Genomic DNA, 57,671 nt, shown 5'->3' with positions numbered 1-57,671 from the left:
AATTCTCTTTTTTAATTCCTAAATTTAAATACCAGTTTAGTCGCTCTTTTTTCCAATAATCAAAAAGTCTTGAAGTTTCTTTAGGATGACAAAACCACTGCATTTCCATTTGCTCAAATTCCCGAGTTCTGTAAATAAAATCTTTTGGAGTAATCTCGTTTCTAAATGCTTTACCAATCTGGGCTATTCCAAAAGGGATTTTCAAGCGCATTGTTTGCAAAACATTTTTAAAATTAACGTAAATCCCTTGACAGGTCTCAGCTCTCAAATAAGTTGCCGCTGCCTTATCTTCAACAGGTCCCACAAAGGTTTTCATCATTAAATTAAACTTTTTTGGCTTTGTTAAGATACCTCCGCAATCTGGGCATTTGTTCCCCTTTAAAAAATCTTTTCTAAAACGATGGTGACAACTCTTACACTCTACTAATTCATCAGCAAAGCCAGCAGTTAAGTGACCAGATGCTTTCCAAACTTTTGGACTCATTAAAATTGCCGCATCCAAGCCAACAATATCGTCGTGCTTCTTGAGCATTTCATCCCACCAAGCCCTCTTAATATTATTTTTCATCTCCACTCCCAAAGGCCCAAAATCATAACAAGAGCCAAACCCCCCATAAATCTCAGACGAAGGAAAAATAAAACCTCTTCTTTTGCTAAAAGATACAATTTTCTGCATTAAGTCAGCCATTATTATATTTTACCCCGTTAGAGATTACAGGGCAAGAGAAAAAAACCCTGCATTCTACAACCTTCCGGTGGGGGGAGCCAGAAAGCGAAAATGCAGGGCATGGTTTATAAAAAGAGTGAAAGGGCGTTAAGGTTTTTTTGCGAATTACCGTAGTTGTAATCTCAACACCTTTATGAATAAGCGTAGCTTACCGGCGCCACAATCACCCTTTTTTGCGAAAAGAACCATACTATATTATAAAAGATAGCTTTTTATAATGTTTTTGTCAATATTAACTTTACTGGACAATTCCCTGGCCAGAAGAAACAGTTGAATCATCTGGCAGAGTAGTATCTATTCCGGAATCAGTTCCTTCAATAAACGATTCTGTCCATTGGTCTTCACCTGTAATCATCGCCTCTTTAATAATTGGCGAAACTTTACCTTTTTGGCCGGAAGTTGGAGTTAAAGCAACCTGAAAGGCAATATTCGGGGCTGGATTTAAAACTCCTGTCCCCGTCTCCATCACCTGATTATCTCTGACCATCCAGATAATCTCTCGACTCTGAATATCAAAGGCAAATTTTGAGGATTCTTGTTCGGGGAAAATTTTACCAGTTAATCTAACATTTGAAGGCAAAACTGCTTTCACTTTTACATTTTTAACATCATTAAAATAATTCTTTGCCTGCCAGATTATCGTATAAGTAGTGGCTTCGCCAACTTCTGGAGGGATGGGTCCTGAATTGCCAAAGACCTCTTCTTGATAATAACCTCTTTGGGAAATGGCTAATTTTGAATTTATTTTTGTTTCAAATTCTTCCTTTATTTGAGAAATTAAAACCGTATTTTTTAAAATAGCATTTTTCTCTTGGGGGCTGCTAATTTCCCACTCATCTTTTAGGTTTATCCAGAATTCAACCTTTCCTTCTTCTCCCTGTCCTAAAAATCGGAGCTTAGGAACATCTCTCCAATCCCAAATTATGGAGTTATCACCTTTTTTAAATTGACTCGAATCAGCTTTTACTGTTTCGAGATCAAAACCTCTGCCCCCAAGGGTTGCTACCAAAAATAAATCTGTAAAAGGCTCTTCTCCAATATTTCTGAAGAAAATTTCGTAATGAAGTAAACCTCCGTGATTAGCAATATATTGGCTTTGGCCATTTATTCGCTGAAAAACGAAAAGGCGGGGTCTGGTAATTTCTACGCCCCTTGTTATTTCTTTCAATAAAACAAACTCGTCTTCTTGCCAAATTCCAAGAGTAGCTTTAAAAATTTTCTGTTCTTTAACTTCCCCTGACAACCTTCCTGTAATCTCAACCCTTCCTCCTTCGGCTTGATTTAAAAGAGAAAGTTCCCATTCGGTTTTTGCCAATCCTTGAGGATCGCTTTCTAAAAATTCAAAGCCTGAAGGATATTCAATCTTTATCCCTAAATTAGAGAGCGGGTAGTCTAAACTGGAATAGTAATTCAAAGAAAATTTGAAATCTCTGCCTGCCTCTATTTTTGAAGAAAGGTCAAAATCAAAAGTCAAAGGCACAAATTTAATCTCAGTGGTAAAAGTGGTGGTTGATTCATAACGAGCTTGAAGATTTTTAGGACGGTAACTCAACCAGGCCTTAGCTGTTTTTATATCGCCCTCTTTTCCAAAAAGCCGGCCTTTAAACTGGAGGGTTTTTTCTTCACCAGGATAGATATCTCCCAATTCTTCGGGTCCTATTTCTTGCCTTCTTGAAAGACCCTCCTCCAGTAAAGTATATTCTGGGAACTCAAAAATAAGACGGGGCTCTTCCAATCTAACATTGCCATTATTTTTATACTTCACTGTGTATTCAACTTCCTGAAAAATTGCTGCCTCTCCAGGACCTAAAATTTCTAATTTCAAAATTTCTTTTGAGTAAGGATTTCTCTGCCAATACCAAAACCCAGCTGCCCCCAGCGCTATACATAAAATAATAATAATAAAAATAAATTTCTTCATAACCCAAGGGTTTAACAGAGACCTTTAACAGGGACCCGTTCTCTGTTTTTTTATTTCTCAGCTAATTTATGCCTTTCCAGCCCCTCTACATAGAGTTTTTTAATCTGGGCTGAAGATAGGGCTTCTTCGTAAATTCCGACTTCGTCGATTGTGCCGTTGAATGCCTCGGCTGCTGCATCACCACGGTAACTACCAACCCCCAGAGGGTTGCTTGCTGGAACAGGCGTGTATGAAGTTGAAGACGAGCCGATATCCTTCCCATTCACATAGAATATAATATTGCCACTGGAGTTTACTGTTACTCCAACATGATACCAAGTATCTTGGGAAAAAGTATAGCTTGCTGTATATACTCTCCAACTACCATTTCCAAAATAGTAAGACAAAACAGTGTTATTATTTATTCTCAATGCATAGTTAGTGGCAGCGCTATTATCTCTTTTTCCAACGATTGTGTTATAAGCACCGAATCCTTTTGGATAAACCCAAGCACTGATTGTAATTGGGTGTGTAATATCAATAGAAGGGTCATTCCCGCAATTAACATAATCAGTGCTTCCATTAAACTCCAAAGCATAACCTTTTCCGCTTGGGGTATCTCCGGTCCAGCTGGCACCAACAATTGTTCCATCATTTCCATTGCCGCTGGTGTCTTTTGCGGTTCCGTCGCTGCCTTCATTAAAATCCCAAATACCTACTGCATAAGCACCGAGAGCGTGATGGACTTGGGCAGCAAAATTAAGACCTACAGCAACTCTGGCCCTTTCTCTTGCTTCTTTTATAGATACTAAAGTAATACTGGCTAAAAAACCTATTATAGCAACAACTACTAAAACTTCAATTAGAGTGAATGATCTCTGCTTCATATTTTTATTATATCATTATTCCCTTAAGAAACTAAGCTCCTTGTTTGTAAAAAGAAATATAATTTTCAGAAATATTTTCTAATTCTTTTTTATGTAAATCTTGAATTTTTAATCTTGATAAAATGTTCCAATCCTTTTTTAGTAAAAGCCGTAATATCTTCACTAACTCTGGAGAAACCTCCTCTCCTTTTTCTATCTTTTTAAAACATTCCAAATCAATTGTCCCTCCTTCTTCCGGGTTAAAGTAAAGTTTTTGAGGAACTAATTTTTTCTGACAAACAGCGCAATTATAAAGGTCAATCTGATACCCCAAAATTGAAAGCAAGTTCCAAATAAAATACAAATAAATCAATCCATAATTCTTAATTCTTAATTCATAGTTCTCCAACTTATCAAATACTTCATTTAATAAATTCCAAATCTTTTCGTCTTTTTCTTGACCACTGATTAAATTATCTGCGGTTTCAGCAATTTGATAGGCAATCTTTAATCTTTCCAAATCACTCCTTATATTTTTAAACTTATCAATTACTATTGCATCAGTTAAGGTTTTATAGGTTTTTCCTTGAATAAATTCAGTTTCTGATAAATAAAAAAGTTCAGCTCCTAACCTTAGCTTTGATTTTATCTTTCTGATTGCTTTTCCTAAAATCTCCAACTTGCCAAAATCTTGAGTATAAATAGAAAAAACTTGGTCTGCTTCCCGCAAATCAGTTTTTTTTAATACAAAACCTTGAGTTCTATAGTGGACCGCCATTTCTAATATAATATAAGATTGGTCACTTCTTTACCCCTCCTAATCTTTTTAAAAAATCAACCTTTCTCTGAATCTCCAATTTTTCAGCCGTACCTTTTGCTCTAATTTTACTTCTCCTCATTTTCTCAAGAACAGTTCCATACTCTTTTTTAGAAATCTGCCGTCCGTATTTGCGGTGAAATAATTCCTTTTCAAAACCTATCCGTTCTCCTCGGGCGTATCTCCTGCCACCGGTTCTTGGTTTTGGCAATGTGGTTTTTCTAAGAGCAGACCTAAATCTGCTCCTTGAAATTGATTGTTTTTTATCAAAAAGTCCCATAGTGGTATTAAAAACTTAATCGCTAATTTTTACGACCTTTCTAAAATAAGAACCTGACTCCGTCAGAACCTTGTTTCGCTAATGTATAAATATATAATCTTAAAATAGACCAAAAAACTGGGCTATAAATAAGACAAAAATTAAAATATACATTAGTCCCTCCCAGATATGAATTCTTCTGGAAATTCCCGAAACTACAAAAAGTAAAGTAGCAACAACTAAATAAGGAAGACCAACCGAGAAGGTAGTCTCGTTAATTGCTAACGGCTTAATAAGAGCCGGCAGACCTATAACTAAAAATATGGTAAAAACATTTGAACCAAAAACATTTCCCAAAGCAAGCTCATATTTTTTCTTGAGAGCAGCCCCAACTGAAACAACCAGCTCTGGCAAAGAAGTACCCACAGCTACCGCGGTGATAGTGATAAAAGAAGCGTTGATTTTCAAAAGCTCTGATAAGCTTGAAACCGATTCCACTATATAGTTAGACCCAATAACCAAGCCAGCTATTCCTAAAGTCAGAAAAAGGAAAATTTTAAAGCTTAATTTTGCCTCTACTATTTTTTTCTTTTCCTCTTTAATTTCCCTTTGAATTCTTGCTTCTCTTCTTTCTGGCCGCAAAGGCAAAACCTCAACCGCTTCTGGGGTTTCTTCTTCTCCATTTCCTCGTTGAAAAATCGTATACAAAAAATAAACTATAAAACCCAGTATAAGTAAAACCCCTTCCCAGAAAACTATTTTTCTATCCAAAGCCATAAAAAGAATTAAAACTGTACTTACTGCAAATAAAGGAGCGTCTAAATCAATCAAGCTTCTTTTGACTATGAGTTTACGACCTACTACTGTTGCCAAACCAACAATCAAAAGAATAGTGGCGATATTAGAACCAAAAGCAGTATCAACAACAAATTCAGTATTTCCTTTAAAAGTAGCAATTAAAGTTGTTGCCAGTTCCGGAAAAGATGTACCAATAGCAACAATAGTTACTCCAACAATAAAAGGTGAAAGTTTTAAAGCCAGACCAATTTTTTCTGAGCTTTCAACAACCCAATCAGCTGATTTTACCAATACAGCTAAACTTGCGATAAAAATAACAATCCAAAGAATAAGCATATTAATTTATTTTACCTTAAACTTTCTTAATTCCAAGCCATAATTTTTCTTTATCGGCTTTTATTTCTTTTTTAATCTCAAATTTTTCTTCCTTCTCTATTTTAAAATCTTCAGCCACTGTCTCTTTGATAATAAAATCCTTCTTCGCAACCAAAATCTTATTCAATTTATCTGAACCATGGCATTGAACTAAAATTCTATCTTTTGTCTTTAATCCAGCTTTCTTTCTCATTTCTTGAATATGCCGAATAACTTCCCTAACTATCCCTTCCTCTCTCAGCTCTTTGCTAATCTTAGTATCTAATTTAACTTCCTTGCCAAAAGTAATTTTCTTAACATTAACTTCATCCTTAATCAATTCTAATAATTCTTCATCTAACTTATTCTTAATCTTCAACCCAGCTAACGGCTGGCGCACTTTAATTCCTAATTCTGCTCTTTGAGCTAAAGCTTGGGTAACACTCTCCCGAACTTGTTTCATTTTTTCTTCTAAATCCTTGTCAATTTTCTCTTTATATACTTTTGGCCAATCAAACAAATGAATTGACTCTGGCATATTTTCTAAACGCAAATTAGAATACATCTCTTCAGCAAAAAAGGGCATAATAGGAGCTATGAGTTTGGTTAAATCTAGAAGCACATAATAAAGGGTTTCAATTGCTTCTTTTCTTCCTTTAGCTCCCTGGTGAAATCTTTTTCTAGACCTTCTAACATACCAAAGGGATAAATCATCAATAAAAAATTTCTCAATTGCCACCGTGGCAGCAGAGGTATTATATCTATCCAAACTTCTAGTAACCCTTCCAATCAAATTATTTAATCTGGAAATAATCCATCTACCTAAAATATTATTAGATTGTAGTTGGTAGTTGGTAGTTGGTAGTTCTTTTTTTGAGACATACGTTTCAAAAAAAGCATAGACATTATATAAAGTTAATAACTTCCTCTTTATCTCTTCTGCTGGTCCATAGCCAAACTTCAAGTTATAAACAGGATTCTGCCTGCTGTACATCCAACGCATTGGATCAGCTCCAATTTTATCAACTGCCTCATCAAACCAAATAACATTTCCTTTTGACTTATGCATCTCTTCTCCTTTTTCGTCCTTAACTGAAGCAAAACCAAAAATTGTCTTTACCGGCTCAGTATTTTCTAAAAAAGTGCTCATCACAATCAAAGCATAAAACCAATTTTTAAATTGGCCAGGGAAAGATTCGCAAATAAATTCAGCTGGAAACCATTCTTTTTCCATTGTAGAAAAAGGAACTATGCCAGCATCAAGCCAGGGATTTCCTACATCAGGAATCCGAGAAACTAATTTCTTGCATTTTGAACATTTAGTTTTCACTTCGTCTACCCAAGGACGATGAGGAGAACGACCTTCAAATTTATCCCAACCAGAAACTGCCTTTTCTTTCAATTCCTCTTTTGAACCAATCACTTCAAAATTACCACATTTACATTCATAAATTGGTAAAGCCAAGCCCCAATAACGTTTCTTGGAAATTAACCAATCCTGCATATTTTTTAACCAATCCAATTCTCTATCTAAACCAAAAGAAGGAATCCATTTTATTTTCTTTGCTACTTTCATCAAGGATTTTCTCAATCTATCCATTGAAATATACCACTCATCAACTAAGCGGAAAATCAATTCTTCTTTACAACGCCAGCAAGTTGGATAACGGTGAATATAATCTTCAATTTTGAAAACTAAACCTTTTTTGGTTAAATTCTCAAAAATCTGCTCGTTCACCTCGCTCACTAATTTCCCAGCTAAAAATCCAAAACCATCTTTGTATCTACTTTCCTCATCTGTTGGATCAACAACTGGAAATTTAAGTTCTTTACTTAATTGGAAATCCTCTTGTCCACAACCAGGAGCAATATGAACAATCCCAGTCCCTTCTTCTTCAGAAACATCCTTCCATAAAATAACTCTGTGCTTTTCTTTTTTCATGCTCTTCTTAACTGCCTCCAACTCGTCAAACATGCCTTGATACTTTAAATTATCCAATTCTTTTCCAGGAAACTCTTTAATTATCCTTCCATCTGGAATTAAATCAGCTTTTTCTTTAAGAACAATAAAAATACCTCCTTTCTTATCCCGGACTTCAGCATAAGTTAATCTTGGCTGAACAGCTAAGGCAATATTAGCTGGTAAAGTCCAGGGCGTGGTTGTCCAAACAAGGAAAAAGGTATTCTTCCGTCCCTCAACTGGCAATTTTACAAAAATTGATTTATGAGTAAGTTCTTTATACTCTTCAGTTAAAATCTCATGCTGGGAAATAGCTGTGCCACAACGAGGACACCAAGGAACAACATCCCTGCCTTTGTACAATAATCCTTTTTTCCAGCAAGTTTTAAGAAAACTCCAAATAGCATAATTATTTTCATCAGACATTGTGTAATAGGAATTCTTCCAATCCATCCACTGGCCCAAGCGAATTGACTGCTCTGTCTGAATCTTAGAATATTTCAAAACTCTTTTCTTGCAGGCCTCAACAAATTTCTCAATACCAAATTTCTCAATGTCCTTTTTTGTTTTAAAGCCCATTTCTTTTTCAACCTCAACCTCAACCCAAAGCCCCTGGCAATCAAAGCCATTTTGAAACCTCTGGTCAAAACCCTGCATTGCTTTATATCTCTGGAATAAATCTTTGTAAGTCCTTCCCCAAGCATGATGCACGCCCATTGGATTGTTAGCTGTTATTGGTCCATCTAAAAATGACCAGCGTTCTTTGCCCTGATTTTTCTTTCTAAGTTTTTCAAAGATCTTCTTCTCCTGCCAAAACTTTAGAATTTTCTCTTCAATTTTCGGAAAATCAAAATTCATGTTATTTAACTTTTAAAAATTCTCCAACATTTGGATAAAAATCTTTATAAGGACTAAACCTTTCAGTCCTTTTTTTAAAAAGCTTATCTTCGTTTAGACCTCTCATTGTTCCGATTAAAAGCCACGAAGGATCTCCATGACTAACAATTAAAATCTTCTTATTTCTATGTCTTTTGTCAATATCTTTTATAAAATCCATCATTCTTTTTTTCACATCTCTCCAGTTTTCGCCTTTAGGAGGACGTTTTGAAAATCTCTGTTTTATTGAAGAAAAAAATTGAAGATAATCTTTTACTGGCCTATCTTGATAAACTCCCCAATTTATATCCCTAAGCCGTTTATCAACCTTAACTTTCAAACCAAGCTCTTTAGCCACAATTTCTGCTGTTCGGCGAGCCCTTAGAAAATCTGAAGAATAGATTAAATCAATCTTTTTACTTTTAAGTTTCTTAGCCGCAGTTTCTGCCTGTTTCTTACCTGTTTTAGTCAAACTAGTAATAAAATCAGGCCAAGGATACAAAAGATCATCTTTTTTGGTTTGATAAATCGTCTCTCCATGCCGCAAAAGAATATATTTATTTCTCATTTTACATTTTTTTTGGGGCGCTAATTCCCATTAAATCTAAAGTATTTTTAAGAACGGTTTGGGTTGCTAAAATTAAAGATAATCTTGCCTGGCTTAACTCTTTATCGTCTGAAATAACCTTACAATCGCGATAAAATTTATGAAACTCAGTAGCTAAATCAGTTGCATATTGAGGAACTCTCTGCACCTGATAATCTTTAGCAGTATCTCCAATAATTTCTGGGAATCTAATCAACCGCTTAATTAAAGATAGTTCGCTTGGATGATCTAATAACCTGAAACTTGAAACTTGAAACTTGAAACCTTTTGCTTTACGTAAAATGCTACAAATCCTGGCATGAGCGTATTGGACATAATAAACCGGATTCTTCTCTGATTGCTCTTTAGCTATAGAGACGTCAAAATTTAAGTGAGTGTCAGCTGACTTTTGTAAGAAAAAGAACTTAGTAACATCAGCTCCAACTTTATCAAGTAGCTCATCCATGGCAACATAAACACCCCGCCTTTTGGACATTTTGATTTTTTTCTTTTTTTCCAAGAGAGTAACAAATTGTAAAAGAATTATATCAAGCTTTCCTTTGTGGCCAAAAGCAGTCATTCCAGCCTGCAAACCAAAAACATCGCCAGCATGGTCAGCCCCCCAAACATCGATTACTTTATCAAACTTCTTCTTCTCAAATTTATATTTATGATAGGCAATATCTCCAGCCAAATAAGTTTTCCAGCTATCTTTTTTGATAATAACCCTGTCTCTATTATCACCAAATTTTGTAGATTTAAACCACAAAGCTCCTTCTTTTTTATAAGCTAAACCTTTTTTCTTTAAAAACTCTGAAACCTTATCAACTTCTCCAGATTTGTGAAGTTTTGTTTCTGAAAACCACTCGTCATACTTTATTCCCATTCTATCAGCTGTCTTCTTAATCATTTCATCAACAATAATTTTAGCTGCCTTCTCCCCTGCTTTATAAGGATCTTTCCCTTTAATTTTTTTGCTTAAATAATCAATATATTTACCTTTGTATTTAGCTTCTTTATTTTTCAAAACAGAATTTCCCAAAGCTAAAATTTGCATCCCGTAATTATTGATATAAAAAGCTTTTTCAACGTTAAAACCAGCTTTTTTCAGGATATTCCCCAAGGCATCACCAAAAGGACCGCCTCGAGCATTACCTACTGTTAAGGGACCTGTTGGATTCGCGGAAATAAATTCTACTTGAACTTTTTTACCCTTCCCGAGTTTCAAATCACCAAATTTCTCTTTTTCTTTTAAAATCTCCCCTACTTGTTCTTGCAAATACTCTTTGGAAATAAAAAAATTAATAAAACCCGGTTTAACAACATCAATCTTCTCGATAATATTGCTTTTAATTTTTGATTTTATCATTTCAGCTATCTTTATTGGATCTTCTTTCCCAATCGTCATTGCAACATTAGTGGCATAATTACCGTATGCCTTCTCCCTCGGCTCCTCAACCAAAACCTCTGGAACCTTAAAACCAAGCTCCTTTACTGCTTTCTCTATTAATTTCCTGATATCATTCCTAATCATTGTTTCCAGTTTAGCTTATTTTCTGATAAAATAAAAGTGATATGAAGGTTCTTGCGGAAAATAGAAAAGCGAGGTTTGACTATGAAATCCTGGAGAAATTTGAAGCAGGCATGGTTTTGATTGGACAGGAAGTAAAGTCAATAAAATCAGGGAGGATGAGCTTAAAAGGTTCTTATGTGGTTCTAAAGGGAGAGGAACCGTATTTAATCGGAGCTAATATCCCTCCTTATCAACCAAAAAACGCTCCTAAAGATTATGAACCAGAAAAGTCAAGAAAACTTCTTTTGAATAAGTTAGAAATTAAACATTTAATCGGGAAAACAAAACAAAAGGGCTTGACTTTAATACCCTTAAGAGTGTATACTAAGAGAGGTAAAATTAAGCTTGAATTTGGAATAGCTAAAGGAAGAAAAAAAGCTGACAAAAGAGAGCTAATTAAAAAACGAGAAGCAGAAAGAGAATTAAAAAGAGAATTAAAATCACGGGGATGAAAAGTTTTGACAGAAGTTTTTGTCAGGATAAAGCAGTTCCAGCTTGGAATCTGGTAAAACTTCCAGAAAAAATAAGTGCTAACTTATTTAAGAAACCTGCGTTAGCATTTGCTTAACGCCGTCGGGATTACTGATTCTCGCTAAGCAATCTTTGGCGTTATAATCGCGAGATAGATAATTTTCTTCCTCAAGGGAATTATTGAAACAAACGAGGATAAGATACTAAGATTTTGTCTGTTTCTTGCTTGGTATCTGAAAATTAAAACAGACTAAATCTGTAGAACTATTTTGGCAAAACTTTTGGACGCGAGTTCACCCTCGCCATCTCCACAGTGCAAAGAAAACCATTAGTCAACAATCGAATAAGGGCCAGAGAAGTAAGGGTGATTGATGAAGCTGGAAAACAACTGGGAGTTTTGGTATTAACAAAAGCGCTCCAAATAGCAAGGGAGCGCGGTTTCGATTTAATCCAGGTTACAGAAAAAGTTGAGCCGCCTGTTTGTAAACTAATGGACTATGGAAAATATCTTTATCAACTGAAAAAGAAAGAAAAATCAGCTAAAGATCACCGGATAAGCTTACTTAAAGGAATAAGATTAACTTTTGGAATTTCTGAACACGATTTAGAAACAAGAGTCAGACAAACAGAAAAATTTTTAAAGTCAGGATATAAGGTTAGAATAGAGATGAAATTGAGAGGAAGAGAAAAAGCACATCAAGATTTTGCTAAAGAAAAAATAAAAAAATTTCTTGAGGCATTAGAAAAGTCAATTCCAATAAAAATTGAAAGAGAATTAAAAAGACAACCAAGAGGATTAACAATGATTATTTCCAAAAAATAGAAAAATTTAACTATGAAAACGAGAAAATCAATCAAAAAACGTTTTAAAATAACTAAAACCGGTAAGGTTCTAAGAAGAGCGACTGGACAGGACCATTATCGGGCGAAAAAAACGGGTAAGAGGAAAAGAAAAGGCCGGAAATGGGTTAAAGTTTCCAAGCCATTTGCCAGGAAGATTAAGAAGTTAATTAAGTAATATGGTTCGTGTAAAAAGAGGAAAAGCTGCACACAAAAGAAGAAAAAAAGTATTAAAACATACTAAAGGTTTTCGTTGGGGAAGAAAATCAAAGTACAAAGCAGCAAAAGAGGCATTAATGCATGCCTGGAAATATGCTTATCGAGATAGAAGGGTCAAAAAAAGGGAATTTAGAAAACTCTGGCAAATTCAAATAAATTCTGCCTGTAGAAAGCAGGGTTTATCCTACAGTCGTTTTATCCACGAACTAAAAGAAAAAAAGATTGAACTTGATAGAAAAATCTTAGCCGACCTCGCAAAAAACAATCCCAACATCTTTGAAAAGATCGTAGAAGAGGTAAAAAAATAACCTATGATAAAAAGAAAGCCACCTTTGAAAGATGGCTTTTTAAATTCTTCTTATTCTCTACGGAAGCAGCAATCTATACATAGTTGCTCTCGGGGCTTGCCAATTATCCCAACCAAATCATCAACACTGTTATACTTCAAACCATCTACTCCTAATGCTCTAATTCTATCTTCTTCATCCGGATGTTGCTCAACTAAAGTTTCCCCCCTTTTGGTTGTCTTTCCGTGAGGACAATAAGAACGGAGTGGAGGGAAAGAGATTCTTAGATGAATTTCAACTTTTATATCAACCCCATCTACTTCCATCTCATATATTATTCTTGTTTTTGGAGCCAGATTCGACTTCATCTGACTTCCCCTAACAATAGAATCATCGCAGACAACTAAGATTATCCTCCTTTTTGACTTTATATCCCCCAATATTACTGTCAAACCTTCTTCTTCTAACCACTGAAGAATGTGCTTAATGGTCTCACTAGTAATCACAATTTTGTAATAAGCTCTTCTTTCTCTCTCTTCCTGAGTCGGGGCTAGATAGCTCCTCACCATGATATGCTTAATTAAATCCTGACGATAAAAAGGAACCCATTTCAGAGTTATATTCCCTGAGCTTATCTGTCGATTTATTTCAGCATCAAATGTCTCCTTATAACCCTCGGCAGAGGAAAGACCAGAGGCAGGCACGCCCATTACTACATGGGGAGTAAAATCATCGGCAATGTCTCGTTTGGCTGAAGCGGCTCCTAACCCCCTCCTGATTAAAGTAGCTGGAATCCCATGAACTATCGCAGCACGAGAAGAAGTATATGCTCCAAAGAAACTACATTCTTGAACTTGTGTTTTTGGAAGCGCACTTTTTTTGAACCAATGTCCGTCTTTCAGCAACACAATCTCTCCCGGCTCAATATCTCTAACTCGTTTAAAACCAAGATTATCAAATCCTACACACTCAGAAGCAACTATTACTGCGTCTTGTTCCTTGCTGCAGCCAATTACTAGGGGCCAGTGACCGTCGGGAGAACGAACAGCATAAATCCCTTCTGGAGTAAGGAGCAAAAGAGTATAAGCCCCGTCAATTTTTTCGCTCATCCGCCTAATACCATCGATGATATCTGCCCCTTGGATAATAAGTTTGCTCATTGCTACGATGTCATCTGTTCTTTCGAAATTGTGCTTGGCGTGTAAAAAATCCCTTATTAATTCATCGCAGTTTCTAATGTTGCCACCGAAACAAGCACTAAAACTACCGACATCTGATTTTCCTACATAGAAAGGTTCCTCAGCTGGGCCGCAATATCCAATAGCTTCTGGCCCGATAAATTCGCTTATCCTTTCTTCAAAATTAGGAGCAAATAGTCCGGATTTACTGTCGCTGATGATCCTCTTACCATCAAACGAAGCAAAACCAGAAAACTTTCCGCTAAAATGCTGAGCATAAGAAGTACCCCAAAAAATTATCTCCTGAAAATCGCCCTGAAAACTCTCCGGATTAATACTTAATGCAAACAGTCCAGCACTCATTTCTTTCTCCTTCTTTAAAACCCTATCTTCTGTTTTCAACGAACAACTTTGATATTCTTTACTACCACACCTTCTTTTAAAAGTAAAGTTCTTTTTCGTTTTACTCCTCGGTTGTATCCTCCAATATTTCCATTGCTTCTTATTACCCGATGGCAAGGAATCTCAGGATTTTTATTTCTATTCAAAACATTTCCTACTGCTCTCCACGCTCGTGGATAGCCTGCTTTCTTAGCTACTATTTTGTATGTCAAAACCTTACCTTTTGGAATCTCTTTAACCACTTTATATACTTTTCTTTGAAATAAGGTATTCATTTGCTTTCTTTAAAACCTCCTTAGCATTCTTATATGTTACTCTTTCAATCGCCTCTTTATATATTAACCATTCATATCCTATATGTTCAAAAGAAATTTTCACTTCTTTAGTCCTGGTCTCAGCTAAATAAAAAGTAACTATTTTGAAAGTCCAGGGAACTTTTTTCTTCTCATTTTCATTTAAACCATAGGTTTTGCGATAAAAATATTTTATCCATTCTTTAAAACCTTCAACTATCTTAATATCCTCAATTCCTGTTTCTTCCGCTACTTCTCTCTTTACCGTCTCTCCTTCTTTCTCCCCTTTTTCAATATTTCCCTTAGGAAAATCCCAATGGCCTGATTTGTAATGCAAAAGGAGATAGTAAATATTACTATCCTCTTTTCTAAAAATTACAGCTCCAGCTGATGTTTCCTTTGGCATATTTTTATCTAAAAAATTTTAAAAGCTCACTTAATGACTGGGTGTTGATGATATCTTTTTTCTCTGCCCAGCCGCGCCGAGCTTGGGCAATTCCAAATCTAATAAATCTCAACTGATCTCTATGATGAGAATCAGTATTAATTACCATTTTTACCCCTACTTCTTTTACTCTCCTAATATACACATCTTTTAAATCTAATCTGTCTGGAGAAGAGTTTATTTCTAAGATTGTTCCTAGTTCCCTGGCCGCTCTTAAAATCTTTTCAAAATCAACCTGATACTCATCCCGGCGCTTAATTATTCTTCCTGTTGGGTGGGAGATAATATCAACATTAGGATTTTTCATTGCTTTGATTATTCTTTCTGTCATTTTTTCTTTTTCCATTTTCATACTTGAATGAACTCCAGCAATAACATAATCTAATTTTTTAAGAGCTTCATCTTTAATATCAATAGAACCGTCATTCATAATGTTTGCTTCGCAGCCCTGTAATACTCTAAATTTTGAATTTTGAATTTTGAATTTTGAATTTAATTTTTCAATTTCTTTTCTTTGTTGAGATAGTTGCCTCTCATTTAATCCATGCTCTATCCTCAAAAACTTAGTATGGTCTGCAATGCCCAAATATTCATATCCCTGAACAATTGCAGCTTCGGCCATCTCTTTAATTGAATTTGTTCCACCATCCCAATCTGAATGACAATGTAAATCTCCCCGAATGTCATCGTAGCCAATAATTTTTGGTAACCCGTTGGGCCTGCCCCGAGCTTGCCGAAGGGCTGCTTCAATTTCTCCCTCGTTTTCTCTCATTTCAGGAGGCATCAAGGGAAGACCAATTGTCTTATAAACTTCTTTTTCAGTCCTGCCAGCTATCATTTTAGAGCCCTTGAAAACTCCATATTCATTCAACTTCAAACCTTTAGCTATAGCAATCCGCCGAGTAGCAATATTATGTTCTTTTGAGCCAGTAAAATATTGAAGAGCTGAACCATAACTTTTAGCAGGAACTACTCTTAAATCCATATCAAAGCCATTTTTCATCCTGACAGAAGACTTTGTCGGCCCTTTACTCCAGATTTTAATTACATCTGGTAAAGAAACAAAAAAATCCATCACTTTCTTTGGATTTTTTGAAATTATTAAAAAATCAACGTCACCAATTGTCTCTTTCATCCTTCTAACTGAACCTGCCACACTTATTTCTTTAACTTCTTTTAAACCTTTTAACTCTTCTGAAACCTCTTTGACAACCGGCATTATGTCTCCCAAAAGAAATCTTCCTTTACTCTTTTTCAAAAAAGCAATTCCCTCTAAAATATTCTTTTCTGTTTTTTCTCCAAAGCCAAACAAAGGAGCAATTTTATGTGACTTAGCTGCTTTTTCTAAATCCTTTAAATTCTTAATTCCCAATTTCTGATAAAGAATCTTTACTTTTCTAGGCCCCATTCCTTCCACAGTAATCATTTCTTCTAAATTTATCGGAGTTTTCTTTTTTAATTTCTCGTAAAATTTAATTCTTCCGGTTTTAAGATATTCTTCAATTTTCAGAGCAATGTTTTTTCCTACCCCAGGAATCTCTTCAAGCCCCTTTAACCCTCCTTTTTTATAAATTTCTTCAACGTCTTCTTCCAATGATTCTAAAGTAATAGCTACTTTTTGATAAGCATAGGGTTTAAAAGCAACCTCTTCCATCTCAAGATAATTAGCAATGTCATAAAAAATTTTAGCTAACTCCTGATTTCTCATGGTTTTGGCATTGGGAATACTCTTTCTTCTGGCACTTTCGGCAAAATTTCTTTTCTAATTAGTAAAAACAAAAAGGAAGCTACTATTCCAAAAGCGCTCACCCCAATAAAAAGAGGAATAAATCCGAAAATCTCAGCTATTGCTCCTCCTAAAATTGCAGCTACTCCCGCTCCAAGCCCAATAGCAGAACTGTCTAAGCCCCAGCAAAAGGCCTCTCTTTTTTTCTCAATATGGCGAGTGAAAATAGCTGACCAAGAAGGAATAGCCAGAGCCATACCTACGGCATGGACTCCTTGGAGAACATATATATGCCAGGGCAATGTGGCAAAAATAAAGCCAATCGGAGTAAGGCTAGCCAGAAGAGTTCCTCCAAATAAGGCATAATAATCGTCTTTCTCTCCATGATTCTCGTCTAAATAATGAGAAAATGGTATTTGGAGAATTGATTTGCCCAACCAGTAAACTCCCATAGCAATTCCAGCCACTTTAACGTTTCCTCCCTGAATGCTTCCTACAATATAAATAGCTAAAATTGGGCCAACCAAGCCCCAGCCAGAATTCAAAACCAAATCAGAAAAAACCATTACTTTTACAACTTTGTTAAGAGTTTTAAACATAGATTTAATTGATAAATCTTAATTTCTAAAAAGATTCTGGAGAAGGAATTTTATACACAACGTGGTCTTTAGAAAATATTCTTTTGCGAATAAATAAAAAGATAAAAACAGCTATCATATTTATAGCTCCGGCTAAAATAAAAAGGGGCTTAAAACCAAGAAAAGCAGCTATAGCTCCGCCAATAGCTCCGGTAACTCCTATACCAAAACCAAGAGAAGTACTTTTCACTCCCCATTCAAAAGCCTCTTTGCCTCTATCAATATGGCGAGTAAAAATAGCTAAAATAGAGGGAACAAACATTGCCATACCGATTGCATGTAATACTTGAAAACCATAAATATGCCAAGGTAAAAAAGAAATAAGAAAGCCAAATGGAGGCAAAGCAGTTAAAAATATTCCTATAACCATAAACCAGAAATCATCTTTCTCTCCATGATTCTTATCAAGATACCGGCCAATTGGAATTTGTAAAAGAGATCTTGTACCCCAATAGAAAAGAGTGGCAAGACCCGCAACTTCAGCTGCTTCTGCCGTACTTCCGATGGTAATATTCTGGGCAATAAATAAAGCGAAAACAGGAGCAAACAAACCCCAGGCAGAATTCATAAAGAAATCACCGAGTATCAAAACTTTTATAACTTTGTTGATAGACTTAAGCATATTTACTAATTACCAATCACTTTAACAATTACCTCTCTTTCTCTCGGTCTATTGTCAAAATCCAAGAAAATAATTTGTTGCCACGTGCCCAAAGCTAATTTTTCATCTTCAACTGGCACTGCTAAAAATGGTTGAATTAAGGCTGACCTGATATGGGCGTAACCATTACAATCACCCCATTTTTTACAATGCTCGTAATCTTTATTCATTGGAGCTATTTTTTCTAAAGCCCTTTTCAAATCTTCAATCACTCCCTTTTCATATTCAATTGTAGTAATCCCGCAGGTTGAACCAGGACAAGATATCAAACATATCCCCTCTTCTTTTCCTGCTTTCTCTACTGCCCCTGAAATCTCGTCTGTAATATCAATAATATCATTAAATCCTTTTGTTTTTAGAGAAAATCTCATTATCTCATTCTACCCCGTTAAAGGTTATGGGGCAACTTTTTTAACTTGCTCTTGAGGAAAAATTTTATTCCCAGTTTTACTAAAAATATAAGTCCTAAAAGGGCAATTAAAATTTCTGCCCCCCTTAAAATAAAACTAAAAGTAATCCCAGTAGCTGTTCCCAATCCTAAACAACCAAAAGCAAAAACCTGAGCTGCCTCTGAACTTCCTAGTCGGGCTGGGAAAGGAAAGAGATAAGATAAATAGAAGAAAGAAAATATTGCCAAGGAAATAAAAATATTTATTTCTCCTTTTAAAAAGAAAAGCAGGAACCAACAGCGAATTAGAACCAAAAGATATCTTAAAAAAGCAATTCCCAAACCTTTCCACATTAGAATTTTTCTAAAATCGAAAAAAAGAAAGATTTCTTTTTCAATATCTCCAACTAAATGGTTCTTTTTGTTTTCTATTCCAAAAAATCTAAAAAACCATTTTAAAATGCTTTCTTTTTTAAAACTTTTGAAATAAAAAATAGTCACTCCGATAGCTAAAGCTCCGATAAGAACTAAAGTTATTATCCCGAAATTTTTTAAGAGCGAGTTACTTAATAAAAGAAAAGACACTGCTCCAACAACTAAAAATAATAAAAGAATACTTAAGCTAACTAATTTTTCAATAGCAATTGCAGCCAGATTTTTCTTCCAGGGTAGAGAAAATTTTTTCTTAATAGCGTAAAATTTAAAGACCTCTCCTCCAAAGTAAGTGGTTGGAAATAAATAAGTAATAGTGAAGCTAGCAAATAAAATTTCTCCTAAACTCCAAGCTGAAAAATTATATCCCTGAGATTTAAAAATAAATTTATATTTCCAAATTCCAACTAACCAAATTAGCAATGTTATTCCTAAAATAGCTATTCCCTTCCAGCCAGAAAAAGTGAAAAGAATTTCTTTTATCTCTTCCCACCCAACCCGCTCAATAACTAAGAAAAAAAGACCCAACCCGATTACAAAAGAAAACAAAAAAACCAAAACCTTTTTCATTGTATATATTATACTTCAAATTCTATTTACCTAAAAATCCTCTTAAGGTTTTGGCATTCTCAATTGCGTGGCCGTGGGCATCGTTGTTGAAATAGACAAAGACATCTTTATTTCTCTTCCACTTTTTGATTTTTTCAGCTAAATCCTTTAATTCCTTTTTTGTATATTTTGAAGAGAATAAAACTTTAGACCCGTGCATTCTGATATAGACAAAATCAGCAGTTATTTTTTCAGCTCTGGGGAAAGAAGGAGAATCAGCAATTACCCAAGCAACTCTATGTTTTTTTAAAAGTTTGTAAATTTTCTCTTCGCACCAGGTTTTATGACGAAACTCAAAAGCAAATCGTAATTTTTTGTTATTTTTGCGAATAAACTTTAAAAATTCTTCTAATCTTTTTATATTTTCTTCAGTTGCTTTAAAAGAAGGAGGGAATTGAAATAAAATTGGGCCGAGCTTTTCTTTAAGATTCAGAGCATTTTTAATAAATATTTTCCAGGGCTCCTTAACATCTTTCAATCTCTTAATATGGGTAATGAAACGACTTGCCTTTACAGTAAATAAAAAATCTCCCGGCGTTTGGGAGTACCAATTTTGATAAGTACTCGGTCTTGGCAGACGATAAAAAGAATAGTTTACTTCAGTTGTTTTAAGATGTTGAGAAAAGTATTTTAGTTTATCTTTTGAAGACAGGCTTTCTGGATAGAAAATATTTTCCCAGTGGCGATAAACCCACCCAGAAGTACCGATATATATTTTACCTTTGTTCATTTTCTTGTCTTTTTAGTTTTCTTTCTCGGTCTACGATAAAACTTTTCAGCTATCTTTTCCATAAACTTTACTAAAAAGGGGTCGTCTATTTGTTCTTCTGTCCCAACCCACCAAGAATGAAAAGGGCGTTTTTTAGTTTCTTTACTATATTCAAACGCCTGCAAAAGAGTTTCTAATCTATTTACCTGCCTAACGAATCGCGCCTCTTTTGTGGATCCTTTTTCATAATCATACCAAAGATTTAAAATCTCTTTTTTTAATTCTAAAGGCAATCCTGAAGTAATTTTTGTTAAAGCGATTTTCTCTTTTTTATGTTTTTTAAGAAAATTTTTAAGTTTTTTAGACTTTGTAAATCTTGGCCAAGAGTCAAACAATTTAGGCCATTCTTTTTTATTTTTAGGTAATGACTTGTGATCATAAGGAGTTATATCTCCAGCATATAGCTCGCAAAGATCATGAATTAAGGCCATCTTAATAGCTCTTTCAAGATTTAATCTTTTTTTCTTTCCCAAAATCCAGGCCATAATTGCCAATCGAAAACTATGATCAGTAACACTGGCAGGATCCTTCTTCACCCCAATTAAAACCCAACCTCTTCTTGGTATTCTTCTTAGTTTTCCTACTTCATGTAAAAAATTAACAAAGTCAATCATATAATTATTATAAGCAAAGCTTGGAATTGCGTCGTTCGGTCAAAAAAGAAAAATAAATTTTTCTTTTCTTCCCTCACTTGTAATTATAACATTAAAAAAGAGCTAAGAAAACTCAACTCTTTTTTGTTAATTATAATAAATCAGTTATATTTTATCTTATTAATTTTATAAACTGTTTTTATTGGCGAGGAAATAATAACTTCATCTCCAACTTTATGGCCTAAAAGAGCCATTCCAACTGGTGACTCATTACTAATCTTACCCAAGGAAGGATTAGCTTCAAGAGTTCCTACAACTCTAAATTCATCTTTATCTCTATCTACTTCTACTACCACTGTCGCCCCAAGCTCTATAACATCTCGCTTTTTCTTGGAAGGAGTTTTAATTAATTCTACATTCTTTAAAATATTTTCAAGTTCGGCTATTCTTGTCTCAAGAAAACTTAAATCTTCTTGGAAAGAAAGATATTCAGGATTCAAATCTTCAGATTCCCAAATTTTTGGAACTTCCCCTCTGGTTTTAGCAAGCCGAAGATTTTTTAAAACTTTATATTCTTTTTCTATATCCCCAAGTCCTTTTGATGTTAAATAAAACTTTTTTCTTTGTACCATATTTTTGTTTTTGCTAACCCCCTTTCATTTTAGTTTTCCAAAACAGTTTGTCAAGAGCAGTTAGTAAAATTTAGTGATTTGACCTTTCAACTTTGTTTTTTAAAGTTTTCCACAGGTATATATTATTTTATCCGATCAAGATAGTTTGTCAAGCCCTCACACCATAACAAGGACCGGCTACCCCTTTTAGGGCGCCTTCGGCGCCCTGTCCCTGTTTGGTTGTGAGGGCAAGAGCAAACTGTTGAAAATTAGAGAACAAACAAAAAACCCTTTAAGGGTTTAATAAAATTTATCTATTCACCTATTCCTATTGTCTAATACCTTCTATAGAAAATGCTCGCACTCATTGCATTTTTCTTCACAAAGACATTTTTTAGATATATCAGAAAGATTAGGTGGTAAATGTCCTTTAGGTATTAATGGTATTTCCCCAAAGTTAACATGAATATCTCTTATCTTCGGCTCAGACCTTATTTGTTTCTTAGCAAAATCATTTATCCTTTTAAGATTAGGAGCTAAAATTCCTATGATTAGATTATGCTGACCAGAGGAAACTCTAACTAAATTATATACCAAAGGACAATTTTCAAATTTTCTTATTAATTTAGAAATAATATCAGGGGGTGCTTCAATACCTATATTGGCTGAGACAGAATAAAATTTTTCAATATTTAATAATGCTCGGATTTTCAAAATATCATGCTTAATTAACTTCTCAACCCTATTTTTAACGCCAACTGGAGTTAATCCTGTTTTCTTGGCAATATCCACAAAGCTTTTTCTTCCATCCTCAGATAATGACCTAATTACTTCAAGATCAATTTCATCTAAAGCCCTTAAACTCCAAGAGGTTGGGGCGGGATAATCTTCAACTGAAAAATCAGCCACCTTCATTCTGTCACACAAAACAGCAAACTTTATATCCTTTATCTCTAATCTCTCTTTTTTCTCTCTCATAAACTTCATGACTATTCTATAGGCCTTGCCAGTAACGATATCATTGTCAACTAATAAAACTTTTCTTCCTTTGACTTTCTCTTGTTCCAATCCTTTTCCATAATCATCCATTGTAGTAAAAGTGACATTTTTCTTTTTCTGAGATAACCATTCATAAAGGCCTTCTCCATAAAAAACACCGTCATCTTCCAAACCAATTATGCATCCTTTGTCTTTACCAAAATACTTTATTACATCTTTACCAACTCCTTTAATAAATTTCTTTATTGGTTTAAGGCTTAAAAGAGTATTTTTCTGCATATTTTTTCACATAATGTTTTATTAATTGATCACGAAGTTGAGGAGTTGAAGTAGCAATTAATAAATCTACCTTGCTATGTTGTCCCCCAGGAATAAATTGGTAATCCTGGTAGCTTCCATCAGAATCAACACTGACAACCCGACAGCCAGCATTTTTAGCAATTGGAAAACCGGGATCTATTTCTGAACGAGGCTCATCAAACATTATATAAGCGTCAATTAAACCCGAAGCAAGGAAGCTGTAAATATAAGAGCCACCGTGAGGATAAAAAAGTCCTTTGGGGTGCATATTTTTTATTAAGTCCCCGAAAATATCAAGAAACTTTGAAGAATATTGAGAACTCATTATGTAACTGGACAAAACAATAGGTTCTGTTATTTTTTTTCTGGTAGCTGGCTTAATTTTCTTTTTTCTACCACTATTCATTGAAACTAAATAATTTCCATTTTCTTCTGTGATGTAATATTTCTCATTAACAATATCAGCTATACCGCAGCATAAAGGGTTTCTTTTTTTATCAAAGAAACTTAGAGCTGTGTACCAATTATGTTCAAAGCCCCGAAGATAAAGCATTGAACCATCAAAGGGATCAACTGAACCGTAAATTTCTCCTCCGTTTTCAATATCTCTGTCTTCTGGTTCAGAAAAGATAGTTGCTTTCACTCTGTGCTTTTTCAAAAGCTTTTCTAAAATTTCTTCTCCTACTCTATCAATTCCAATTTCCAGGTCCTCTGGCCTGTTGATTGTCTCACCCAAAACCTGCCTGCCCTTTCCTTGGACAGCTATCTTTTTTACCTCTTTGGTCGTCTCAACTAAATATTCTACTAACAAGTTTTTTAAAGCTTGGTTTTTCATACCCTTTTGTTTATTCTAACATAATTTAATATCCCATGCCAGGCATTTGAGGCATTTCTTTTCCTTTTTCCTCTTTTCGTTCAGCAACAACACATTCAGTAGTCAAAAACATACTAGCTGCTGAAGCAGCATTTTGAAGAGCAGACCTAACAACTTTAGTTGGATCCACAATCCCTGACTCCATTAAATTCTCATACTTTAGGGTTTCAGCATTAAAACCAAATCCCTCTCCATCTTCCTTAACTTTCTGAGCTACCACTGCCCCGTCAACGCCGGCATTTTGAGCAATTTGCCTAATTGGCTCTTCTAAAACTCTTTTTAGAATATTACTTCCTGTTTTTTCTTCACCCTTAACCTCCACTTCTTCTAAAACCGAACTTGCCCTTAATAAAGCTACTCCTCCTCCAGGAACAACCCCTTCTTCAACCGCAGCTCTGGTTGCGGACAGCGCATCTTCTGTTTTGTGTTGTTTTCCTTTCTGTTCAACCTCAGTCGCAGCCCCAACTTTAATTACTGCTACTCCGCCAACTAACTTTGCTAGTCTATCCTGCAGTTTTTCTTTATCAAATTCAGATTCAGTGGCTTCAAGTTCTCTCTTAATTTGCCCAACCCGAGCTTCAATATCTTCTTTCTTTCCTCTGCCTTCAATAACCGTAGTATTTTCTTTAGTTGAAACAACCCTTCTAGCCGAACCTAACATGTTCATTTCAATATTTTCCAACTTCAAGCCAACTTCTTCTGAGATCAGCTGAGCTCCGGTAATAATGGCTATATCTTGGAGCATCTCTTTTTTTCTATCTCCAAACCCTGGAGTTTTAACTGCTAAAGTGTTGAAAATTCCCCGAAGTTTATTAACCACCAAGGTAGCCAGGGCTTCACCTTCTATGTCTTCAGCAATAATTACTAATTCTTTTTTACCTTTTTGAGCTATTTTTTCCAAAACAGGAACAATCTCATTAATAGATGAGATTTTTTTGTCAGTAACCAAAATAAAAGGGTCTTCATAAACCGCCTCCATTCTTTCGGCATTAGTAATCATATATGGAGAAATATAACCCTGGTCAAATTGAAGCCCTTTGACAATTTCTTTTTCAAGACCGAAAGTTTTTGATTCCTCAACTGTTATTACCCCGTCCTTGCCAACTTCATCCATAACTTCAGCAATTAAATTACCAATTTCTTTGCTTTCAGCAGAAATAGTTGCTACTTGGGCAATTTCTTCTTTGGTGGTAATTTTTTTTGCCATTTTCTTTAGTTCCTCTACCACTCTTTCTACTCCTTTCTCAATGCCTCTCCTAAGAGCTAAAGGGTTAGCTCCAGCAGCTACATTTTTTAGACCTTCAGAAACTATTGCCTGAGCTAAAACCACAGCAGTGGTAGTACCATCGCCAGCAACATCATTAGTTTTCTCAGCCACCTCTTTAAGAATTTCAGCCCCTAAATTTTCAATCTTGTCTTCCAATTCAATCTCTTTAGCAATAGTCACCCCGTCATTAGTAATAGTGGGAGTTCCAAAGCCCTTATCCAAAACAACATTCCTTCCTTTAGGACCTAAGGTAACTTTAACTGCATCAGCCAATTTATCTGCTCCTGTTTTTATTTTTTTTCTTGCTTCTTCTTGAAATTTAATTTGTTTTGCCATGTTATTCAATAATTGCTAATATATCTTCTTGTTTTGCGATTAAATATTCTTTATCCGCAACCTTTATTTCATTTGGACCATATTTAGTAAATAAAACTTTATCTCCTGGTTTTACTTCCAAAGGAATAACTTTCCCAGAAGCTGTTTTCCGACCTGGACCAACAGCAATTACCCGACCTTGCTCAGGCCTTTCTTTCTCAGCTGTCTCTGGAAGCAAAATCCCAGCTTTTGTTTTCTCTTCCTCTTTAATTGGTTCAATTAATATATGATCGGATAATGGTTTAATATTCATATCTTTATATAAATTAGTCAATTTTTTAATATCTATTATTTTACCCAAAACCAAAATCTTGTCAAGTCTTTATCTTCAAATACTTGCCAGTGTAGCTTTTTTTGGTTTTGGTGATTTCTAAGGGCGTGCCTTCGGCAACGATTTGGCCGCCTTCGTCCCCTCCTTCGGGACCAAGATCTATGCACCAGTCCGTGTTCTTGATAACGTCTCCGTTGTGCTCAATCGTTAAAACAGTGTTACCTTTATTAACTAATTCTCTTAAGACCTTAATCAATTTTTTAATATCATCCGGGTGAAGACCAGTTGTTGGTTCGTCTAAGATATATAAAGTTTTACCAGTGGACTTTCTGGAAAGCTCAGTAGCTAATTTTACTCTTTGGGCTTCTCCTCCAGATAAAGAGGGGGCCGGCTGTCCAAGTTGAACATAGGATAGGCCAACTTCATTTAAGGTTTTTAATTTCTGGGAAAGACCAGGGATGTTTTTGAAAAAATCTAAGGCTTCTTCAACTGTCATTTCTAAAACCTCAGCAATGTTTTTTCCCTTGTATTCAATTTCAAGGGCTTCTTTATTATATCTTTTTCCCTTGCATTCTTTACATTCAACATAAACATCTGGCAAAAAATACATTTCAACTTTAATCCGGCCTTGACCTTCACAGGCCTCGCACCTACCGCCTTTCACATTAAAACTAAAACGGCCGGGCGAATAGCCCCTAACTCTGGCTTCCCGGGTCTTTGAAAAAAGTTCTCTGATGTAAGAAAAGGCGCCAGTATAAGTTGCTGGATCAGAACGGGGCGTTCGACCAATTGGGGATTGGTCAACTAAAACAACCTTATTTAAAAACTCACTGCCTAAAATCTTCTTGTGTTTACCTGGCTCTTCTTTTGTTTTGTAAAATTTTTTAAGCAAAGCTCGGGCTAAAATATCATCCATTAGAGAGCTTTTCCCTGACCCAGAAACTCCAGTTATACAAACAAATTTACCAAGCGGAATTCTAACATCAATATTTTTTAGATTATGCTCCTGAGCCCCTTTAATTATTAAATAGTTTTGCTTGCCCGCCGAAGCTTTAGCGGAGACGGGAGTTTTGATTTTTGATTTTTCTGACGTCACTTCAACCCTCTTCCGCCCTGATAAATATTCACCTGTTAAAGTTTTTGACTTTAGTAATTGTTTTGGTGTCCCCTTAAAAACAATCCGGCCGCCGTGCTTTCCTGCTCCGGGACCAACGTCAATTACCCAGTCAGCCGCGCGAATGGTTTGATTATCGTGCTCAACGATAATTACCGTATTGCCAAGATCTCTTAATTTTTTAAGTGTCCCAATCAATCTTCCCTGGTCTCTTGGATGAAGACCTATTGAGGGCTCATCTAAAATATATAAAACTCCAGTTAATTTTGAACCAATTTGGGTGGCTAATCTTATCCTTTCTTCCTCGCCGCCGGCCAAGGTAGCGGCTTTCCTGTCCAAAGTTAAATAATCAAGCCCAACATCAATTAAAAATTGAAGGCGACTTAGAATTTCCTTAATTATAGGCTGAGCCACTTTGGGGTCAGACTCGGGTCTGACTCCAAAAAAAACTTTTACTTTATCGATTGGCATCCCTACTATTTCATCAATTGACTTGCCAGCTACTGTCACCGCTAACACTTCTGGTTTTAATCTTTTTCCCAAACATTTGGGACATTGTCTTTTTACCATATACTGTTCAATTTCCTGACGGGTCCAGTCGGAATTAGTTTCATGATACTTTCTTTCAAGACTAGGAATTACGCCTTCAAAATCTTTATTTCCGTAAAGGACAATATCTAAAATTTTCTCAGACAAAGTCCCAACTGGTTGGTCCAAAGAAAAATTATATCTATTTGCTAAATCAGAAAGCTGCCACCAAAAATAAGAACCTGCCTTCGGTAGAACCTTATTTTCTCGCTTCGCTCGAAAATAACTCCGTCTGCCAATTTTATTTGAAGCCCGCACCAAGGGCCTAATTGCTCCTTCAGCAATAGTTAAGTTTGGATTTGGAATAATTAACTTTGGGTCAACTTCTAATTTCTCACCTAATCCCATACATCCTAGGCAGGCACCATAAGGACTATTAAATGAAAAAAGACGCGGCTCCAATTCAGGCAAAGAAATGCCGCATTCTTCACAAGCAAAACGCTCACTAAATGTTAAATCATTTGTTCTTTGTTCTTTGTTCCTCGTTCTCTGACCTACTGTCACTATGCCTTTCCCGATCCTCAAGCCAATTTCCAAAGAATCAATCAATCTTGATTTTTCTAAGTCCTCTCCAATCACTAATCTATCCACCACTACTTCAATATTGTGTTTTTTATTTCTGTCTAAACTTTTTCCTAATATTTCTTCAACCCTGTAAATTATTCCATCAACTCTTACCCTAACAAATCCTCCTCTTTGAATTTCCTCCAGAGTCCCTTGATGTTCTCCTTTTTGGGAACGAACTACCGGACCTAAAACAGTAATCTCTGATTTTTGAGGAAGTTTCAAAACCTGCTCAACAATCTGGTCAACTGTCTGCCGGGAAATTGGCTTTTTACATTTTGGACAGTGGGGCTTTCCAACTCTGGCAAATAAAAGACGGAGATAATCGTAAATCTCCGTTATTGTGCCCACTGTGGAACGGGGGTTATGAGCTGCTTTTCTTTGGTCAATAGAAATAGCCGGACTTACCCCTTCAATTCTTTCTACCTCGGGCTTATCCATTACTCCTAAAAACTGCCTGGCGTAGGCAGACAAGCTTTCAACATATCTTCTCTGCCCTTCAGCATATAAAGTATCAAAAGCCAAGGAGGACTTGCCGGAACCTGAAATCCCGGTAATCACCACCAATTTATTCCTGGGAATATCAATATTAATATTCTTTAGATTATGAACCTTAGCCCCCCGAATTTTAATAACATCCTTTTCCATAAGTAATCTATTATACCCCAAGCCTCAAAAGATTTCAATAGATTGACCTCTTGCAAAAAATTTGATAGTATATATATAATATATATGTATATAGGAAAACCCCTCTTTCATATTATCTCTGGGGCCTTAGGTCTTTTTTTGGCTGCTAAGTTTGTTCCAGGAGTAGAATTTTATGGCACTTTTTTAATGCTTTTGATAATTGGAGGAGTTTTAGGTCTTATTAATTTTTCTCTTAAACCAATTTTAAAAGCAATCTCCCTGCCTTTAAGAATCTTAACTTTTGGCCTATTTAGTTTAGTGATAAATATGGGCTTGGTCTGGCTAATGGAGATTCTTTTCCCAAGAGATTTAGAAATTACTGGTCTCCTTCCCCTTTTCTGGACAACAGTCATAATCTGGGCCTTAAACTTTATTTTCGGTCTCTATACTCCAAAAAGAAGGAGAATTGTAGAAATTATTGAATAAAATATGCAAACACTCTTACCAATCGCTCAAATCATTGTTGCTATACTCTTAATTGTCTTCATCCTCCTTCAGCAAAGAGGGACTGCTTTGGGGTCTGCTTTTGGAGGCGAAGGAGGTAGTTTTTACGCCACTCGACGAGGTATTCAAAAGAAAATCTTTTGGGCAACTATAATCTGCGGAGTTTTATTTATTGTTTTTGCCTTGTCAAATCTCATTCTCTAACTTCTGATATGACCTATTTTTGACGGTCGTCGGAAATAGGTCATTGACTATGAGAAAAAAGAGGAAATTTTTATTTATAGAAAAATGGCCCGCCAAATCTCAGTGGAGGCAATTTTTTAAAGTTCTAACGAAAAAAGAAAAAATCGCTTTTTTTGCTTTTTTTCTTTTAGCCCTCGGTTCTTTCACTTTTCTTTTAATTAATCTTTATTTTAAAAATACTGAAATCGCGCCGGCCCGAGGAGGAACTCACACTGAAGGAGTAATTGGCCAACCGAGATTTATCAATCCCGTCTACGCTAATTCTGATGTTGACCGGGACTTAGTCCAGCTTATCTTTTCTGGTTTAATGAAATACGATGAAAACTTACAAATAGTTCCTGACTTAGCCAAAGGATATCCTGAAATTGAAGAAGATGGGAAAGTTTATAAATTTTATCTAAAAGAAAATCTTTTCTGGCAAGACAAAACCCCACTTACTGCTGACGACATAATTTTTACTGTCAAAACAATCCAAAACCCGGATTTCAAAAGTCCTCTCCAGGCAAACTGGGTGGGGGTAGAAATAGAAAAAATTAATGATTTGGGAGTTAAATTTACATTAAGAAAGCCCTACAGTGCTTTTCTGGAAAACTGCACCTTAAAGATTTTGCCAAAGCATATTTGGGAGAATGTCTCTCCAGAGAACTTTGCTTTTGAATCCTCTAACTTAAAACCAATAGGATCAGGTCTTTACAAATTAAAAAAGATAAAACAAAATTCTAACTGGATAAAATCTTTAACCTTGGTCGCTAACTCTCTTCATTCCGGGAAAAAACCCTACATTTCTAAAATCAAATTTGTATTTTTTGATAATGAAGAAGAACTAATTAAAACAGCTGAGCAAGGGAAAATTAAAGGGCTATCCTTAAGCTCGCTGGCAAATATTGGTGGAAATTGGCGAACTTATTTGCTCTCTCTGCCAAGATATTTTGCAGTGTTTTTCAATCAAGAAAAATCAAAAGTCCTGGCTGAAAAAGAAGTCCGGTTAGCTCTAAATTATGGGGTTAACAAAAAAGAAATTGGCCAAAAAATTGTCCAATCCCCCATTTTGCCAGAAATCTATGGGCTTGACGCACCTTCAGAAATTTATGAATTTGATATTGAAAAAGCAAAAAACATATTAGAAGAAGCTGGGTTTAAAGACGAAAACCAAGACGGATTAAGGGAAAAGATTATTATTAAAAAACCTGCTTTTGAATTTAAAAGCCGCTTAACAAAAGGGTCAAAAGGAAAAGAAGTAACAGAACTTCAGAAATGCTTGGCTAAGTTTCCAGACATATATCCTGAAGGAGAAATAACCGGCTATTTTGGTGAAAAAACAAAGCAGGCAGTAATTAGATTTCAGGAAAAATATTATGAAGATGTCCTAAAACCATGGGGTTATACAAAAGGAACAGGGACTGTAGGCAAAAGCACCAGAGCCAAATTAAATGAAATCTGCTTCCAAGAACCAGAAGAAATTCTATTGTTAAAGTTTAGCTTAGTAACTGTTGAACAGCTTCAAATGATTAGGGTTGCTGAAATCCTAAAAGAACAATGGAAAATATTAGGAGCAGAAGTTGAAATCCAAACCTTTCCTCTTTTCCAACTAGAGCAGGACTTTATTAAACCAAGAAATTACGAAAGTTTGCTTTTTGGAGAAGTTTTAGGAGCTGTTCCTGACCCTTTTCCTTTCTGGCATTCTTCCCAGAAAAAAGACCCGGGATTAAATTTAGCTTTATATGAGAATAGTAAAGCAGATAAATTATTGGAAGAAAATAGAAAATCTCCAATCCCTGAGACCCGAGCTGAAAAACTATCCCTTTTTCAAGACATCTTAATTGAAGACGTTCCAGTAGTATTTTTGTATAGTCCAGATTATATTTATCTGGTATCAAAAGAAATAAAAGGAATAATAGTAGAAAAAATTGTTGACCCCTCAAAACGTTTCTCAGGAATTGAAAAGTGGTATATCAAAACAAAAAGAGTATGGAAGTGGATTTAAAAGATAAAACACCAGACATCCGTTATCTCCATGATATGAAGGATGTTATCTATGACAAAGAGTGGCTTAAAACAGCTCCTAATCTTGAACTTTATTATATGTATAGAGGATTAAAAAAGAAAGGAGAATTAAGATATGATATCACCGTTGTCCCCCCCCAAATGTTAGGAGAAGAATTTGTCCGAACTAAAGGTAATCGGAACTCAAAAAACTTTCCAGAACTCTATATAGTTTTAGAAGGGGAAGCAATCTTTTTAATGCAAAAAACTAAAGGCAAAGCTATTGAAATTGTTGAGGATGTTATAGCAGTGAAAGCCAAGCCGGGAGATTCCATAAATATATCTGCTGAATATGCCGTTGTAATGATAAACCCCTCTCAAAAAACTCTAAAAACAGCAAATTGGGTTTCTGAAAAAAATGAAAATATTTATGAGGAACTGGGAGCAATGAAAGGAGCGTGCTATTTCTATACTAAAAAGGGTTGGATTAAAAATAAAAATTATAAAAAAGTTCCTAAGCTCCGTTTTGAAAAACCCAGAAAATCAATCCCGAAAAACTTGGACTTTTTAAAAGGTTAAGCCGAGGTGGTGAAATTGGCAAACACATACGGTTCAGAGCCGTATACCTTTATGGTTTGTGGGTTCAAATCCCACCCTCGGCACCATGAAAAAAACTCAATCAAATCTCAGAATAATTCCCCTCGGAGGTTTGGGGGAAGTTGGATTGAATATGATTCTATTTGAATATAAAGGGGGAATTTTGATTATTGATATGGGCCTTGGTTTTCCAGGAGAAAACATGCCAGGAATTGATTGTATTATTCCCAATATCTCTTATCTTAAAAGCAAAGAAAAAAATATTTTAGGAGTTTTTCTTACTCACGGCCATTATGATCATATTGGAGCTATCCCCTATATCATCCCAAGGCTTGGTCCGATCCCAATGTATGGCGGTTCTCTAACCAAAGGAATGGTTTTAAAAAGACAGGAAGATTTTCCTAACCAACCTAAACTTAATATAAAGGAAATAAAAGATGGAGCTAAGATTAACTTAGGGCCGTTTCGAACTGAATTTTTCCGACTCAATCATAACATTCCAGATAATTTTGGATTGTTTATTAATACCCCTGTTGGGAATATTATCCATACCTCTGATTTTAAATTTGACGAATCGCCGGTTAATGAACCTCCAACCGATTTTAAGAAATTAAAAAAGATTGGCCGAAGAGGCATTCTGCTTTTAATGTCTGAATCTACTGGAGCCGAAGAGGAAGAAAGTCATTCCCGTTCTGAGAAAACAATTTTTGAAAATTTAGATAAAATTTTCCAAAAAGCCCAAGGGAGAATTATTGCTGCCTCCTTTGCTTCTCTTATTAACAGGGTTCAGCAATTAATTACTCTCTCAGAAAAATACGGCAGGAAGGTAGCCATTGAAGGATATAGCATGAAAAGTAATATTGAGATTGCTCAGACTTTAAAAATAATCAAAGCCAAAAAAGGAACTTTTATAAAAACAAAAGACATTAACAAATTCCCTGATTCAAAAATAACTATTATTTGTACCGGCGCTCAGGGAGAAGAGGGTGCGGTTTTTATGAGAATCGCCAATCGGGAACATAAATTTATCCACTTAAAAAAGGGAGACGAAGTAGTTTTCTCTTCATCTGTAGTTCCTGGAAATGAAAGAACAGTTCAGATTTTAAAAGATGCATTTCACCGTCAAGGAGCTAAAGTTTTTCACTATAAAATGATGGATATCCATGCCTCAGGTCATGCTAAACAGGAAGAATTAAAAGAAATGGTCAGAATTATGAAACCGAAATTCTTTCTCCCTATTTATGGCCGCTATTCAATGTTAGTTAGGCATGCTGAGTTAGCCGAAGAAGAAGGAATACCCAGAAAAAACATCCTAGTAGCTGAAAATGGCCAAATAATTAATTTAGACAAAGAGAGAATCTCTATAGATAAAAAAACTGTCCCCTCAAATTATGTTATGGTTGATGGTTTGGGTATTGGAGATGTTGGCGAGGTTGTTCTAAGAGATCGCCAAATGCTGGCAGAAGATGGGATGTTTGTTATTGTGGCAATTGTGGATAGGACTACTGGTCAAGTAAGGGGTTCTCCTGATATAATATCAAGAGGGTTCGTTTATTTAAGAGAATCAAAGGAATTGCTTGCTCAAACCCGGAAAAAAGTAATTAATATTGTGGATAAAGCAGCTGGAAGCGGCGGAGCTGTTAACTGGGTCTACGTTAAAGACGAAATCAGAAATAAGATTGGCCAATTTCTCTTTTCAAAAACCAAAAGAAGACCAATAATATTACCAGTAATAATCGAAGTTTAATTTATGCGAGCTTTAAGCGGTATTCAGCCAACCGGCTCAATACATATAGGAAATTATCTGGGAGCTATCAAACAATGGATTAAACTCCAAGAAAAAAATGAGTGTATCTTTTTTATTGCTGACTTACACTCTTTAACTATTCCCTATAAACCCAAAGAGCTTCAAAAAAACATTTTAGAAACTGCTATCGTTTATCTGGCAGCTGGCATTGACCCTCAAAAAAGTATTTTCTTTATCCAATCAGATGTCAAAGAACATACTGAGCTCTGCTGGCTCTTAAATACTGTTTGTCCGATTGGAGATTTAGAAAGAATGACCCAATACAAAGAAAAGGCCAAACAATTTAAAAAGAATATTAATGCTGGCCTCTTGGTCTATCCAATTTTGCAGGCAGCTGACATTTTACTTTATAAGACAGAAGCAGTGCCAGTGGGAAAAGACCAGGTCCAACATATTGAATTAGCAAGAACAATTGCCAGAAAATTTAACCAGAAATTTGGCAAAACCTTTGTTGAACCCAAAGCCCTACTCCCAAAACTTGGAGCAAAAATTATGGCTTTAAATAATCCCAAGCAAAAAATGTCAAAATCATTGGGACCCCAAAGCTATATTTCTCTGTTTGAAGAGCCAGAAGAAATTAAGAAAAAAATAATGTCAGCTGTAACTGACACTGGAAAGCAAATAAAGTATAATCTTCAAAGAAAACCAGGAATTTCAAATCTTTTAACAATTTATGGTTTGTTTAGCGAAAAACCAATAAAAGAAATAGAAAAAACTTTCAAAGGCAAAGGTTATGCTTACTTTAAAAAATCTTTAGCTGAACTTTTGATTAACTCCTTGGAACCTTTCCGCCGGAAAAGAAAAGAACTTCTCAGACGAGAAGTTTATGTTCAAGAAACTCTTAAGGTAGGGGTCAAAAGAGCCAGCGCTATCGCCGAAAGCACCATCCAAGAAACCCGCACCAAAATGGGTCTTGCCTAATTATAATTATTTTTCTTTTTCAATAAGAGCTAATAGCTCTTTTTTCTTTTAATAAAAAGATATAGATTTACCCTATCACCTTAAGCATAAGGTGATAGGGTTTATTTAACACTATTTAATAATTTCAGAAATTTATTGTGAATTTTTCCGTTTGTTATTACAATGTTAGATGTATCTTGGCCGTGATACTTTCCGTCCAGTCCAGTAACTTTAGCCCCGGCCTCTTTGGCAATAGCTATACCTGCTGCTATATCTAAAATTTTTTCTTTACCGGTTAAATCAAAATACCCGTCATAACCTCCCTGGGCAGTATAACAACAAGCAACAGCTCCTAATCCAAAAGCACGAAAACGATAAACATTTTTAAAAATCAACTCTAATCTTCTCATAGTGATTTTTTGTTCCTCTGCTTTTAATTTATTGCTACCAGTTATATCCAAATAAATTATTGATTCATTCAACCTGTTGACATTCGAAACTCTTAGTCTTTTTTGATTATGAAAAGCGCCTTTTCCTTTTTCTGCGAAATAGATATCATTCAATGCCGGTAAATAGACCACTCCGACAATTGGCGTATCGCCCTTCCACAAGGCAATTGAGACATCAAAAAGCTTAATACCTGCTACATAATATTTTGTGCCATCAATTGGGTCAATTATCCAGACATAATCACTTTCTGCATCGATCTTCCCATACTCCTCCCCATAAATCTTATGATGGGGATATTTCTTTTTGATTCTATTTATTATCATCCTCTCTGCTTCCCGATCTATATTTGTATAAATATCCCGCTTGTCAGCTTTGCTTTTTTTTACTACAACTTTATCAAGTCCACCTATTACAATCTTGCCCGCGTCCTTAGCTAGCTTGATAGCAAATTTTAGTTCTTTTGTCATTGATTTTTTATTAATGGATTAATCTTCAATTTGGGTTACTCCAGATTCATTAACCATTTTACAACCCAGGGCTATTAGCAAATCAGAAATCTCCTTTGTTTTCTCTTTAACTTTTTCAGCACTGCTTGCCTCCATATTAAATCTAAGTAACGGATCATTTGCTGAGGGTCGTAGATTAAAACTCCAATCAGGAAAGTTAATAGTCAAAGTATCGAAATGAGAGATTTTGCCATTTTTATATTTTTCTTCTACTTTCTTCAAAATCTCATTCATTACTTCAAGAGCTTTGGGTGTTAAATCATCAGTGGCTTCAAAACCTGGTAAAGAGAAGTTGTATTCACCGCTTACTGGATATAGTTTTCTCGGCTTTCTAGTTAACTCTCCCAAGCTTTTCCCGGTCTCGGAAACTATTTCCATTATTTGTAAAACGGCAATTAAACTATTCTCAACCATAAATTCACCAAAATTATAATAAATATGACCAGAAGATTCAGCCCCAAAAAGCCCATTTTCCCCCTTCATTCTGTTTTTAAAAAAAGCGTGCCCAACCAGCTCAATCTTGGGAATTCCCTTACCTTCTTCAACCATCTTTTTTAAATAGTTTACCGCTCTAACATCATGCAAAATCACTCTGCCGGGATTGCTCTCTAGCATCTTTTTGGCAATCAAACCACCGATATAAACTCCGTAAAGATAGTCGCCATTTTCATCAATAAAATAAATCCTGTCTCCATCGCCATCAAAAATTAAACCCATATCCGCCCCTACCTCTTTAACCTTATCCCTTGCTTGCTTCCTGTTTTCTGGTAAAAAAGGATTAGGTTCGTGCCCGGGATAATTACCGTCCAATTCCCAATTTATTTTAATAAATTCTACTGGTAAAAATTTTTCAACCTTATCAATTTCAATTGCTCCAACGGAATTAGAGGCATCAACAACTACTTTAAGAGGTTTTATCTTCTTAACATCAACAAATTTTAAGGACTCCCGGATAAAATCATCCCAAACATCCATCTTTTTTATCTTCCCTTTCTTTTTGGCTGCTGTTTCTGCCTTATAATTCTCATATAATTCTTTTAAATCTTCCATACCAAGTCCTTTTCCAAAAGGTTTAGCTACCGGCCCAATAATTTTCATTCCACTTAAATATCCAGCAGAGTGGGAAGCAGTTATCTCTACCCCAGAATCAAACTTATAAAAACCGCCGGCAAAATAAACTACATCTGTTCCTGCTAATCCAATATCAAGAATATCTGCTCCACTATCAGCAACACCTTTAATCAAAGCTTTATGAATCTTTGGTGAATTTAAACTAATATCTCTACCAACAACAAGATTTTTAGCATTAAATAGTTTAATGAGGCAACGACCAATTTTATAAACAATTTCATCATTGATATCCTTTGGATACTCTCCCCGGATATCGTAAGCGCGGAAAATTTCCATAAAATTTTTACTATTTTTTAAATTTATTAAATAATTTTATTCCTTCTTTGAGCAATTTTTTAACTTTTCTATAATCGTCTCCATCAGTAATTATTCTGAAAGTTCCTGGTTCGGTTTTTGACTGACGAAACCAAATATAAGAATTTTTGTCAATTAATGCTTTAAACCCGCCAGTAGTACCACCTGTTTTTTTAACCTTGTAACCTTTACTTTTAAAGTATTTCTCTAATTTATTCTTAATCTTAATAACTTTTACCGGTGAGCAACTTATTACTGTCCGTTCTGAATAATATTTAGGATAATTCTCCAAAATATCAATTAAAGACCTCTCTTTCTCAGCAATCATCTTCAGAATCAGAACCGTGCTCATAATACCATCCCGACATTTTATCGGAGGAATAATCACCCCGCCACAAGAACCCTCACCTCCGATAATGCTTTTTTGCCTTTCCATTTCCTCAACCACAACCATTTCTCCAACTTCTACTTCTTTTATTTTTGCCCCATATTTTTTTATAATATCTCTAACTAAATAAGAAGTACAGTCATTGGTTACTACTACTTGGTTCTTAATGCCTTCAAGATAAGCATCGCAGGCTAAAGCTAAGACATACTGTCCGGAAACTACCGGTCCCATTTCTTTGGCAAATTTAGAAATAGATGGTATTACAAATTCAATCCTATCTGCATCACAATCAAACCCACAACCAAATTCAAATTTGCCATTATCTACTTGTTTTTTTAAATAAGCAAGTGAGCTAACATTCGGCTCTATCAATCGAACAAATTGGCTTAATTTATTATTTATAATTTTGACCTGAAGACCCAATTTTTTAAAAAGTTCTTTTAAAATTACAATCCCCGAACCGCCATTTGGATCAACTAAAATCTTGAGTTTAGATTTTTTTATTTTATCTACTGCCGTTGGACCAATTTTCTTGAGAACAAAACGTATGTATTCATCAATAATTTCCTTGTGTTTATTTATTACTTTTCTCCTTAACTTTGTTATTTTTGGCTTGCGGTCTGGAATTTCATGAGCTTTCTTTATTAATTGATTAACTTGCTCCGGATATAACAAGGCGCCATCTTCTTTTAAAAATTTCCAACCATTATATTCTGGCTCATTATGAGAGGCGGAGACATAGACACCTCCCGAAATTTTAAATTTTAAAATTCCATATTCACAAACTTGGATTGGAACCACCCCAACATCTATAATTTTTTCTATTCCCCAATCCTTAAAAGCTTTAATCATTGCTTTTTTAAGAATCGGCGTTGAACTCCTACTATCACCCCCAATTATTAAACTCAATACCTTGTTTCTAAATAATTGGCAATAAGACCAGGCATATTTATAAGCAAGCTGTTCAGTAATACTTTGACCATATATTCCTCTAATTCCAGAAAATGACTCAACCAAATCTTGGTTTCGATTCTTTCGTTGAGTCTGAGAGTTGATTTTCATATTAATATATTGTAGCATAAATTTATGAGTTTTTCAGTAGGTATTATTGGTCTTCCTAACGCTGGTAAGTCCACCCTATTTAAAGCTTTAACTAAAAAGAAAGTTGATATTGCAGCTTATCCTTTTACTACCATTGACCCAAATGTTGGCGTGGTAACTGTCCCTGACGAAAGATTAAAAAAAATCGCCCAAATAGTAAAGCCCGAGAAAACTATTGAAACCGTTATTGAATTTGTAGATATTGCTGGGTTAGTGGAAGGAGCCCACAAAGGAGAAGGAATGGGGAATCAATTTTTATCATATATAAGACCATGTGATGCGGTAGTAGAAGTAATCAGAGGTTTTAAAACCTCTGATATCACAGAAGAAATTAGTCCTAAAAGAGACATTGAAATAATTGAAAATGAACTCTTAATGAAAGACCAAGAAACTGACGATAATATTTTAGCTTCAAAGCCAAAAGTTTATGTTTTTAATATTCAAGAAGGAGCAGGTGTCCCTGAAATTCCAAATTCCTTAACCATTGATTTAAAACTTGAAGAAGAGGCATCTGAACTTTCTGAATCTGAGGCAGAAGAACTCAAAATTAAATCTAAGCTTGACCAATTAATTCTTGCTTGTTACAATATCCTTGACCTTATTACTTTCTTCACAATAACAGGAGGAAAAGAAACTCGGGCTTGGACCCTAAAAAAAGGTTCCAATGCCCTTGAAGCTGCGGGCAAGGTCCATTCTGACTTCAAAGAAAGGTTTATTCGAGCAGAAGTAATTCCTTGGCAAAAATTAGTTGAAACAGGTTCTTGGACTAAGGCAAAAGAATTAGGCCAAATAAAAACAGCGGGGAAAGAATATATTGTCCAAGACGGAGATATTTTAGAATTTAAGATTTAAAAATGAAAAACTACGAACTAACCTATCTTATTTCGCCGGATCTTTCTGAAGAGGAATTAAAGATTTTTTCTGGAAAAATAAGCAACTTCATTCAGGAAGAAACTGGCACTTTAGAAAAAACAACTGAGCCCTCTAAGAAAAAACTGGGCTATCCCATAAAGAAAAAAGAGGAAGCTTTTTTAGTTGCTCTAAATTTCTCTTTAAATCCTGAAAAATTGGGAAGCTTGGAGAAAAAACTCAAATCTGAAAACCAAATTCTCCGCTATGTAATTTTAACCAAAAAAACTCCTGAAAAAATCCTCCGCCCAAGACGGACCAGTCTCGGGCTGGCAACCGAAGAGACCTTACCAAAAATAAAAAAACCTCCTAAAGTTCCTCCAAAAATAACTGAACCCAAAAAGGTCGAATTAAAAGAGATTGATAAAAAAATAGAAGAAATCCTCGGAGAATAATTGAATATGAATTTAAATAAAGTTTTTGTTTTAGGAAATCTTACTGCAGACCCAATCGTTAGAGCTCTACCTTCGGGTCAATCTGTAGCTAACTTTGGTCTAGCTACTAATAGAATCTTTTATGATAGAGATAGACAAAAACAACAACGGACCGAATTTCATAATATTGTCGCCTTTGGCAGAAGCGCAGAAATTGCTCAACAATACTTAAGAAAAGGTTCAATGGTTCTAATTGAAGGAAGGATTCAAACCAGAAACTGGCAGGATTCCTCTGGGAATAAAAGATACCGAACAGAAATTATTACTGAGAGATTACAATTGGGACCAAGAACCGCTTCTTTTCAAACAACCTCTCCTGAACCTTCTGTTCCGAACCAAACTCAAAAAGAAATGTCCCAAGAAGAAATCCCGATTATTGAAGAATGGAAAGAAGAAGAGAAACCTTCCTCTACCCAAGAGCCCCAAGCGACCACGGCTGAAAATCCACCAAAAGACAAAGACCAGAATAATGAAGAAATAGACGTCTCGCAGATACCTTTCTAAATTATGGACTGTCACTTTTGCCAAAGAAATATTAAAGAAATTGATTTTAAAAATACAGAGCTTCTCTCAAGGTTTATCTCTGGCTTGGGCAAAATCAGAGCAAGAAAAAGAACCGGAGTTTGCTCTAAACATCAACGCCAGCTCGCAAAAGCAATAAAACGAGCAAGACATCTTGGATTGCTGTCAGCCACGACAAAATAAATAAATCATTCTAGAAAAAAACGCCTTTTTCTTAAAGACGCTCTAATTAAATGGGCGCTTTTTAAATCTTCAGACCTGTTCTACAATGGCTTTTTTTATTTTTTTTGTTATTTCAGGGTTCGCTTTTAAAAATGCCTTAGCTCCCTCCATTCCCTGTCCTAATTTGGTGTCCTCATACTGATACCAGCTGCCTGCTTTTTTTACAATTTCCTGTTTTAAACCAGTGTTTAAAATATCTGCCAAATAAGAAATGCCCTCATTGTAGTAAATATCAAACTCAGTGATTTTAAAAGGAGCAGCTACTTTATTTTTAACTATTTTTGCCTTAATTCGGCTGCCAATAATTTCATCCCCGTGTTTTATCTGAGCAATTCTTCTCAAATTAATCCTGACTGAAGAGTAAAATTTCAAGGCTAATCCTCCCGGAGTTGTTTCCGGATTCCCAAACATCACTCCGATTTTCATTCGAGTTTGATTTAAAAATATAACAGCTGTTTTTGTTTTGGCAACGATCCCGGAAAGTTTTCTTAACGCTTGACTCATCAAACGAGCCTGGAGACCAATCTGAAACTCACCCATCTCTCCAGCAATCTCTGCTTTTGGAGTTAAGGCGGCTACTGAATCAATAACAATAACATCAACCTCACCTGACCTAACTAAAGTTTCAACAATCTGCAAGGCCTGTTCCCCTGAATCTGGCTGGGAAATCAAAAGGTCATCAATATTGACCCCAATTCTTCTGCCATAATCAGGGTCTAAAGCATGCTCAGCATCAATAAAAGCAGCCACTCCTCCTTTTTTTTGAGCTTCAGCGCAAATATGTAAAGCTAAAGTACTTTTTCCGGTCGATTCAATCCCATAAATCTCAATCACTCTCCCTCGGGGGATTCCGCCTACTCCTAAAGCTGAATCTAAAGAAATGGAACCAGTAGGGATAGCATCGATATCAACCGCTCTGGCTTCTTTAAGCTTCATAATTGCCCCTTCGCCAAAACGTTGTTTAATCTCATCTACCGCTTCTTGCAAATCCTTTTTTTCAGTTTTTTCCTCTTTTTTCTTTGCCATATTCTATAATAACATACCACCACCAGAAATCAACACCCCTTTGTGAATTAAAAAAAGCCCCTCTTGAATAAAGGGCTTTATCACCGACCTAACATCACCACTGGAATGGTCCTTATCACAATTCTCAAATCGAACCATAAAGAGCATTTTTCTAAATATTCTGATTCTAATCTCTCAACTTCTGACGAAAAATCCCTAAAAGAACGATCTGTCACTTGAACTAAACCAGTTAAACCTGGTGGAAAGGAAGTATAATTTTTTCTTCTAGAATCTGACCATCTACTCACTACCCAGGGAAACCTAGGTCTTGTTGCTCCTACTAAAGTCATTTCTCCTTTTATCACATTAATAAACTGTGGTAATTCATCCAAGCTAGTTTTCCTCAAAATAACTCCTATTTTGGTTACTCGGCTATCTTTAATTGATTTTTTTTCTCTCGTTTCCAGAAAAATATCCTTTTCTTGCCCATCGGCGCCCCTTATCATTGAACGGAACTTAAACACAATAAAATGCTTCCCCTTATATCCCACCATCTCTCTGGGATAAATAACCGGGGGGCCAGAGAAAATCCTTATTGCCAAAGCAACTAAAAGAAATAGAGGAGAAAGGATTATCAACAAAAAAAGAGAAATAGTTACATCCAGAAATCTCTTGCCTCTGTATCCCATTGGAAAACACCTCCTTTTTCAATATACTTTTCGTTTTGGATTGTAAAGAACTATTTTATATAATATAGCGTTATTTAAACTTATCAACAAACGTGCGTCCACACCTGCGATTTCAAAATTTGTTTTTTGAGCTTATGGAGCTTAGACTTTTTCCCATTCGCCTTTGTCTTCGGGACTTTCGGGGTTTTCTGGTTCGGTTTCCACGTCGCCGTACACCTCTCTCGGCTTAGCTCCTTCTCCAGGTCCAACCACACCTTTTTCTTCTAAAATATCAATTAATCTGGCTGCTCGGGCATAACCAACTCGCAACCTCCGCTGCAACAAAGAGGCAGAGGCCTTCCTTGCCTCAATAACCATCCTCTTTGCTTCTTCATAAAGAGGGTCTTCCTCGCCATAAAGAGCTCCGGCCCCCGAAGCCCCTGTCTCCCCTAAATCCTTCTTTAACTCTTTAATTAACTGGCTTTCCATTTCTACTGAGGGCTTTAACTCCTCAACTTCTGACGTTATATGCTTGACCACTTTCCTCACTTCTTTCTCTGAAACATAAGCCCCTTGAATTCTCCTGGGTTTAACTACTTCTGCCGAAACATAAAGCATATCTCCCAAACCTAAAAGTTTTTCTGCCCCGGCTGTATCCAGAACTGTTCTGGAATCAACCTGAGAAGCAACTTGAAAAGTAACCCTAGACGTTATATTTGCTTTAATTAAGCCGGTAATTACTTCCACTGATGGCCTCTGGGTAGCCACTATCAAATGAATACCAACTGCTCTAGCCATCTGAGCTAATCTAACAATCCCAGCTTCAATCTCTCTTCCTTTAGCTGCCATCAAATCAGCCAACTCATCAATAACAAAAACAATAAAAGGTAAGGGAGCAGTTCCATTTTTTAAAGTCAACTCATTGAAAGAAGCAATATCTCTTGCCCGGGCTTCTGATAATAAATCAAACCTTCTCTCCATCTCGCTGGTCAGCCATTTTAAAGCACTAATAGTTTGAGTTGCACTATAAATCACCGGGCACAAAAGATGGGGAAGATTATTATAAACCGGGAACTCAACTCTTTTAGGGTCAACCAAAATAAACCTTAAAGTTTCGGGGCTTGCACTCTTAGTAGAAGTGCTGGGCTGAAAAAGCAAACTCAAAATCAAAGAATTCAGAAAAATGGTTTTACCTGTTCCAGTACTTCCAGCTACCAAAAGATGAGGCATTTTAGCTAAATCTGTATAAATAGGAATGCCTGAAACATCTCTGCCTAAAGCGATTGCCAAGTTTGATGGAGATTTTTGAAAATTAGGATTTTCAATTAAATTTCTCAATCTAACCTGGGCCCGAACATTATTTGGAACTTCAATCCCTACTAAAGACCTCCCTGGAATAGGAGCTTCAATTCTAATTGGGTGACTAGCTAAAGCCAGGGCCAAATCATTGGAAAGACCGGTTATTTTAGATAATTTCACTCCTTCAGCCGGCTTCAAAGTATATTGAGTAACAGTCGGGCCGGTATTTATCTCTGACATTGTAACTTCAATACCAAAGTTCTGTAAGGTTTTTTTAATAATAGCTGAATTTATTCTGGTGTCGCCACTGGCAGGAGCCCCATGATCAGGCTCCAGTAGATTAAAAGGAGGGGGCTGATAAGAAAAAACAATATCTTTACTTATTGGTTTAGTTTCCAACTTCAAAGGGCTCAGCTCCTTTTCGGGTTGTCCCACCTCCTTGGGAGCAAAACCAGGAATTTCCTTAACTTTAAATCGGGGGGCAAAAATTCTTTTAATGATGGAAGGTTTACCCCTCACCTTTTCTGAAAAAGTGGGGGGTTTGCCCGGAACCTGGGCAGCTTCGGGCTTCTCTTTCTTAAGAGATCTACCCAAAAATTGCCAGAAAATTAAAACCCCAATAACAACTAAAGCTAAAAAAATAAGTTGGGTTGCCCAAAATCCGAAATACCTTAAAAAGGGCCAGCCTAAAACATAACCCAGCCAGCCCCCTCTTATATTTTGGGCATTAAAGCTACCTAAAATTCCAGTGAGTCCTAAAATTAAAATTAAAACAGCTAAAATTACTGGCCAAAAAACTTTTCTTCCCTTTTTAAAAAACTTCTGGTCACCTTTGATACTTAAAAGCACCAATCCTCCTAAAATAAAAATTAAAGGAATTAGAAAAACCGTCTCTCCAATTAAAAACCTGGTCCCTCTCATAAAAAACTGACCTGCCCTTCCGGCCTTCCCGAAAAAACTCAAACTAATGATTATTGCTATTAAAATCATTAAAACCCCAAAAATCATTTGTTTGATTTCATCAAGCAGAGCAAATCTACTACGCTTTTCTCTCTTTTCAAATCTCCTCTTAAATTTTCGCTTTTTTCTTTTAGACACGATTCTTAATTTTTATTTCTTAAATCCTGTCCCTGCTGGTATTAGTTTACCAATTATTACGTTTTCTTTCAATCCCCGCAATTTATCTTCCTTTCCTTCAAGGGCTGCCCTAATTAGAACTCTGGAGGTTTCTTGGAAAGAGGCAGCAGATAAAAAGGAATCGGTAGTAAGAGCTACCCGGGAAATTCCCAATAAAACGGCGGTAGCTTTTGCCAGTTTCTTTTTTTCTTTTTTCAGTTTAGCATTTTCTTCAAGAAACTTAGATCTTTCAACAATCTCTCCAATTGTAAAACTACTATCCCCTACTTCTTTAATTCTTACTCGGGAAAACATCTGGCGAATTATCACTTCAACATGTTTATCATGAATAACTGCTCCCTGAGAAACATAAATTCTCTGAATTTCTTTTAAGACATACCGTTGGGTCTCTTCTTTATTTTTTATTTTAAATAGTTCTCTTAAATCTAAATTCCCTTCGCAAAGCTGCTGTCCTTTTTTGATATCTTGCCCTTTTTCCACGAAAATTGCTGTTTTGGAAGGTATCTTATACTCAACAACATCACTTTTCTTGGAACCCGCCCCGTTAGAGGTTCGTCTGCCCGGTGATATTTTTTTGCCCTCGGAACCCCTAACGGGGCTCGTTTTAATCTTGATTATCCTCTCTGGAGTTATTTCTAATACCTTCCCTTCAACCCGGGAAATTTCTGCCTTTCCTCCAGGTATTCTTGCCTCAAAAATCTCTTGGACTCGGGGAAGACCAAAAGTAATATCACCGCCACCAGCCACCCCTCCGGTGTGAAAAGTCCTCATCGTTAGCTGGGTACCGGGCTCTCCTATTGCCTGAGCAGCAACAATTCCTACTGCTGCTCCTTTTTTTATCAATTGATTTGACCCAAGATCCCAGCCATAGCATTTCTGACAAATTCCCCGAACAGATTTACAACTAATTGGTGAGCGGACCTTAACTTTTTCAATTCCTTGCTCGCTTATCTTTCTTGCTGCTTTCCAGCCAATTATATCTCCTTTCTTGACAATGCCCTTTATACCCTCCAAAGCCTTTCTGCCAACAATCTTATAGATAAAGTCCTGGCCTAATTCATCAGCATCTTGTCGGAATACTTCAAAGCCATCCTGGTCTTTGCAATCCTCCTCTGAAATTACCACTTCATGAGAAACATCAACAAGACGTCTGGTTAGATACCCAGCAGTTGAAGTCCGCAAAGCTGTATCTGCTGTTCCTTTTCTTGCTCCATGCGTAGAAATGAAATATTCCAAAACATCAAACCCCTCCTTAAAAGAACTCTTTACCGGCAGTTCAATAATTTGGCCGGCTGGATTAATTACCAAACCCTTCATTCCTGCCATTTGAACCGGCTGGGTCCAAGATCCTCTTGCTCCTGAATCAACCATTGAAAATATTGAACCCATTTCAGGCAATGTTTTTGGCACTAATTTCTCAACTTCTGATTTTGCTTTTGTCCAAACCTCAATTACTTTACTGCTCTTCTCTTCTTTAGAAAGCAAACCTCTTTTAAAATGACTTTCAATCAGTTCAATTTCTTTTTCAGCCGCTTTAATAATTTCCTCTTTTTCTGGAGGAACAATCAAATCATCCATTCCCCAAGTTATTCCAGAAATTGTAGCGCTTTCAAATCCCAAATCTTTAATTTTATCTAAAGTATCTTCAATTATTTCCTGTTTATATTTCTCAATAATCTCACCCGTTATTTTTTCTAATCTTTTTGAATTTATTACTTCGTTAACAAAAGGGTAATCTTCGGGTAGGGTTTCGTTAAATAAAATCCTTCCCACCGAGGTCTCTGCCAAACTGGCTCGCATTCGCACACGAATGCGAGCTCTTAAATCAATATCTCCGAATTCATAGGCCATAATTGCCTCTTCTGGATTAGAGAAATTCTTTCCCTCTCCTTTTGCTTCTTTCTTTATTTTGGTAATCCAATAACAGCCGAGAATAATATCCTGAGTAGGGGCTACAACAGGAACGCCGGTAGCAGGTTTCAATAAATTAAGAGTAGATAACATTATTTCTCCTGCCTCTTTTTGAGCTCCTTCGCTTAGGGGAACATGAATTGCCATCTGGTCCCCATCAAAATCAGCGTTAAATGCCTTACAAGTCATAGGGTGGACCTCAATTGATTCTCCTTCAATCAAAACCGGCTGGAATGCCTGAATTCCTAAACGGTGAAGGGTAGGGGCACGATTTAGCAAAACCAATTTATCTTTGACCACTTCCTCTAAAATTGCCCAGACCTCATCGGTTCCCTGTTCAATTAATTTTGAAGCTCCCCGAACATTATAGGCAAGTTCTTTATCTAAAATTCTCTTAATAACAAAGGGTTTAAACAACTCCAAAGCCATTTTCTTTGGAAGTCCGCACTGATGAAGTTTTAATTGTGGACCGACAACAATTACTGACCTCCCTGAATAATCGACTCGCTTTCCCAAAAGATTCTGGCGGAATCTGCCTTGTTTCCCTTTAAGCATATCAGCTAAAGATTTTAATAACCTTCTCCCTCCAGTAGTAGCTGTAGTCAAAATCCCTTTTCTCATCCCGTTATCAACCAAAGCATCAACCGCTTCCTGGAGCATCCTTTTTTCATTTCTAACAATCACTTCCGGAGCGGCAATCTCCAATAAGTATTTTAAGCGGTTGTTTCGATTGATTACCCTCCGATAAAGGTCATTCAAATCAGAAGAAGCGTAACGACCGCCATCCAATTGAACCATTGGTCTTAAATCGGGTGGTAAAATTGGCAAAACCGTTAAAAACATCCATTCAGGTCTAATGCCAGCTTTAACCAGACCCTCTAAAAACCTCAATCTCCTTAAAATTTTTCTCCGAGATATTGATGTTACTTTTTCTTCCTCCTTTTTCAATTTCTTAATCTCTTTTTTTAAATCAATCTTCTCAAAAATTTTTCTTAAGGTCTCAGCTCCTGTTCCTGCTTCAAAAACTTCACCATATTTCAAAGAATAATCATAATATTCAACTTCAGAAAAAACTCTTAAGGGTTCAATCCCTAAAATCTCTTCCCTTGCCCTGCCCCTCGCTGCCTTCAATTCCTCTAAATTGGTCTTCAATTCTTTTTTGTTTTTTATTTTTTGTTTTTTATTTTTTGTTTTAATTTTGTATTCTTTTTCAATTTCCTTCAAAGCTTTTTCCTTTGCTTCTTTATTGACGTCAGTAACAATGTAAGCTGCGAAATAAATTACTTTTTCCAGCTGCTGCATAGGAATACCTAAAACCATTCCTATTCTTGAAGGAACCCCCCGTAAAAACCAAATGTGAGAAACCGGACAGGCTAATTCTATATGCCCCATTCTTTCCCGCCTCACCGATGACTTTGTTACCTCAACCCCGCATCTATCGCAAACTATCCCTTTGTAACGAATTCTTCTATATTTACCGCAATAGCACTCATAATCTTTTCCTGGGCCAAAAATTCTTTCACAAAAAAGACCATCTTTTTCAGACCTCTGAGTTCGGTAATTAATGGTTTCAGGTTTAGTAACCTCACCATAACTCCAACTTAAAATCTCCTCTGGTGAGGCAAGTTTTATTCTTATTGCTTCTAAATCTTGAACCCGCATAATTCTATTTCTCCCTGGGCTTTTCCTTCACTTCCACACTAAGCCCTAAAGATTTTAATTCGTTAACTAAAAGATTAAATGAGGCCGGGATGTTTGGATTTTTAATTGGCTCTCCCTTTAAAACCGCCTCATAAGTCGCTGCTCTTCCTAAAACATCATCTGACTTTATCGTTAACATCTCTTGTAAAATATCAGCTGCTCCGTATCCTTCTAAAGCCCAAACTTCCATCTCTCCAAATCTCTGACCTCCAAACTGAGCCTTACCCCCTAATGGCTGCTGAGTAATTAAAGAATAAGGTCCAATTGAACGCATATGGATTTTATCTTCAACCATATGGATTAGTTTCATCATATAAATATAACCAACTGTAATCTTTTCAAGAAAAGGAAGACCAGTTCTTCCATCATATAAAGTAAGCTTTCCTTCTTCTGAAAAACCTGCCTTTTTTAATTCTTCTTTAATATCTGCCTCAGCAGCGCCAGCCATAGCCGGGGATATCGCCACATATCCCAATTTTTTAGCAGCTAAGCCAAGGTGAGTTTCTAATATCTGTCCAACATTCATTCTTGAAGCCACGCCCAAAGGATTTAGGACAATATCTATTGGAGTTCCATCCTCCAAAAAGGGCATTTCCTCTACTGGTACAACTTTAGAAATCACTCCTTTGTTTCCATGACGACCGGCCAATTTATCTCCGGCCTGAATTTTCCGAACCACCGCCACCTCAACCTCAATTCTCCTCATGATCCCGGGCTCTAACTTATGCCCCTGTTCTCTGGAGAAAACCTTCACCTCAACTACTCTTCCTCGCTTCCCATGCTCCATTAGTAAAGAAGTGTCTTTAACATCTCTTGCCTTCTCTCCAAAAATTGCCCTTAATAATCTTTCTTCAGCAGTTAAACCCGCCTCTCCTTTTGGTGAGATTTTCCCAACTAAAATATCATTCGGTCCAACTTCAGCTCCAACCCTGACAATTCCTTCCTCATCTAAATCTTTTAATTTTTCTTCTGAAACATTAGGGATATCACAAGTAGTAATTTCTGGTCCTAATTTTGTCTCTCTGACATCGCAAGTGAGATTTTCAAGATGGATTGAAGTGTAATAATCATCTTTTACTAATCTCTCTGATATAATGATTGCATCTTCAAAGTTTGCTCCCTGCCAGGAAAGAAAGGCAACTAAAACATTCTGGCCCAAAGCTAATCTCCCCTGAGAAATTGCTCCACCGTCTGCCAAAATATCCTCTTTTTTAACTTTTTGCCCTTTTTGGACTACTGGTCTTTGGTGGAAACAGGTATATTGATTGGTTCTGACGAAAGTCTTCAAATCATAACTTTTCCTCTGACTCCCCTGCTTCACTTCAATATGGCCGGCATCAACTTCAATTACTTTTCCATCTTCTTCAGCAATTACTTCCTGGCCTGAATCTCTAGCCACTCTTTCCTCTACCCCTGAACAAACCAGAGGCACCTCGGGTTTTACTAAAGGCACTGACTGCCTCTGCATATTTGAACCCATCAGGGCTCGGTTTGCATCATCGTTTTGCAAAAAAGGAATAAGAGATGTCCCAACTGAAAAACATTGCTCAGTAGAAACATCCATAAAATCTATTTTATTCCTATCAATTAATCCCGGCTCTCCCTTTATCCTTGCCTCAACTTTTTTAGGGATAATATTTCCTCTGTCACCAACTGCTACGCCGCCGTGAGCAATATTATATTTCTCTTCTTCAAAAGCACTGAGATATTGAATCTTAGACGTAACTTTTCCCTTTTCCACTTTAAAATATGGTGTCTCAACAAATCCATAAGGATTAACTTCGGCAAAGGAGGCTAAGTGGTTGACCAATCCAATATTAGGACCTTCAGGAGTTTGAATTGGGCAAATTCTTCCGTAATGAGAAGGTTGAACATCTCTAACTTCAAATCCTGCTCTCTCCCGAGTTAACCCTCCCGGCCCGGTAGCTGACAATCTCCTTTTATGTTCTAACTCAGCTAAGGGATTTTCATTATCCATAAATTGGCACATCTGGGAAGAAGTGAAGAATTCTTTAACAATTGCCATAACCGGTCTGGGATTAATTACTTGAGCCGGGGTTAAAGTATGGGTATCTAAAGTGGACATTTTATCTTTTACAATTCTTTCCATCCTCATTAAGCCCACTCTAACTCTGTTTTGGAGAAGTTCAGCAACAGTTCTTACTCTTCTGTTTCCCAAGTGGTCAATTTCGTCTGCCTTAGCTTCAGGATCATTGTTTAGCCTAATAATTTCTCGGATAACTTCTATTATATCTTCCGGCTTCAGCACTCTATCTTCTGGAGTAATTTTTCCTTCAACCTTTTTCTTTCGCCTAGTTTCGCGCAGCGCCGGCAGGCGCTGCCACATTCTCCATCTGCCGACTTTGGATAAATCATATCTTTCAAAATTAAAAAATACACTCTCAATCAACTCTCTTGCTGTATCAGGGGTTACTAAATCCCCGGGCCTTAAACGTCTATAAATTTCAACCAAGGCCTCTGGTTGATCCTTGGTTGGGTCTCGTTTTAAGGTCTCTTCAATATATTTTATGTCTGGGTCGCGGTCCACATCCTGGAAAATCCCTTTTATCTGCTTATTATCTAAACCAGAAAGTGCCTTTAATAAGGTAGTTGCTGCTACTTTCCTTTTTCGGTCAATCTTTACTCCTATAAATCCAGAAGCGTCGGTTTCAAATTCAAGCCAAGCTCCTCGATTAGGAATAATCTTAGCGCCAAAACGATTTCTTCCTCTGATTGTCTGAAGATTAAAAAAAGCTCCGGGGGAGCGAATAAGTTGGGAGATTGCCACTCTTTCAATTCCATTAACAACAAAAGTTCCCCTTTCTGTCATCAAGGGGAAATCAGTTAAAAAAACTTCCTGTTCTTTAATCCCTTTGGTTTTGAGACTAACTAATTTTGCTTTAACTCGTAAAGATGCTTCGTAAGAATCGTTATTCCTCTTTGCTTCTAAATCAGTCTTATATTTTGGCTCATCAAGTTTATAATCTAAAAACCAGAGTTCAAGCTCTTTACCGGTATGGTCACGAATAGGAAAAATTTCAGAAAAAAGATCTTTTAGCCCCTCTGACCAAAACCACTGCCAGCTCTCTTTTTGGAGAGTTAGCAAATAAGGCAGATGCAGGGAAACTTTTGATTTAGAAAAATTTTTTGTCTTCATAAAAAGCAAAAGAACCCTAAAATTTTAGGGAGGGGTAGATTTTTTTGAATGTTTAAAAAGGGGGAAGAAAAAACAAGTACCAAAAGAGATATTTTATAAAAAATATCTCTGGTTTAGTATGCAAATGTTTAACTAATACTAATTTAGATTTTAGTTCTTTTAAAAGAATATGTCAATAGCGAAGCCCTATTCTTCAATCTCTGGGTGTTCTTCTTCAATTGGAACAACTGGCGGCTGTTCTTCAACTACGCCTTTCAATGCCTTTTCCCCACTTCTTAAATTGTTTAAAATCGTAATCACTAATGAATGATCGGGATTTGCAATTTGAATCTTCTCAAAAACTCTAATGGCTTTTTCTTTTTCTCCCAATTCATCATATGTTAACCCCAAAAAGTACAAAGCATTAGCATAATCAGGATTGAGTATAACCGCTCTTTCCAATTCAATGAGAGCTTTTTCATAATCTTTTTTCTGAAAATAGATCAATCCCAACTGAAAAGCCAAGCCAACATCAAAAGGAGCAAAACTCTTAGTTTTTTCAAGTTCCTCAATCATTTCTGCCTGCTTGCCTTGGGCTTGATAAACCACTGCCAACTGAAAGTGAGCTGGAGCATAATCAGGTTTCATTTCAATTGCTTTTTTAAATTGCTCCTGGGCTTCTCTAAGAATTTTTTCTCTCTCTTCTGCTTTTTCTTGCGATAAAAAGGTTACTTCCCTCAAAAGGGCAATTCCTGTTTGAGCTGGGAAATAAGGATTGTTTGGTTCCAGTTCTAGGGCTTCCTTATAGGAATCCACTGCCCAATCCTTTGTCCCGCCAATAACCCCAATTAGACTCTGGTAAATAAAACCCTTAACTGACCAATTGGCCACATTTTTAGGATTCGTATCAGTGGCTGCCTTAGCAGAATTCACCGCATTATTGATGTAAAGCTGAAGCCTCTGGGTAATTTCTTCCTGAGATAAATCTGTTCTTCCGGCTACTTCATTTATATTCTGAAGATAGACCTGAGATATTTCCCGCCAATACAAATCTACTCCGGGACTTATCCTGACTGCCCTTTCCAAATGCTTTAAAGTATTACCACTTTCCCCTTGTTGCCAGCTCCTCAGCCCCTTCAAATAACTCACTGCAGCTACGTATCTTTGTCCTTCAAGAATAAAAAGTCCTAAACCGAAAATGAAAACCACAGTAAAAATAAAAGTAAGGCCAAGAGTTATTAAAGAAGACGTTTTAAGCAAAATTTCTTTTTTAGCAGAACAAAGCAAAGAAATAAAGCTTCCCATAAACAAAAAGTAAACGAAATCCAAGGAAAGATTTGACTGGCAGAAAAAATATCCTACGCTTAAGGTCAGGAAACTAATAAAAATTCCCAAAGCCAAGAGCCAGAAAAACCTCTTATTTACTCCTTCCTCATCTTTGCTTAGAGCTTCTGACGATGCCTTAGCGGATTTCTTAAAAAGAGATTTTATTCCATAAAAAATAAAAAAGCCAATCAAAGATAAAAATGAAAGAACTCCTAAAATTCCGCAAGTGGCTAAAATAGTAAGGAACTTTGAACTGGCCCATTCAAATCTTACGCTCCAAAGGGGATTCTGATTAAAACTAATGTCTCTGTATTTTGAGAAATTATAAACAAAAGTGCCAGGACCTGAGCCGAGAATTGAGTTTTCTTTTAAGGCCTTCCAAGAAATATCAGAACTTGCCCGGTGGGTTAAGAAAACCTCAACGGGTCGCTCGGGAAGTCCGGGAATCTGAAACCTAATGAAACTAAAGAACAAAGCCAGAGCCAAAAAGAACATCGGCAAGACCAGCCAACGGCTGTCAAAAATATCTCTTTTCTGCATCCCAAAAGCAATAATCAAAGCAGAACCTACTATTACCAACCACCAGGCAGTTAAGAAGTTTATCAAAATCAGCAAAACAGCACTAAAAGCTGCAACTGCTATAAAAAATATTTTTAAATATCTCTTAGTGCTTACTGTGATTAAAATAATAATTAAAGGTAATAAAACAGCTGTAAATACAGCTAAACTATTTAGCCCTCCGATAGTATTGAAGGAAACTGCTTTAGTGAAATCAATAGGAAACAAAAACTTGCCAAAAAGTTGAAGCGCCCCATAAAGCATTGCCAGAAAGCCAGAAACCACTAAGAAAGTTATCAGACGAAAAATCTCCTTTTTCTCAAAAATATTAACCACCAAAAAATAAAGCAGTAAAAGGCCAAGTAAACTAAGTAAACTTTCGCTACTAACCTGAGGCCAGCCCCAGAAACTTCCATAGCGCCACAAAGAGAAAATTGTTGAGGCAGTGTAAATTAAGAATAAAACTAATACTGGAATATGAACTGAACCAAAATTAAAACTAACTTTCCCTGAAATCAAAGCTTTCAGTATCCAGGCAAAGAGGGAAGCAAAAACCAAAATAATCAACAATGCCTGTTTATTAAAGTCAAGAACATTTGCTGTCCAGGGCAAAAATAAGATAGGCAGCAAAAAAACTAAAAGGTAAATACTGCCCCTAGAAACTTTTTCACAAGTTCCAACTGCTTTAGAAGATTTCTCTAACGTGTTTTTCATTTTTTTTTACGCATTTTAATAGATTTATTATTTACATTACGTTAATCTTCCATAAAAATCAAGCTTTTAAGCCCCTCCATACCCGGTCTGGCCTTCTCCATACCCGGTTTGGTCATTGTCATCTGAACTATCACTAAATCCTATTGTTGAGCACTCTCCTCTTACTCTTTTCATTTCGCCATTCTCAATCCAGGTGCAGTAAATATCACCGGTTCTTTGGTCAACCATTTCCATTTTTTCAATTCTTGCTGTTCTAACAAATAATTTTTCTGTAATAATCTCTTTTACTTGAGCGATACCATCTTGAATAAATAGCCCGAGCGAAGCGAGGGCTTGCTTTACTTTCTGAATAAAAGATTCACTAATTGTGACTTCAGGTTCTCCATTGTCTCCGTTGTCTATCAAACCATCTCCAGCAAGCTCCCCACCATACCAACCGAGATTAAGAAAGACCATAATATTGCCTATTTCATCTGAGTTATATGGCTCCAAAGCTTTTCCAATAGCTGGGCCCGATTCAGTGGCTTTCATTGCTACTCCTGGGATAGAAGAAGAAGTTAGATAATCACCTGGCTCAATAGCACCATTTTCTGTGCTGATTTTCGTTAAAACTTGTCCTATCATTCCAATTATTACATAATTTGGGTCCTCCTCTCTATGTTCTTCACTTGGTGCATTTCCTAAAAATGCTGGCTGAGTTGAAACAATACCTATTAAATTGCTGTCTGCAGAATGTTCACAGCGCTTTACTGTATTCTTTTGTTCAATATCAACACAAACCACTTCGCCTGACTCTAAATCAGTGTCTTTGGTGTAATAATATTCAGCATAATCAGCTAAACCATTTGTCCATGCGTTAGTATCACTAACATAGGCAACATTAACACCATCGCCATTATGATCAACAGTAAATATATAATCAGGGCTTGTATCCCCGATGCCGACTTTGCCAGCACTTGTTATTCGCATGTGCTCAGTTGGGAAGTCGCCACCTTCATTCGTACTGAAAATCATATCTGCTGGCATGTTACTAGCCGACGGTGTGCCTGTAGCTAGGACATAAATAGCTCCGCCAGCCAGCCAACTACTTCCATCATATCCGCGGGCCGCGATTGAACCTAAGTAATCTCCACTTGCCACTAAAGCTGGCGAACCTAGAGTACCTCGCGATTTTCGAGTATTAAAACCGGATGTATAAGTATCTGCAGAGCTACGTTGAGCAGCGATGACAGTAACATCTTCAGAGGCTACAAGGAGAATTTCATCCGGCGTCGTCGTCCCGATGCCGACCTTGCCGCCCATTATTGCCATTGTATTTGATTGTGAAACTACTGCACCATCTTGGTCACTCAGGGCAATTGCAACTGAATAATCTCCTTGTGCCTCTATTTCTCTTCCTATGGCGAAGGAGAAAGGACCACTTGCTGTTGTCTCGTATCCCATTGCTACGCTTGCTGTTCCGCTTGCTGCTGTGCCTACTCCCATTGCTACGGCGTAATTGCTGCTTGCTGTTACGTTTCCGTATCCCATTGCTACGCTTCCGAGTCCGCTTGCTGTTGGGCCTATTCCTCCTTCCCCGCTTCCCATTGCCACGCTTCCGTCTGCACTTGCTGTTGTGCCTTGTCCCGTTGCCATTGAATTATATCCTATATTAGCATCATCCCATTTAGGACTAATTGCAACCCCTGCCCTAAACGCAGCTTTAGCAGGTATCCACATCAATCTATTGCCAGTACCTGAAACAGGAGTGCTGCCTGTGGTGCCGGAGGCAAGAATAGCTCCATCAACCACATGTAATGTGCTACTCGGACTCGTCGTCCCAATCCCGACGTTGCCGCTATTATCTATGGTCAACAAATCCCCTGCCGTACTGCTGGAAACATTAAGAATATCGCCTGACGCTGGCTGCCAGATGTCCAATGTGCTACTCGGACTCGTCGTCCCGATGCCGACGCTGCCGGCTTCATCAATGATAAACAAATCACCATCAGTGCTGCTGGCTGAAGAAACAGCCAGATAACCAGTGGTTGAAGAAGCAGCGATTTCCAAGCCAAAGTCAGGATCAGTGTCCCCGATGCCGACGTTAGAACCGAAATATGAAATCCCGCTTCCATCTTCTACATAGATACTGTAGTTGGTCACCTCGGCGTCATCCAAATCTACATAGAGGCCATATTGAGTGCCGCCGGTGGAAGTGTCAGCCCAATCTACGATGTGTGTTCCGTAGGCCTTATCATCAGCGCCAGAAAAAGTTTTTAGCTCGGCTTGGAAAGCATACACAGTTTGAGTATTAGCATCATCGGAAGTAAGGATATAATTTCTGATGCCGTAACCGATCGCGCTTAAACCGCTGACAGTGATGTGATTGCTGATACCATAACCTACGCCTCCACCGCCACTAACGACAACGTCGTTGTAAACACCGTGGCTAGCTGCGTTACTATCATGAATGTAATTGTAAATGCCATAGCTCGATGACATACCGCTATCACCGTTGATTGTGATATCTACCCCTCTTTCCCAATTTCCAACAGTACCAATAGTTACTCCATAAGTGCTGTTAACTGAACCGCCATGCACGCCCAAGTTTTCGCTAAATAATCCATCCCCAGTTACTGATAATTCTTGACTCGGCGTTGTATCCCCAATCCCGACGTTGCCGTTATTATCTATGGTCAACAAATCCCCTGCCGTACTGCTGGAAACATTAAGAATATCGCCTGACGCTGGCTGCCAGATGTCCAATGTGCTACTCGGACTCGTCGTCCCAATCCCGACTCTATCATTTGTTTCATCCCAATATAGATTGGAGGCAAAAGCAATTGCGTCGGCTGATTCATTAACAACTGTGACTTTCTTGGCAGCACCAGTATAATCTGCTGGTGTATCTGTTAATCCTACAAAGGTAGTAGCTCCCGCTCCACAAGTTTGCCATTCAAAATCACCAGTTGTGGTCTCATAGGTTAAACAATATTCATCAACACCAGCATTTACTGCTTTTAAATGAACTTCTAAAACTTTATCGTTGCCAATAGTTAGAGCAGTAGCTCCCGTTACGTCTCCTGTATGAGTGGCATTCTCAATATAATTATCAGTATGGATAGTCCCTGCCGAAGCAGCTGCCCAGTCAACATGCTCGGCTGCCACATAATTATCTAAAGCATCGTGGTCGCAAGTTATTGCACCAGTATTAGCCATTGTGCAATCATTACTCATTGCTACTCCAACTGGGTCATTTGAGTCATTTCCAACATAAATATAAGTATCAGTTAGAACCATATCTGTCAAAGCATCCCACCAACTATCCGTCACATTAAGAGTTGTTCCAGTCCAAGATATATCATCTCCTGCCGTTATAAGTTCTGAAGGAGTCTGCCAGCTAAAATTAGAACCAGTAGTGTCAAAGGTTAGAATATCATTATCAGCAACAACCTCGTCAACATTTAGGTCAGCTTCTAAAATAGTATCATCTGCGATAGCGGTAGTATCTACGACTCCTGTATCTAATGTCACAAGCCCATCAGCGTCAGTTGACATATCTCCCCAATCCTGAGAAGCTAAAAATTCTGCAACAGCAACCGTATCATTGGCAAGAGCAGTAGCAGTGCTTCCATCTGTATCAAATGTAGCAGTAATGTCTCCAGTAAGGGTATCCCCTGACAATAAAACTGTTCCTGCAGCATCTCTAAAATTAACAATCCTGTCTGCTGTTATGTCGCCAGGGTTAATCTCTAAATAATGGCTGTCTCCATCATAAATACGGATATAAGTTCCACCATCCGCTGAACCATCTAAGCAAGCACCAGTAAGACAATCGCCAACGCTTTCAACATCGCCAGCTCCTCCTGCATCTGCTTCCATTTGGAAGTCATCTGAAGCAGCATCATACTTAATAATATAGTCATCTGTGGTATTGAGATTAGCTGTAGGTAAAGCAATGATAGTTATGTTCTCATCACCATCATAGT

49 protein-coding genes, 1 tRNA gene and 1 other RNA gene (1 of these 51 running past the window's edge) are annotated in these 57,671 nt (G+C 36.6%); 16 read left to right on the top strand and 35 right to left on the bottom strand.

All coding sequences use genetic code 11. The annotated features are described in order from the left end of the window. The 9 genes from KJA13_00295 to KJA13_00255 form a co-directional block, all read right to left on the bottom strand. Nucleotides 1-688: the 5' portion of a glycine--tRNA ligase gene (locus KJA13_00295; GenBank protein ID MBZ9577466.1), read on the bottom strand. The gene continues 641 nt to the left of window position 1, outside the view; the window shows 688 of its 1,329 coding nt (coding positions 1-688); its start codon is at nt 686-688; the stop codon falls past the left edge of the window. A 277-nt stretch (nt 689-965) separates the two neighbouring features. Then, nucleotides 966-2,648, bottom strand: a complete 1,683-nt coding sequence (locus tag KJA13_00290; GenBank protein MBZ9577465.1) for a hypothetical protein — start codon at nt 2,646-2,648, stop codon at nt 966-968. Nucleotides 2,649-2,698: 50 nt separating this feature from the next. Continuing rightward, entirely contained in the window at nt 2,699-3,514 is an 816-nt protein-coding gene (locus KJA13_00285) for a prepilin-type N-terminal cleavage/methylation domain-containing protein (GenBank protein ID MBZ9577464.1), read from the bottom strand. 31 nt (nt 3,515-3,545) lie between these two features. Next, entirely contained in the window at nt 3,546-4,271 is a 726-nt protein-coding gene (gene recO / locus KJA13_00280; GenBank protein ID MBZ9577463.1) for a DNA repair protein RecO, read from the bottom strand. A gap of 22 nt (nt 4,272-4,293) precedes the next feature. Next, nucleotides 4,294-4,590, bottom strand: a complete 297-nt coding sequence (locus KJA13_00275; GenBank protein MBZ9577462.1) for a hypothetical protein — start codon at nt 4,588-4,590, stop codon at nt 4,294-4,296. A gap of 99 nt (nt 4,591-4,689) precedes the next feature. Continuing rightward, a complete protein-coding gene (locus KJA13_00270) occupies nt 4,690-5,703 on the bottom strand; it encodes a calcium/sodium antiporter (GenBank protein MBZ9577461.1) in 1,014 nt (337 codons plus the stop codon). A gap of 16 nt (nt 5,704-5,719) precedes the next feature. Then, entirely contained in the window at nt 5,720-8,539 is a 2,820-nt protein-coding gene (gene ileS / locus KJA13_00265) for an isoleucine--tRNA ligase (protein MBZ9577460.1), read from the bottom strand. 1 nt (nt 8,540) lies between these two features. Beyond that, nucleotides 8,541-9,125 carry a histidine phosphatase family protein gene (locus KJA13_00260; protein ID MBZ9577459.1) on the bottom strand — a complete coding sequence of 195 codons (585 nt, stop codon included), beginning with the start codon at nt 9,123-9,125 and terminating at the stop codon, nt 8,541-8,543. A 1-nt stretch (nt 9,126) separates the two neighbouring features. Then, nucleotides 9,127-10,677 carry an arginine--tRNA ligase gene (locus KJA13_00255; GenBank protein MBZ9577458.1) on the bottom strand — a complete coding sequence of 517 codons (1,551 nt, stop codon included), beginning with the start codon at nt 10,675-10,677 and terminating at the stop codon, nt 9,127-9,129. 41 nt (nt 10,678-10,718) lie between these two features. Between KJA13_00255 and smpB the strand changes: the two genes are divergently transcribed. The 5 genes from smpB to rplT all read left to right on the top strand — a co-directional run bounded on the left by smpB (nt 10,719) and on the right by rplT (nt 12,554). Further along, nucleotides 10,719-11,168 (top strand): SsrA-binding protein SmpB, encoded by a 450-nt coding sequence (gene smpB, locus KJA13_00250; protein ID MBZ9577457.1) that lies wholly within the window; start codon nt 10,719-10,721, stop codon nt 11,166-11,168. Next, nucleotides 11,161-11,501: a transfer-messenger RNA gene (gene ssrA / locus KJA13_00245) on the top strand. Before smpB ends, ssrA begins: the two co-directional genes overlap by 8 nt. Further along, nucleotides 11,501-12,010, top strand: a complete 510-nt coding sequence (gene infC / locus KJA13_00240) for a translation initiation factor IF-3 (GenBank protein ID MBZ9577456.1) — start codon at nt 11,501-11,503, stop codon at nt 12,008-12,010. The genes ssrA and infC overlap by 1 nt, the downstream gene beginning before the upstream one ends. A gap of 12 nt (nt 12,011-12,022) precedes the next feature. After that, on the top strand, nt 12,023-12,205 hold the full coding sequence (locus KJA13_00235) for a 50S ribosomal protein L35 (GenBank protein MBZ9577455.1): 183 nt from the start codon (nt 12,023-12,025) through the stop codon (nt 12,203-12,205). A gap of 1 nt (nt 12,206) precedes the next feature. Beyond that, complete coding sequence (gene rplT, locus KJA13_00230) at nt 12,207-12,554, top strand: 50S ribosomal protein L20 (protein MBZ9577454.1); 348 nt, start codon at nt 12,207-12,209, stop codon at nt 12,552-12,554. 50 nt (nt 12,555-12,604) lie between these two features. On the opposite strand, the gene KJA13_00225 is transcribed toward rplT, so the two are convergent. From KJA13_00225 to uvrA, 16 genes are all read right to left on the bottom strand, one after another. Beyond that, a complete protein-coding gene (locus tag KJA13_00225) occupies nt 12,605-14,074 on the bottom strand; it encodes a hypothetical protein (GenBank protein ID MBZ9577453.1) in 1,470 nt (489 codons plus the stop codon). A 35-nt stretch (nt 14,075-14,109) separates the two neighbouring features. Continuing rightward, entirely contained in the window at nt 14,110-14,388 is a 279-nt protein-coding gene (locus KJA13_00220; protein ID MBZ9577452.1) for an MGMT family protein, read from the bottom strand. Next, complete coding sequence (locus KJA13_00215) at nt 14,357-14,812, bottom strand: NUDIX domain-containing protein (protein MBZ9577451.1); 456 nt, start codon at nt 14,810-14,812, stop codon at nt 14,357-14,359. The genes KJA13_00220 and KJA13_00215 overlap by 32 nt, the downstream gene beginning before the upstream one ends. 4 nt (nt 14,813-14,816) lie before the next feature. Beyond that, complete coding sequence (polX, locus tag KJA13_00210) at nt 14,817-16,559, bottom strand: DNA polymerase/3'-5' exonuclease PolX (protein MBZ9577450.1); 1,743 nt, start codon at nt 16,557-16,559, stop codon at nt 14,817-14,819. Next, on the bottom strand, nt 16,556-17,176 hold the full coding sequence (locus KJA13_00205) for an MFS transporter (protein ID MBZ9577449.1): 621 nt from the start codon (nt 17,174-17,176) through the stop codon (nt 16,556-16,558). The genes polX and KJA13_00205 overlap by 4 nt, the downstream gene beginning before the upstream one ends. 25 nt (nt 17,177-17,201) lie before the next feature. Then, entirely contained in the window at nt 17,202-17,837 is a 636-nt protein-coding gene (locus KJA13_00200; protein ID MBZ9577448.1) for an MFS transporter, read from the bottom strand. A 5-nt stretch (nt 17,838-17,842) separates the two neighbouring features. Beyond that, nucleotides 17,843-18,247, bottom strand: a complete 405-nt coding sequence (locus KJA13_00195; GenBank protein ID MBZ9577447.1) for a secondary thiamine-phosphate synthase enzyme YjbQ — start codon at nt 18,245-18,247, stop codon at nt 17,843-17,845. 17 nt (nt 18,248-18,264) lie between these two features. Further along, nucleotides 18,265-19,266, bottom strand: a complete 1,002-nt coding sequence (locus tag KJA13_00190) for a flippase-like domain-containing protein (protein MBZ9577446.1) — start codon at nt 19,264-19,266, stop codon at nt 18,265-18,267. 22 nt (nt 19,267-19,288) lie between these two features. Beyond that, entirely contained in the window at nt 19,289-20,035 is a 747-nt protein-coding gene (locus KJA13_00185; GenBank protein MBZ9577445.1) for a DUF72 domain-containing protein, read from the bottom strand. Next, nucleotides 20,032-20,688 carry an HD domain-containing protein gene (locus KJA13_00180; GenBank protein ID MBZ9577444.1) on the bottom strand — a complete coding sequence of 219 codons (657 nt, stop codon included), beginning with the start codon at nt 20,686-20,688 and terminating at the stop codon, nt 20,032-20,034. Before KJA13_00180 ends, KJA13_00185 begins: the two co-directional genes overlap by 4 nt. Before the next feature lie 140 nt (nt 20,689-20,828). Further along, a complete protein-coding gene (locus KJA13_00175; GenBank protein MBZ9577443.1) occupies nt 20,829-21,299 on the bottom strand; it encodes a GreA/GreB family elongation factor in 471 nt (156 codons plus the stop codon). Nucleotides 21,300-21,623: 324 nt separating this feature from the next. Continuing rightward, nucleotides 21,624-22,556 (bottom strand): AsnC family transcriptional regulator, encoded by a 933-nt coding sequence (locus KJA13_00170; GenBank protein MBZ9577442.1) that lies wholly within the window; start codon nt 22,554-22,556, stop codon nt 21,624-21,626. Beyond that, nucleotides 22,528-23,412, bottom strand: a complete 885-nt coding sequence (locus tag KJA13_00165; protein MBZ9577441.1) for a hypothetical protein — start codon at nt 23,410-23,412, stop codon at nt 22,528-22,530. The genes KJA13_00170 and KJA13_00165 overlap by 29 nt, the downstream gene beginning before the upstream one ends. 25 nt (nt 23,413-23,437) lie before the next feature. Beyond that, nucleotides 23,438-25,054 (bottom strand): chaperonin GroEL, encoded by a 1,617-nt coding sequence (gene groL / locus KJA13_00160; GenBank protein ID MBZ9577440.1) that lies wholly within the window; start codon nt 25,052-25,054, stop codon nt 23,438-23,440. Between the two features lies 1 nt (nt 25,055). Beyond that, the gene (locus KJA13_00155; GenBank protein MBZ9577439.1) at nt 25,056-25,346 is read right to left on the bottom strand and encodes a co-chaperone GroES; all 291 of its coding nucleotides are present in this window, start codon (nt 25,344-25,346) and stop codon (nt 25,056-25,058) included. Between the two features lie 61 nt (nt 25,347-25,407). Continuing rightward, nucleotides 25,408-28,278, bottom strand: coding sequence for an excinuclease ABC subunit UvrA (uvrA, locus tag KJA13_00150; GenBank protein ID MBZ9577438.1), 2,871 nt, complete (start codon nt 28,276-28,278; stop codon nt 25,408-25,410). An 84-nt stretch (nt 28,279-28,362) separates the two neighbouring features. Between uvrA and KJA13_00145 the strand changes: the two genes are divergently transcribed. The 7 genes from KJA13_00145 (at nt 28,363) to trpS (ending at nt 34,312) form a co-directional block, all read left to right on the top strand. Further along, entirely contained in the window at nt 28,363-28,743 is a 381-nt protein-coding gene (locus KJA13_00145; GenBank protein ID MBZ9577437.1) for a phage holin family protein, read from the top strand. A 3-nt stretch (nt 28,744-28,746) separates the two neighbouring features. Beyond that, entirely contained in the window at nt 28,747-28,965 is a 219-nt protein-coding gene (secG, locus tag KJA13_00140; GenBank protein ID MBZ9577436.1) for a preprotein translocase subunit SecG, read from the top strand. Nucleotides 28,966-29,014: 49 nt separating this feature from the next. Continuing rightward, nucleotides 29,015-30,988 (top strand): peptidoglycan-binding protein, encoded by a 1,974-nt coding sequence (locus KJA13_00135; GenBank protein MBZ9577435.1) that lies wholly within the window; start codon nt 29,015-29,017, stop codon nt 30,986-30,988. After that, complete coding sequence (locus tag KJA13_00130; protein ID MBZ9577434.1) at nt 30,973-31,566, top strand: glucose-6-phosphate isomerase; 594 nt, start codon at nt 30,973-30,975, stop codon at nt 31,564-31,566. Before KJA13_00135 ends, KJA13_00130 begins: the two co-directional genes overlap by 16 nt. After that, nucleotides 31,567-31,652, top strand: a tRNA-Leu gene (locus tag KJA13_00125). Continuing rightward, entirely contained in the window at nt 31,652-33,331 is a 1,680-nt protein-coding gene (locus tag KJA13_00120) for a ribonuclease J (protein MBZ9577433.1), read from the top strand. Before KJA13_00125 ends, KJA13_00120 begins: the two co-directional genes overlap by 1 nt. A 3-nt stretch (nt 33,332-33,334) precedes the next feature. After that, nucleotides 33,335-34,312 carry a tryptophan--tRNA ligase gene (trpS, locus tag KJA13_00115; protein ID MBZ9577432.1) on the top strand — a complete coding sequence of 326 codons (978 nt, stop codon included), beginning with the start codon at nt 33,335-33,337 and terminating at the stop codon, nt 34,310-34,312. Between the two features lie 101 nt (nt 34,313-34,413). Here trpS and KJA13_00110 read toward each other — a convergent pair whose 3' ends face one another. From KJA13_00110 to KJA13_00100, 3 genes are read right to left on the bottom strand one after another with little or no spacing between them, the layout of a single operon-like run. Further along, entirely contained in the window at nt 34,414-35,208 is a 795-nt protein-coding gene (locus KJA13_00110; GenBank protein MBZ9577431.1) for an inositol monophosphatase, read from the bottom strand. 18 nt (nt 35,209-35,226) lie between these two features. Then, nucleotides 35,227-36,654 carry a phosphomannomutase/phosphoglucomutase gene (locus KJA13_00105; GenBank protein ID MBZ9577430.1) on the bottom strand — a complete coding sequence of 476 codons (1,428 nt, stop codon included), beginning with the start codon at nt 36,652-36,654 and terminating at the stop codon, nt 35,227-35,229. 10 nt (nt 36,655-36,664) lie between these two features. Beyond that, complete coding sequence (locus KJA13_00100) at nt 36,665-38,122, bottom strand: hypothetical protein (protein MBZ9577429.1); 1,458 nt, start codon at nt 38,120-38,122, stop codon at nt 36,665-36,667. A gap of 24 nt (nt 38,123-38,146) precedes the next feature. Between KJA13_00100 and KJA13_00095 the strand changes: the two genes are divergently transcribed. Genes KJA13_00095 through rpsR form a run of 4 tightly spaced genes read left to right on the top strand, consistent with a single transcriptional unit; the run spans nt 38,147 to nt 40,209 of the window. Beyond that, the gene (locus KJA13_00095) at nt 38,147-39,013 is read left to right on the top strand and encodes a DUF933 domain-containing protein (GenBank protein MBZ9577428.1); all 867 of its coding nucleotides are present in this window, start codon (nt 38,147-38,149) and stop codon (nt 39,011-39,013) included. A 2-nt stretch (nt 39,014-39,015) separates the two neighbouring features. Beyond that, nucleotides 39,016-39,465, top strand: coding sequence for a 30S ribosomal protein S6 (gene rpsF / locus KJA13_00090; GenBank protein MBZ9577427.1), 450 nt, complete (start codon nt 39,016-39,018; stop codon nt 39,463-39,465). A gap of 6 nt (nt 39,466-39,471) precedes the next feature. Next, nucleotides 39,472-40,008: a single-stranded DNA-binding protein gene (ssb, locus tag KJA13_00085; GenBank protein MBZ9577426.1), complete on the top strand. Its 537-nt coding sequence runs from the start codon at nt 39,472-39,474 to the stop codon at nt 40,006-40,008. Between the two features lie 3 nt (nt 40,009-40,011). Continuing rightward, nucleotides 40,012-40,209, top strand: coding sequence for a 30S ribosomal protein S18 (gene rpsR / locus KJA13_00080; protein MBZ9577425.1), 198 nt, complete (start codon nt 40,012-40,014; stop codon nt 40,207-40,209). 69 nt (nt 40,210-40,278) lie between these two features. Here rpsR and recA read toward each other — a convergent pair whose 3' ends face one another. The 7 genes from recA to KJA13_00045 form a co-directional block, all read right to left on the bottom strand. Further along, entirely contained in the window at nt 40,279-41,274 is a 996-nt protein-coding gene (recA, locus tag KJA13_00075; protein ID MBZ9577424.1) for a recombinase RecA, read from the bottom strand. Nucleotides 41,275-41,354: 80 nt separating this feature from the next. Next, a complete protein-coding gene (locus KJA13_00070; GenBank protein ID MBZ9577423.1) occupies nt 41,355-41,942 on the bottom strand; it encodes a sugar transferase in 588 nt (195 codons plus the stop codon). Nucleotides 41,943-42,083: 141 nt separating this feature from the next. After that, nucleotides 42,084-44,318 (bottom strand): DUF87 domain-containing protein, encoded by a 2,235-nt coding sequence (locus KJA13_00065; protein ID MBZ9577422.1) that lies wholly within the window; start codon nt 44,316-44,318, stop codon nt 42,084-42,086. A gap of 12 nt (nt 44,319-44,330) precedes the next feature. Beyond that, entirely contained in the window at nt 44,331-47,930 is a 3,600-nt protein-coding gene (gene rpoC, locus KJA13_00060; protein MBZ9577421.1) for a DNA-directed RNA polymerase subunit beta', read from the bottom strand. A 4-nt stretch (nt 47,931-47,934) separates the two neighbouring features. Then, nucleotides 47,935-51,126 (bottom strand): DNA-directed RNA polymerase subunit beta, encoded by a 3,192-nt coding sequence (locus KJA13_00055; protein MBZ9577420.1) that lies wholly within the window; start codon nt 51,124-51,126, stop codon nt 47,935-47,937. Between the two features lie 186 nt (nt 51,127-51,312). After that, nucleotides 51,313-53,703, bottom strand: coding sequence for a tetratricopeptide repeat protein (locus KJA13_00050; GenBank protein ID MBZ9577419.1), 2,391 nt, complete (start codon nt 53,701-53,703; stop codon nt 51,313-51,315). Nucleotides 53,704-53,769: 66 nt separating this feature from the next. Then, nucleotides 53,770-57,671 (bottom strand): hypothetical protein (locus KJA13_00045; GenBank protein ID MBZ9577418.1); only part of this gene is annotated, 3,902 nt, incomplete at its 5' end.

The organism is Patescibacteria group bacterium, assembly GCA_020148045.1.
In the GTDB taxonomy this organism is placed as follows: Bacteria; Patescibacteriota; Minisyncoccia; order Minisyncoccales; family GWA2-38-27; genus JAHCRG01.
The sequence above is the reverse complement of the archived record's forward strand: the minus strand, read 5'-3'. Positions and strand labels throughout refer to the sequence as shown.

What these genes read in the sequence shown, in the direction of transcription:
- KJA13_00290 (MBZ9577465.1), bottom strand. Translation starts at nt 2,648, where the DNA reads ATGAAGAAATTTATTTTTATTATTATTATTTTATGTATAGCGCTGGGG.
- KJA13_00285 (MBZ9577464.1), bottom strand. Translation starts at nt 3,514, where the DNA reads ATGAAGCAGAGATCATTCACTCTAATTGAAGTTTTAGTAGTTGTTGCT.
- recO (MBZ9577463.1), bottom strand. Translation starts at nt 4,271, where the DNA reads ATGGCGGTCCACTATAGAACTCAAGGTTTTGTATTAAAAAAAACTGAT.
- KJA13_00275 (MBZ9577462.1), bottom strand. Translation starts at nt 4,590, where the DNA reads ATGGGACTTTTTGATAAAAAACAATCAATTTCAAGGAGCAGATTTAGG.
- KJA13_00270 (MBZ9577461.1), bottom strand. Translation starts at nt 5,703, where the DNA reads ATGCTTATTCTTTGGATTGTTATTTTTATCGCAAGTTTAGCTGTATTG.
- ileS (MBZ9577460.1), bottom strand. Translation starts at nt 8,539, where the DNA reads ATGAATTTTGATTTTCCGAAAATTGAAGAGAAAATTCTAAAGTTTTGG.
- KJA13_00260 (MBZ9577459.1), bottom strand. Translation starts at nt 9,125, where the DNA reads ATGAGAAATAAATATATTCTTTTGCGGCATGGAGAGACGATTTATCAA.
- KJA13_00255 (MBZ9577458.1), bottom strand. Translation starts at nt 10,677, where the DNA reads ATGATTAGGAATGATATCAGGAAATTAATAGAGAAAGCAGTAAAGGAG.
- smpB (MBZ9577457.1), top strand. Translation starts at nt 10,719, where the DNA reads ATGAAGGTTCTTGCGGAAAATAGAAAAGCGAGGTTTGACTATGAAATC.
- KJA13_00235 (MBZ9577455.1), top strand. Translation starts at nt 12,023, where the DNA reads ATGAAAACGAGAAAATCAATCAAAAAACGTTTTAAAATAACTAAAACC.
- rplT (MBZ9577454.1), top strand. Translation starts at nt 12,207, where the DNA reads ATGGTTCGTGTAAAAAGAGGAAAAGCTGCACACAAAAGAAGAAAAAAA.
- KJA13_00225 (MBZ9577453.1), bottom strand. Translation starts at nt 14,074, where the DNA reads ATGAGTGCTGGACTGTTTGCATTAAGTATTAATCCGGAGAGTTTTCAG.
- KJA13_00220 (MBZ9577452.1), bottom strand. Translation starts at nt 14,388, where the DNA reads ATGAATACCTTATTTCAAAGAAAAGTATATAAAGTGGTTAAAGAGATT.
- KJA13_00215 (MBZ9577451.1), bottom strand. Translation starts at nt 14,812, where the DNA reads ATGCCAAAGGAAACATCAGCTGGAGCTGTAATTTTTAGAAAAGAGGAT.
- polX (MBZ9577450.1), bottom strand. Translation starts at nt 16,559, where the DNA reads ATGAGAAATCAGGAGTTAGCTAAAATTTTTTATGACATTGCTAATTAT.
- KJA13_00205 (MBZ9577449.1), bottom strand. Translation starts at nt 17,176, where the DNA reads ATGTTTAAAACTCTTAACAAAGTTGTAAAAGTAATGGTTTTTTCTGAT.
- KJA13_00200 (MBZ9577448.1), bottom strand. Translation starts at nt 17,837, where the DNA reads ATGCTTAAGTCTATCAACAAAGTTATAAAAGTTTTGATACTCGGTGAT.
- KJA13_00195 (MBZ9577447.1), bottom strand. Translation starts at nt 18,247, where the DNA reads ATGAGATTTTCTCTAAAAACAAAAGGATTTAATGATATTATTGATATT.
- KJA13_00190 (MBZ9577446.1), bottom strand. Translation starts at nt 19,266, where the DNA reads ATGAAAAAGGTTTTGGTTTTTTTGTTTTCTTTTGTAATCGGGTTGGGT.
- KJA13_00185 (MBZ9577445.1), bottom strand. Translation starts at nt 20,035, where the DNA reads ATGAACAAAGGTAAAATATATATCGGTACTTCTGGGTGGGTTTATCGC.
- KJA13_00180 (MBZ9577444.1), bottom strand. Translation starts at nt 20,688, where the DNA reads ATGATTGACTTTGTTAATTTTTTACATGAAGTAGGAAAACTAAGAAGA.
- KJA13_00175 (MBZ9577443.1), bottom strand. Translation starts at nt 21,299, where the DNA reads ATGGTACAAAGAAAAAAGTTTTATTTAACATCAAAAGGACTTGGGGAT.
- KJA13_00170 (MBZ9577442.1), bottom strand. Translation starts at nt 22,556, where the DNA reads ATGCAGAAAAATACTCTTTTAAGCCTTAAACCAATAAAGAAATTTATT.
- KJA13_00165 (MBZ9577441.1), bottom strand. Translation starts at nt 23,412, where the DNA reads ATGAAAAACCAAGCTTTAAAAAACTTGTTAGTAGAATATTTAGTTGAG.
- groL (MBZ9577440.1), bottom strand. Translation starts at nt 25,054, where the DNA reads ATGGCAAAACAAATTAAATTTCAAGAAGAAGCAAGAAAAAAAATAAAA.
- KJA13_00155 (MBZ9577439.1), bottom strand. Translation starts at nt 25,346, where the DNA reads ATGAATATTAAACCATTATCCGATCATATATTAATTGAACCAATTAAA.
- uvrA (MBZ9577438.1), bottom strand. Translation starts at nt 28,278, where the DNA reads ATGGAAAAGGATGTTATTAAAATTCGGGGGGCTAAGGTTCATAATCTA.
- KJA13_00145 (MBZ9577437.1), top strand. Translation starts at nt 28,363, where the DNA reads ATGTATATAGGAAAACCCCTCTTTCATATTATCTCTGGGGCCTTAGGT.
- secG (MBZ9577436.1), top strand. Translation starts at nt 28,747, where the DNA reads ATGCAAACACTCTTACCAATCGCTCAAATCATTGTTGCTATACTCTTA.
- KJA13_00135 (MBZ9577435.1), top strand. Translation starts at nt 29,015, where the DNA reads ATGAGAAAAAAGAGGAAATTTTTATTTATAGAAAAATGGCCCGCCAAA.
- KJA13_00130 (MBZ9577434.1), top strand. Translation starts at nt 30,973, where the DNA reads ATGGAAGTGGATTTAAAAGATAAAACACCAGACATCCGTTATCTCCAT.
- KJA13_00120 (MBZ9577433.1), top strand. Translation starts at nt 31,652, where the DNA reads ATGAAAAAAACTCAATCAAATCTCAGAATAATTCCCCTCGGAGGTTTG.
- trpS (MBZ9577432.1), top strand. Translation starts at nt 33,335, where the DNA reads ATGCGAGCTTTAAGCGGTATTCAGCCAACCGGCTCAATACATATAGGA.
- KJA13_00110 (MBZ9577431.1), bottom strand. Translation starts at nt 35,208, where the DNA reads ATGACAAAAGAACTAAAATTTGCTATCAAGCTAGCTAAGGACGCGGGC.
- KJA13_00105 (MBZ9577430.1), bottom strand. Translation starts at nt 36,654, where the DNA reads ATGGAAATTTTCCGCGCTTACGATATCCGGGGAGAGTATCCAAAGGAT.
- KJA13_00100 (MBZ9577429.1), bottom strand. Translation starts at nt 38,122, where the DNA reads ATGAAAATCAACTCTCAGACTCAACGAAAGAATCGAAACCAAGATTTG.
- KJA13_00095 (MBZ9577428.1), top strand. Translation starts at nt 38,147, where the DNA reads ATGAGTTTTTCAGTAGGTATTATTGGTCTTCCTAACGCTGGTAAGTCC.
- rpsF (MBZ9577427.1), top strand. Translation starts at nt 39,016, where the DNA reads ATGAAAAACTACGAACTAACCTATCTTATTTCGCCGGATCTTTCTGAA.
- ssb (MBZ9577426.1), top strand. Translation starts at nt 39,472, where the DNA reads ATGAATTTAAATAAAGTTTTTGTTTTAGGAAATCTTACTGCAGACCCA.
- rpsR (MBZ9577425.1), top strand. Translation starts at nt 40,012, where the DNA reads ATGGACTGTCACTTTTGCCAAAGAAATATTAAAGAAATTGATTTTAAA.
- recA (MBZ9577424.1), bottom strand. Translation starts at nt 41,274, where the DNA reads ATGGCAAAGAAAAAAGAGGAAAAAACTGAAAAAAAGGATTTGCAAGAA.
- KJA13_00070 (MBZ9577423.1), bottom strand. Translation starts at nt 41,942, where the DNA reads ATGGGATACAGAGGCAAGAGATTTCTGGATGTAACTATTTCTCTTTTT.
- rpoC (MBZ9577421.1), bottom strand. Translation starts at nt 47,930, where the DNA reads ATGCGGGTTCAAGATTTAGAAGCAATAAGAATAAAACTTGCCTCACCA.
- KJA13_00055 (MBZ9577420.1), bottom strand. Translation starts at nt 51,126, where the DNA reads ATGAAGACAAAAAATTTTTCTAAATCAAAAGTTTCCCTGCATCTGCCT.
- KJA13_00050 (MBZ9577419.1), bottom strand. Translation starts at nt 53,703, where the DNA reads ATGAAAAACACGTTAGAGAAATCTTCTAAAGCAGTTGGAACTTGTGAA.